The organism is uncultured Neptuniibacter sp. (genome assembly GCF_947498015.1).
GTDB lineage: Bacteria > Pseudomonadota > Gammaproteobacteria > Pseudomonadales > Balneatricaceae > Neptuniibacter.
This window is the reverse complement of sequence record NZ_CANMIR010000012.1, coordinates 1-57,671: the sequence shown is the minus strand read 5'-3', so window position 1 is coordinate 57,671 and position 57,671 is coordinate 1. Positions and strand designations below refer to the sequence as shown.

The 57,671-nt window shown below is 47.7% G+C and carries 52 protein-coding genes and 2 tRNA genes (1 of these 54 running past the window's edge); 22 read left to right on the top strand and 32 right to left on the bottom strand.

Going from position 1 to position 57,671, the window contains the following annotated elements:
- The 4 genes from Q0882_RS13905 to Q0882_RS13890 form a co-directional block, all read right to left on the bottom strand.
- A protein-coding gene (locus tag Q0882_RS13905; RefSeq protein WP_299182897.1) for a branched-chain amino acid ABC transporter permease crosses the window boundary here: on the bottom strand, window positions 1-20 show its 5' portion. It extends 868 nt beyond the left edge of the window; only the first 20 of its 888 coding nucleotides appear in the window; it begins with the start codon at window positions 18-20; its stop codon lies off the left edge, out of view.
- Window positions 21-109: 89 nt separating this feature from the next.
- On the bottom strand, window positions 110-1,318 hold the full coding sequence (locus Q0882_RS13900; protein ID WP_299182895.1) for an ABC transporter substrate-binding protein: 1,209 nt from the start codon (window positions 1,316-1,318) through the stop codon (window positions 110-112).
- 92 nt (window positions 1,319-1,410) lie between these two features.
- Entirely contained in the window at window positions 1,411-2,166 is a 756-nt protein-coding gene (locus Q0882_RS13895) for an ABC transporter ATP-binding protein (RefSeq protein ID WP_299182893.1), read from the bottom strand.
- A complete protein-coding gene (locus tag Q0882_RS13890) occupies window positions 2,163-2,969 on the bottom strand; it encodes an ABC transporter ATP-binding protein (RefSeq protein ID WP_299182891.1) in 807 nt (268 codons plus the stop codon). The genes Q0882_RS13895 and Q0882_RS13890 overlap by 4 nt, the downstream gene beginning before the upstream one ends.
- A gap of 263 nt (window positions 2,970-3,232) precedes the next feature.
- Here Q0882_RS13890 and Q0882_RS13885 point away from each other — a divergent pair, with 263 nt between their 5' ends.
- From Q0882_RS13885 to Q0882_RS13855, 7 genes are all read left to right on the top strand, one after another.
- Window positions 3,233-6,130, top strand: coding sequence for a cache domain-containing protein (locus Q0882_RS13885; RefSeq protein WP_299182889.1), 2,898 nt, complete (start codon window positions 3,233-3,235; stop codon window positions 6,128-6,130).
- Complete coding sequence (locus Q0882_RS13880) at window positions 6,127-6,837, top strand: response regulator transcription factor (RefSeq protein ID WP_299182887.1); 711 nt, start codon at window positions 6,127-6,129, stop codon at window positions 6,835-6,837. The genes Q0882_RS13885 and Q0882_RS13880 overlap by 4 nt, the downstream gene beginning before the upstream one ends.
- Before the next feature lie 21 nt (window positions 6,838-6,858).
- A complete protein-coding gene (locus Q0882_RS13875; RefSeq protein WP_299182885.1) occupies window positions 6,859-7,182 on the top strand; it encodes an FKBP-type peptidyl-prolyl cis-trans isomerase in 324 nt (107 codons plus the stop codon).
- A gap of 66 nt (window positions 7,183-7,248) precedes the next feature.
- The gene (locus Q0882_RS13870; protein WP_299182883.1) at window positions 7,249-7,494 is read left to right on the top strand and encodes a DUF6868 family protein; all 246 of its coding nucleotides are present in this window, start codon (window positions 7,249-7,251) and stop codon (window positions 7,492-7,494) included.
- Window positions 7,495-7,577: 83 nt separating this feature from the next.
- Window positions 7,578-8,087, top strand: a complete 510-nt coding sequence (locus Q0882_RS13865) for a hypothetical protein (RefSeq protein WP_299182881.1) — start codon at window positions 7,578-7,580, stop codon at window positions 8,085-8,087.
- A 116-nt stretch (window positions 8,088-8,203) separates the two neighbouring features.
- Complete coding sequence (locus Q0882_RS13860) at window positions 8,204-10,141, top strand: FAD-dependent monooxygenase (protein ID WP_299182879.1); 1,938 nt, start codon at window positions 8,204-8,206, stop codon at window positions 10,139-10,141.
- A gap of 157 nt (window positions 10,142-10,298) precedes the next feature.
- Complete coding sequence (locus tag Q0882_RS13855) at window positions 10,299-11,051, top strand: helix-turn-helix transcriptional regulator (protein WP_299182877.1); 753 nt, start codon at window positions 10,299-10,301, stop codon at window positions 11,049-11,051.
- Window positions 11,052-11,127: 76 nt separating this feature from the next.
- On the opposite strand, the gene Q0882_RS13850 is transcribed toward Q0882_RS13855, so the two are convergent.
- Complete coding sequence (locus Q0882_RS13850) at window positions 11,128-11,808, bottom strand: DUF1826 domain-containing protein (protein WP_299182875.1); 681 nt, start codon at window positions 11,806-11,808, stop codon at window positions 11,128-11,130.
- 79 nt (window positions 11,809-11,887) lie between these two features.
- Between Q0882_RS13850 and Q0882_RS13845 the strand changes: the two genes are divergently transcribed.
- The 3 genes from Q0882_RS13845 to Q0882_RS13835 are packed head-to-tail and all read left to right on the top strand — an operon-like array spanning window position 11,888 to window position 14,659.
- Window positions 11,888-13,009, top strand: a complete 1,122-nt coding sequence (locus tag Q0882_RS13845; RefSeq protein WP_299182872.1) for an outer membrane beta-barrel protein — start codon at window positions 11,888-11,890, stop codon at window positions 13,007-13,009.
- Window positions 12,990-13,886 (top strand): zinc ABC transporter substrate-binding protein, encoded by an 897-nt coding sequence (locus tag Q0882_RS13840; protein WP_299182869.1) that lies wholly within the window; start codon window positions 12,990-12,992, stop codon window positions 13,884-13,886. Before Q0882_RS13845 ends, Q0882_RS13840 begins: the two co-directional genes overlap by 20 nt.
- A complete protein-coding gene (locus Q0882_RS13835; protein WP_299182866.1) occupies window positions 13,886-14,659 on the top strand; it encodes a metal ABC transporter permease in 774 nt (257 codons plus the stop codon). Before Q0882_RS13840 ends, Q0882_RS13835 begins: the two co-directional genes overlap by 1 nt.
- A gap of 138 nt (window positions 14,660-14,797) precedes the next feature.
- On the opposite strand, the gene Q0882_RS13830 is transcribed toward Q0882_RS13835, so the two are convergent.
- From Q0882_RS13830 to Q0882_RS13820, 3 genes are all read right to left on the bottom strand, one after another.
- Window positions 14,798-16,090, bottom strand: coding sequence for an NCS2 family permease (locus tag Q0882_RS13830; RefSeq protein ID WP_299182863.1), 1,293 nt, complete (start codon window positions 16,088-16,090; stop codon window positions 14,798-14,800).
- 181 nt (window positions 16,091-16,271) lie between these two features.
- A complete protein-coding gene (locus tag Q0882_RS13825) occupies window positions 16,272-17,687 on the bottom strand; it encodes a solute carrier family 23 protein (protein ID WP_299182862.1) in 1,416 nt (471 codons plus the stop codon).
- Window positions 17,688-17,877: 190 nt separating this feature from the next.
- Window positions 17,878-18,648 (bottom strand): LuxR C-terminal-related transcriptional regulator, encoded by a 771-nt coding sequence (locus Q0882_RS13820; protein ID WP_299182860.1) that lies wholly within the window; start codon window positions 18,646-18,648, stop codon window positions 17,878-17,880.
- Window positions 18,649-18,748: 100 nt separating this feature from the next.
- Between Q0882_RS13820 and Q0882_RS13815 the strand changes: the two genes are divergently transcribed.
- Window positions 18,749-19,339 (top strand): carboxymuconolactone decarboxylase family protein, encoded by a 591-nt coding sequence (locus tag Q0882_RS13815; protein ID WP_299182858.1) that lies wholly within the window; start codon window positions 18,749-18,751, stop codon window positions 19,337-19,339.
- A 505-nt stretch (window positions 19,340-19,844) separates the two neighbouring features.
- Window positions 19,845-22,652 (top strand): EAL domain-containing protein, encoded by a 2,808-nt coding sequence (locus tag Q0882_RS13805; RefSeq protein WP_299182856.1) that lies wholly within the window; start codon window positions 19,845-19,847, stop codon window positions 22,650-22,652.
- A 203-nt stretch (window positions 22,653-22,855) separates the two neighbouring features.
- On the opposite strand, the gene Q0882_RS13800 is transcribed toward Q0882_RS13805, so the two are convergent.
- The 4 genes from Q0882_RS13800 to Q0882_RS13785 form a co-directional block, all read right to left on the bottom strand.
- On the bottom strand, window positions 22,856-24,547 hold the full coding sequence (locus Q0882_RS13800) for an HAD family hydrolase (protein WP_299182854.1): 1,692 nt from the start codon (window positions 24,545-24,547) through the stop codon (window positions 22,856-22,858).
- 116 nt (window positions 24,548-24,663) lie between these two features.
- Window positions 24,664-25,614, bottom strand: a complete 951-nt coding sequence (gene tal, locus Q0882_RS13795) for a transaldolase (RefSeq protein ID WP_299182853.1) — start codon at window positions 25,612-25,614, stop codon at window positions 24,664-24,666.
- Between the two features lie 17 nt (window positions 25,615-25,631).
- Window positions 25,632-26,615 carry a tRNA dihydrouridine(20/20a) synthase DusA gene (gene dusA / locus Q0882_RS13790; protein WP_299182851.1) on the bottom strand — a complete coding sequence of 328 codons (984 nt, stop codon included), beginning with the start codon at window positions 26,613-26,615 and terminating at the stop codon, window positions 25,632-25,634.
- A 138-nt stretch (window positions 26,616-26,753) separates the two neighbouring features.
- Window positions 26,754-27,449: a hypothetical protein gene (locus tag Q0882_RS13785; protein WP_299182849.1), complete on the bottom strand. Its 696-nt coding sequence runs from the start codon at window positions 27,447-27,449 to the stop codon at window positions 26,754-26,756.
- Window positions 27,450-27,679: 230 nt separating this feature from the next.
- On the opposite strand from Q0882_RS13785, the gene Q0882_RS13780 reads away from it, so the two are divergent.
- The 4 genes from Q0882_RS13780 to Q0882_RS13765 all read left to right on the top strand — a co-directional run bounded on the left by Q0882_RS13780 (window position 27,680) and on the right by Q0882_RS13765 (window position 32,157).
- A complete protein-coding gene (locus tag Q0882_RS13780) occupies window positions 27,680-28,069 on the top strand; it encodes a diacylglycerol kinase (protein WP_299182846.1) in 390 nt (129 codons plus the stop codon).
- 99 nt (window positions 28,070-28,168) lie between these two features.
- On the top strand, window positions 28,169-29,671 hold the full coding sequence (gene gltX / locus Q0882_RS13775; RefSeq protein WP_299182844.1) for a glutamate--tRNA ligase: 1,503 nt from the start codon (window positions 28,169-28,171) through the stop codon (window positions 29,669-29,671).
- A 166-nt stretch (window positions 29,672-29,837) separates the two neighbouring features.
- Window positions 29,838-32,000, top strand: coding sequence for an EAL domain-containing protein (locus Q0882_RS13770; RefSeq protein ID WP_299182842.1), 2,163 nt, complete (start codon window positions 29,838-29,840; stop codon window positions 31,998-32,000).
- Between the two features lie 81 nt (window positions 32,001-32,081).
- Window positions 32,082-32,157, top strand: a tRNA-Ala gene (locus Q0882_RS13765).
- 72 nt (window positions 32,158-32,229) lie between these two features.
- Here the strand turns inward: Q0882_RS13765 and Q0882_RS13760 are convergent.
- From Q0882_RS13760 to Q0882_RS13735, 6 genes are all read right to left on the bottom strand, one after another.
- Entirely contained in the window at window positions 32,230-32,526 is a 297-nt protein-coding gene (locus tag Q0882_RS13760) for a DUF1840 domain-containing protein (RefSeq protein WP_299182840.1), read from the bottom strand.
- A gap of 293 nt (window positions 32,527-32,819) precedes the next feature.
- Entirely contained in the window at window positions 32,820-33,845 is a 1,026-nt protein-coding gene (locus Q0882_RS13755; RefSeq protein WP_299182837.1) for a TRAP transporter substrate-binding protein, read from the bottom strand.
- A 48-nt stretch (window positions 33,846-33,893) separates the two neighbouring features.
- Window positions 33,894-35,129, bottom strand: coding sequence for a glycolate oxidase subunit GlcF (gene glcF, locus Q0882_RS13750; protein ID WP_299182834.1), 1,236 nt, complete (start codon window positions 35,127-35,129; stop codon window positions 33,894-33,896).
- A 28-nt stretch (window positions 35,130-35,157) separates the two neighbouring features.
- Window positions 35,158-36,270 (bottom strand): glycolate oxidase subunit GlcE, encoded by a 1,113-nt coding sequence (gene glcE, locus Q0882_RS13745; RefSeq protein ID WP_299182831.1) that lies wholly within the window; start codon window positions 36,268-36,270, stop codon window positions 35,158-35,160.
- A complete protein-coding gene (locus Q0882_RS13740) occupies window positions 36,270-37,754 on the bottom strand; it encodes an FAD-linked oxidase C-terminal domain-containing protein (protein ID WP_299182830.1) in 1,485 nt (494 codons plus the stop codon). Before Q0882_RS13740 ends, glcE begins: the two co-directional genes overlap by 1 nt.
- Window positions 37,755-37,901: 147 nt before the next feature.
- Complete coding sequence (locus Q0882_RS13735; RefSeq protein WP_299182829.1) at window positions 37,902-38,873, bottom strand: TauD/TfdA family dioxygenase; 972 nt, start codon at window positions 38,871-38,873, stop codon at window positions 37,902-37,904.
- A 199-nt stretch (window positions 38,874-39,072) separates the two neighbouring features.
- Between Q0882_RS13735 and Q0882_RS13730 the strand changes: the two genes are divergently transcribed.
- Window positions 39,073-39,999, top strand: a complete 927-nt coding sequence (locus Q0882_RS13730; protein ID WP_299182827.1) for a LysR family transcriptional regulator — start codon at window positions 39,073-39,075, stop codon at window positions 39,997-39,999.
- Window positions 40,000-40,049: 50 nt separating this feature from the next.
- Here the strand turns inward: Q0882_RS13730 and Q0882_RS13725 are convergent, their stop codons facing one another.
- The 9 genes from Q0882_RS13725 to htpX all read right to left on the bottom strand — a co-directional run bounded on the left by Q0882_RS13725 (window position 40,050) and on the right by htpX (window position 50,557).
- A complete protein-coding gene (locus tag Q0882_RS13725) occupies window positions 40,050-40,955 on the bottom strand; it encodes an HDOD domain-containing protein (protein WP_299182824.1) in 906 nt (301 codons plus the stop codon).
- Window positions 40,956-41,351: 396 nt separating this feature from the next.
- The gene (locus Q0882_RS13720; protein WP_299182821.1) at window positions 41,352-41,723 is read right to left on the bottom strand and encodes a hypothetical protein; all 372 of its coding nucleotides are present in this window, start codon (window positions 41,721-41,723) and stop codon (window positions 41,352-41,354) included.
- A gap of 371 nt (window positions 41,724-42,094) precedes the next feature.
- Window positions 42,095-42,796, bottom strand: coding sequence for an ABC transporter ATP-binding protein (locus Q0882_RS13715; protein ID WP_299182820.1), 702 nt, complete (start codon window positions 42,794-42,796; stop codon window positions 42,095-42,097).
- On the bottom strand, window positions 42,797-43,564 hold the full coding sequence (gene livG / locus Q0882_RS13710; protein WP_299182819.1) for a high-affinity branched-chain amino acid ABC transporter ATP-binding protein LivG: 768 nt from the start codon (window positions 43,562-43,564) through the stop codon (window positions 42,797-42,799).
- The gene (locus Q0882_RS13705; protein ID WP_299182818.1) at window positions 43,561-44,817 is read right to left on the bottom strand and encodes a high-affinity branched-chain amino acid ABC transporter permease LivM; all 1,257 of its coding nucleotides are present in this window, start codon (window positions 44,815-44,817) and stop codon (window positions 43,561-43,563) included. Before Q0882_RS13705 ends, livG begins: the two co-directional genes overlap by 4 nt.
- Window positions 44,817-45,743 (bottom strand): high-affinity branched-chain amino acid ABC transporter permease LivH, encoded by a 927-nt coding sequence (livH, locus tag Q0882_RS13700; protein WP_299182815.1) that lies wholly within the window; start codon window positions 45,741-45,743, stop codon window positions 44,817-44,819. Before livH ends, Q0882_RS13705 begins: the two co-directional genes overlap by 1 nt.
- A 116-nt stretch (window positions 45,744-45,859) precedes the next feature.
- Window positions 45,860-46,978, bottom strand: a complete 1,119-nt coding sequence (locus Q0882_RS13695) for a high-affinity branched-chain amino acid ABC transporter substrate-binding protein (protein WP_299182813.1) — start codon at window positions 46,976-46,978, stop codon at window positions 45,860-45,862.
- 317 nt (window positions 46,979-47,295) lie between these two features.
- The gene (locus Q0882_RS13690) at window positions 47,296-49,275 is read right to left on the bottom strand and encodes a methyl-accepting chemotaxis protein (protein ID WP_299182811.1); all 1,980 of its coding nucleotides are present in this window, start codon (window positions 49,273-49,275) and stop codon (window positions 47,296-47,298) included.
- Between the two features lie 403 nt (window positions 49,276-49,678).
- Window positions 49,679-50,557: a protease HtpX gene (gene htpX / locus Q0882_RS13685; RefSeq protein ID WP_299182809.1), complete on the bottom strand. Its 879-nt coding sequence runs from the start codon at window positions 50,555-50,557 to the stop codon at window positions 49,679-49,681.
- 151 nt (window positions 50,558-50,708) lie between these two features.
- On the opposite strand from htpX, the gene Q0882_RS13680 reads away from it, so the two are divergent.
- Window positions 50,709-51,614 carry a class I SAM-dependent methyltransferase gene (locus Q0882_RS13680; RefSeq protein ID WP_299182807.1) on the top strand — a complete coding sequence of 302 codons (906 nt, stop codon included), beginning with the start codon at window positions 50,709-50,711 and terminating at the stop codon, window positions 51,612-51,614.
- Window positions 51,615-52,100 carry a hypothetical protein gene (locus tag Q0882_RS13675; protein WP_299182805.1) on the top strand — a complete coding sequence of 162 codons (486 nt, stop codon included), beginning with the start codon at window positions 51,615-51,617 and terminating at the stop codon, window positions 52,098-52,100.
- Between the two features lie 41 nt (window positions 52,101-52,141).
- Here the strand turns inward: Q0882_RS13675 and Q0882_RS13670 are convergent, their stop codons facing one another.
- From Q0882_RS13670 to Q0882_RS13660, 3 genes are all read right to left on the bottom strand, one after another.
- Window positions 52,142-52,969, bottom strand: coding sequence for an HDOD domain-containing protein (locus Q0882_RS13670; RefSeq protein WP_299182802.1), 828 nt, complete (start codon window positions 52,967-52,969; stop codon window positions 52,142-52,144).
- A 133-nt stretch (window positions 52,970-53,102) separates the two neighbouring features.
- Window positions 53,103-53,474: a hypothetical protein gene (locus Q0882_RS13665; RefSeq protein ID WP_299182799.1), complete on the bottom strand. Its 372-nt coding sequence runs from the start codon at window positions 53,472-53,474 to the stop codon at window positions 53,103-53,105.
- A 106-nt stretch (window positions 53,475-53,580) separates the two neighbouring features.
- Window positions 53,581-54,795 carry a pyridoxal phosphate-dependent aminotransferase gene (locus tag Q0882_RS13660; protein WP_299182796.1) on the bottom strand — a complete coding sequence of 405 codons (1,215 nt, stop codon included), beginning with the start codon at window positions 54,793-54,795 and terminating at the stop codon, window positions 53,581-53,583.
- 174 nt (window positions 54,796-54,969) lie between these two features.
- On the opposite strand from Q0882_RS13660, the gene msrB reads away from it, so the two are divergent.
- Together msrB and Q0882_RS13650 are read left to right on the top strand one after the other, a co-directional pair.
- Window positions 54,970-55,380 carry a peptide-methionine (R)-S-oxide reductase MsrB gene (gene msrB, locus Q0882_RS13655; protein WP_299182794.1) on the top strand — a complete coding sequence of 137 codons (411 nt, stop codon included), beginning with the start codon at window positions 54,970-54,972 and terminating at the stop codon, window positions 55,378-55,380.
- Complete coding sequence (locus Q0882_RS13650) at window positions 55,381-56,049, top strand: DNA-3-methyladenine glycosylase I (protein WP_299182792.1); 669 nt, start codon at window positions 55,381-55,383, stop codon at window positions 56,047-56,049.
- Between the two features lie 49 nt (window positions 56,050-56,098).
- Here the strand turns inward: Q0882_RS13650 and Q0882_RS13645 are convergent, their stop codons facing one another.
- On the bottom strand, window positions 56,099-56,680 hold the full coding sequence (locus Q0882_RS13645) for a YajG family lipoprotein (protein WP_299182789.1): 582 nt from the start codon (window positions 56,678-56,680) through the stop codon (window positions 56,099-56,101).
- Window positions 56,681-56,684: 4 nt separating this feature from the next.
- Window positions 56,685-57,248, bottom strand: a complete 564-nt coding sequence (syd, locus tag Q0882_RS13640) for a SecY-interacting protein (protein ID WP_299182786.1) — start codon at window positions 57,246-57,248, stop codon at window positions 56,685-56,687.
- Window positions 57,249-57,594: 346 nt separating this feature from the next.
- Here syd and Q0882_RS13635 point away from each other — a divergent pair.
- Window positions 57,595-57,671 (top strand) — tRNA-Asp (locus tag Q0882_RS13635).

Below are 57,671 nucleotides of genomic sequence, written 5' to 3'. Positions count from 1 at the left end.
ATATCGAACATAGGTGTCATCTACCTTTTTTTATTCGAAGTGATGCGGTAGCGGAGCAGGTGAGCCTGAGGCTACACCTGCTGCTTTATGCCAGGATGTTGCTGTCCAATCAGGAGAAGTTGCACTGAGGCAGCATTGGGCTGAATGCCTCATTGCCTGGGATCACTTTGATGACTTTATAGATGTCGTTCTTATCTTTACGCTCACCCGCTTTCTTGATCTCAACAGAGAGCATATCGTGCACCATGCGGCCGTCGGCACGCAGTTCCGCATTGCGAGAGAAGAAATCTTCAGGCTTCGTTGCTTTCATCTTCTTGATGACAACTTCAGCTTCCTCAGTACCAGAGGCTTCAACCGATTTCAGGTAATGAGTCGTCGCAGAGTAAACACCAGCGTGAATCATGCTTGGGATAGAACCGTGACGCTCCTGGAAACGTTGGCTCCAGTCACGTGCTTTATCATCCATGTCCCAGTAGAAACCTGTGGTCAGGCGCATACCACCGGCTACGGATGGATCCATCGCTTGTGCGTTCTGGGTGAATACCAATAGGCCAGCAACATCCATCATCTCAGTCAGGCCAAATTCAGTGGCTGTTTTCAGTGCGTTAACTGTGTCGTTACCCGCATTCGCCAGAGCGACAACATCAGCGCCGGAAGCTTGTGCCTGCAGTACGTAGGAGGAGAAGTCTGTTGTACCCAGTGGTGCACGGATACTGCCGACAACTTCACCGCCGTTTTCGTTGATAACTTTAGAAGCTACCCCTTCCAGTGCGTGACCGAAGCTGTAGTCAGCAGTAATGAAGAACCACTTCTTTTTACCCGCTTGTACCATCGGTTTAACGGTACCGTTTGCCAGTGCGACAACGTTGTATGTCCAGTGAACGTTGAAAGGGTTACAGCTCTTGGTTGTAAACGTATTAGAGGCAGAACCGGAGATCATAGTCAGCTTCTTAGCGTTCAGGTTAACCTTCGATACCGCACCGGATACAGCAGAGGATACCAGTCCACCGATCGCATCAACGCCATCGGCTTCTACCCACTGGCGTGCGATTGATGAAGCGATATCGGGTTTAAGCTGAGAGTCTGCAGTCACCAGCTCAATCGGTTGGCCCAGTGCTTTTCCACCAAAATCTTCGATCGCCATCTCAGCAGCAGTGACACAACCACGACCGCAAATGTCAGCGTATACACCGCCCATATCGGCAAGGATGCCAAGCTTCACTTTACCATCTGACTCAGCAACAGCGGCTGTGGAAAGTGAGGCAGCCATGATGCCGGCAACCATTGAGGATACGATCGTTTTATTCAAATTCTTCATGTTCATACTCCGGTTGGATGGGCTTCAAGCACCTCTTTGTGCTGTTAATCTGAGCCCAATCAAGTGTTGTTTTTATTCTTTAAGCCGTCGTGTCAGACACCCAGATAGGTGTTTAGCAGCTCCGTTTTCGCTTCCAGTTCGTGAGAGTGAACCTCTTCAACGATATGTCCGTGCTCCATCACATAGTGACGGTCAGCGATCGGAGCCGCGAAACGGAAGTTTTGTTCGACCAACAGAATGGTCAGGCCACGCTCTTTCAGTTGGCCAAGGACCTCGCCCAGTTTTTGCACAATGACGGGGGCAAGGCCCTCGGTGATCTCATCCAATAACAGGATGTTCGCGCCGGTACGCAGAATTCGGCCAAGTGCCAGCATCTGCTGCTCACCACCGGACAAACGTGTGCCCTGGCTGGTGCGGCGTTCATATAGGTTTGGAAACATCTCGTAGATCTCATCAACACTCATGCCATCCGAACGTACATTCGGTGGTAGCATCAGGTTTTCCTCTACATTCAGGCTGGAGAAGATGCCGCGCTCTTCGGGACAGAACCCAAGTCCCAGATGGGCGATCTTGTACGCAGGTGTGTCGATGGTTTCGTTGCCGTTGATGACAATATTGCCGGTTCTGCGTCCCACCATATTCATAATCGCTTTCAGAGTAGTGGAGCGACCTGAACCGTTACGACCAAGCAGAGTGACCAGTTCGCCCTGATTGACACTCAGGTCTATACCATGAAGGATATGGGACTCACCATAGAACGCATGCAAGTTGTTGATGCGTAATTTTTCACGGTGGTTACCATGCGCAGCTTCGGATTGATTCATCTGGATCGGTGCTGGCTGATTCATTCTACAACCTCCGCTTGCTTGGCATTCTCCGCTTCTACTTCATCAGCCGCGGTACCCATATACGCTTCACGAACACGGGGGTCTGCTGAAACCTCCTCATATTCGCCTTCAGTCAGAATTGCACCGCGTTGCAGAACGGTAATACGGTCTGCCAGTTTAGAAACAACATGGAGGTTATGCTCAACCATCAGGATGGTGCGATCTTTAGAGACCTTCTTGATCAGGTCGGTTACAACATCGACATCTTCGTGACCCATCCCCTGCGTCGGCTCATCCAGCAACATCAGTTCAGGCTCAACGGCCAAGGTAGTGGCAATCTCAAGCGCACGTTTGCGTCCGTAGGGAAGATCAACGGTGACCGTGTCAGCGAAACCTTCTAAGCCAACCGATTCCAGCAGCTCCATTGCGCGGTCATTCAGTCGGTTAAGAATGTTTTCCGAACGCCAGAAGTGAAAGCTGTTGCCCTCTTTACGCTGCAGCGCGACACGTACATTTTCCATAACGCTCAGGTGGGGGAAAACCGCAGAGATCTGAAATGAACGGATCACACCCTTACGGGCGATGGCGGCAGGCTTCATCGCTGTTATATCGTCACCGTTAAACAGGATCTGGCCGGTTGTTGGCTGCAAGAATTTTGTCAGTAGGTTAAATACGGTAGTTTTACCGGCTCCGTTTGGGCCGATCAGAGCATGTATATGGCCGCGTTGGATATTGAGATTTACATCATCAACGGCAGTAAAGCCTTTGAATGCTTTCGTCAGATTACGGGTTTCAAGAATGAAATCCGGCTTTGGCTGGGTCATCTTGGCGCTACTCTTTTTCTACCCTCTGTATGCGCCCTTAGTCGTATGCAGGCCGCGTCACATCAGGTGTTCTTGTTTTTATTGAGTAGCCACAATAGGCACTAACCTTTGCTTAACTATTTTTAAAATCTAACAAAATGTAACAAATGGGTGTGTGCTATTAACTTTATGATACATTCGGGATAAGGAAGTTAGCTTACTGTTGCCTCCGGGGTCAGAGTTGATGCAGACTCTAACGATAAAAACTATAAGAAAGTAACCCGATGTATCGCCGTTCACCCATTACGATCCGACTGTTTTTAATGCTTCTGGCGCTGATTGGAAGCATCTTCGCTGCGATCTACTTTTTTACCGTTCCGTTGATCAAACAGAATGTCTTTCATCTTGAACTGAACTCAAATCGTCAGGTGCTCAATATCGTTTATGATCTGGCAAACCGGATGTATGCAAGTACTGAAAGTTATGTCGACAAAACGTTGAAATCCCACGAACAGCGGCTCAGTTCAGTGCTTGATCTGACGGAAAATCATATCCGTGTTCAACTGGAGGAGGGTCGCCGACAGGGGATCTCCGATGAACAGATCTGGAAGACGGTGTTTTCAGATCTGAGGACCTTTCAGTTTGGTAAAGGTGACTATATCTGGATCTCTGATTATCAGGCGAACCTGTTGTCGCACCCCTCGGATCAGTACAACCAGAGTAATATGGCGGAGGTTAAAGATCAGGATGGTAACCTGATTATTCCTGGGCTACTCAATCTCGCACTCACGGATGGGAAAGGGTTTTATAAATACAAATGGAACCGTCTTAATGAAAGCGAAATCATCGATAAATACTCCTATGTGAAAAACTATCCTGAATGGGGGTTTGTGATCGGAGCAGGCGTTTATATTGATGATATTCAGAACGAGGTCAAAGCGCAGAAACAGAAGGCGATTGAGGAGATCAATCGAGCGCTGAAGAATATTAAGATCGCCAGTAATGGTTATCTTTATGTTTTTGATTCAAAAGGGAATATGCTGTTTCATCCCAACGCTAATATTCATGGAATTAACTTCAAAAGCCAGCTGAATCCGATAACAGATCATCCGATCTATCTTGACCTGATGGAGGTCGCGGATACGGGTGAAGAGCTTTATTACAAATGGGATCGCCCGGATGATCCGGGTAACTACGAGTATGAGAAGCTTTCGCTGGTGAGACATCTTTCGGGCTTTGATTGGTATATCAGCTCCTCGGTCTATCTGGACGATCTGAAAGCCAGCTCAGTGCAGCTAAGTCAGCGAATTATGGCGATGGGGTTCTTCGGTTTGCTTGCCTCGATAGTCGCAGTGTTCCTGTTTGCAGAGTGGCTGACCTCACCGATTAAAAGCCTCTCTCAGACCGCTTATAAGATCAGTCGAGGAAACCTTTCTGCCAAAACCGGTATTCAGAGGACGGATGAACTCGGCGTACTGGCTGAATCGTTCGACTACATGGTCGACCGGCTCAGAGAGAATATTGATACCCTCAACACCCGTGTGAATGCACGTACAAAAGAGTTATCAGCCTCCAATACTCAGTTACGGGAGGCTGTTGATTCTCTACAGCAGACCCAGGATGAACTTCGGGCGGTTGAGACCCGACAGCGCTTGATTCTTGATGCGCTCCCTGCACAGGTCGCCTATCTGGATACTGAACAGCGTTATATTTTTGCCAACCGCCAGTATCGGGATATCTTTGATCAGTCCAAAAATGAGATCGTCGGTAAAACATTTACCGAAGTGGTTGGTACTGAGATGAGTCAGGCGCTGCAGCCCTATATTGAGATGGCGATGCGAGGGGAAACACCTGTCTATGAGTATTGCCTCAAACATCACGGTAAAGAGGTCCTGACGCGTCGTACAGTGCTGCCATTCTACAATATGCGCAAAGAGGTAGAAGGGATGCTGACACTCTCAATCGATATAACAGATGAGCGTGAAGTAGAACAGCGCATGGCTGAAGCGAGTAAGATGAAGGCGGTCGGGCAGATGTCAGGTGGATTGGCACATGACTTTAATAATCTGCTGACGATTATTCTGGGGAATTTACTGGAGCTTAAAGGCAACAGGGAGCTCCCGGAAGCGCTGCAATCCAATTTAGCACCGGCGATAAGAGCGACACGTCGTGGCGCCGATATGACCAAGCGGTTACTGGCCTTTTCGCGCAGACAGCCCCTGCTTCCTGGGCGGATTTCGCCGGAGTGGTTGATCCATGAACTGGTTGACCTTCTTGCGGCTCCCATGCCGGAAAATATCAGGTTAACGACAGAGGTTGCCCCGAATACACCAGATGTTTACGTGGATGAGGCGCAGATGGAAGACGCACTCGTCAATCTGGCTCTCAATTCGGTTGATGCGATGCCAAAAGGCGGGGAGCTAAGTCTGCGTGTTGCGGGGGTGCGTTGTACCAATCCTGATGTAACTTGCGCCAGCTGGGATGAAACGGTCAAACGGGGAGAGTATGTGATGATCTCCGTTGTGGATTGTGGCGACGGATTTTCTGAGGATGCTCTTGAGCAGGCGTGTGAGCCCTTCTTCACCACCAAAAAGACAGGGGCAGGATCTGGATTGGGCTTGAGTATGGTTTATGGTTTTGTGAAGCAGTCCAAAGGGTATCTCAGGATCATGAATCGTGAAGATCAGGACCCTGGACAATCTGGAGCGAAAATCGATCTGCTGTTGCCTGCGGCGGAGATTGAGATTGAAAAAGCGGTTGCGAATAAACCGGATCATCAGGAACTGTTACCTCCGGAGCAATCAGAGAGTTCTTTAGTTTTGTTGGTTGAAGATAACCGGGATGTTCGATTGGTCGTACGTCATCAGTTGGTTGAGATGAGTTATACCGTTATCGAAGCGGGATCTGGAGATGAGGCGCTCCAACTGTTAACCGGTTTGGAAACGCTTGCGGGGGTGGTTTCGGATGTAATTATGCCAGGCGACAGCACGGGATATGACGTTGCTGCTGCTGTTAACTGCTTGTTTCCTAAATCTTTCTCTGTAATTATGACCGGCTATAGTGAATCACCGCCAGAGACCGATTTTGAGTTCTCTTTACTACAAAAACCGTTCGATTCCGCAGCGCTGGCGCGTGCCATTAGCCCCTGCATGACCGATGTAACACAGGAGAAAACGTCATGACAGCCGCAACGACTCCGCTGATCTATGTCATAGAAGATGAGAGTGATCTGAATCAGATGATCTGCTCTACACTGAACAGCTTCCGTTATGATGCCCGTAGCTTTTTAACCGGTGAGTCTGCACTGGCCGAGTTAAGTGCTATGGAACCGGAGATCTGTATTGTTGATCTCAATCTGCCTGATATGGATGGTATGGAGCTGGTTCGGCTACTCGAGGGTAAGGAGATCGGCGTCATTATCGTCTCCGGACGGGATGGGTTGACGGACCGGGTACTTGGCCTCGAGTTTGGGGCGGATGACTATATCACCAAGCCGTTTGAGCCTCGTGAGATGGTGGCAAGGGTACAAAGTTTGCTGCGACGTATCCGCAAACATAAAAGTCAGCAGCATGAGAAGCCTAAGCTAGCGCGTTTTGGTAACTGGACTTTCCAACCTGAATCGCTCAGCCTCAAGCACAAATCCAAGCCAGAGGAGTCGTTGAGTCGTGCTGAAGGGGATATGTTGCTGGCGCTGTTGAAGCACCCGTTTCAGATACTCTCCCGAGACCAGTTATTAGGGGAGAACTGTGTTCCCTATGATCGCAGTATCGACGTACGTATGTCTCGGTTGCGGAAAAAAATTGAATCAGACCCGCAACATCCAGAGCTGATTAAAACCGTTTATGGCGCTGGTTATATGTTTACCAGTGAGGTGCGTTGGGAGTCCTGAAGAGAGTGGGTGTGAGTCACTATGAACCTGATCAAGGGTATTAAGTTATTAAGCGAACGTGAAGGGCAGGGGGTGGCAGCTACCCCTGGCGACCTGATTGAATATCAACTGGAGGTGCTGCTCAATCAAGGGGAGCAGGTTTCGCAGGGAAAATACCGCGGTGTGATCAACCGCTCCGAGATGATTACAGGTGTTGCAAAAACGTTAACCGGTATGAAGCCCGGCGGATATCGTGAGGTCAAAATCAGCCCAAATCTGGCTTATGGCGATAAAGGCGTACCCGGGCGTATTCCTGAAAATGCCGTTTTACATTGTAAAGTCTCTCTGCTCTCAATCATTAACTAATGCCTCATCTCTGCATCAGCATCGCTCTTTCCACTACACTTCAAAGGGGTGTTTAGAGAGGTGTTTATGTTTGACCTGCAATCATTAACCACTTTTTTGGGATGGTGTAGTCTGATTAATGTCGGGATACTGGTGCTGTCTACCGCTATTATACTCTTCGCAAAGCGCACTATATTACAACTTCATAGTCAGATGTTCTCAGTTACAGAATCGCAATTGAATCAATTGTATCTGCAATTTATCGCTCACTATAAAATGTTGATTCTTATCTTTAATCTGGTTCCTTACATCGCTTTGAAGTTGATGCAATAATCGAATCTGCACTAAATGGTGTTGCTCCTGACGGCTTAGAGTGCGAGATAACTATAGGGTTGAGTCGTATGAGAGTGACCTGCATGAACTATCTATATTTGATGATTCTAACCCTGTTACCGGCGTGCACTTTGGCTGCAGATTTAAGCTGTCAGGAAAAGTATGATCTTTATGCCATGGCGCAAACTAAGTGGCAGCAGGGTAGTACAGAGCTCATCATTCAGAAAATGCCAGATTATAAACAGCTCGCAGAGCACTATCGGGATCAGCAGTTATTGAGGGTGAAGCGCAGAGCTGTCGCCGTTCAATGGTTATTACAGTATTCACCTGGGCAGGTGAAAACCGATAGGAAGCTCAATCGCTGGCTCGATTTTTCCCCTGAATTAGAAGCACGGATAAGCACCCATAGTGATGCATTCAAGCGCCTGAGCGAAGAGATCGAATTACCCGCCCCCTCTGGGCTTAAGATGGATGGAGATCTATTCAGACTCAAGCTACGCGAATCCGTGATGACAGAGGCTACTTTCAAGGAGAAGATGACCGATTTTTTTTCTGAGGTGAGCGCTTTAGATAAGCGTACCTGCCATAACTGAGGTCATGCTGGTTTAAACGTCCCCATTTTGAGATGACACACTCCCTGAGCACCCCCGCTTAGACTGAACGCTACCAGTTAAGGCTGAGCCAGCGAATAAGAAAAGAGGAGTATGTGATGCAGTATCATCTCAACGGTTTTAAACCCGGTAATTATCAGATCCCAGATTCAGTACGTGAACCTGCTGCAGTCCCGCCAATTGTTGATCTGCCTAAAGAGGTGGATGTGTTAATCATCGGCTGTGGCCCCGCCGGTTTGGCACTGGCGAGGCAGTTAGCTGAATTTAAGGATATTACCACCTGTATTGTTGACCAGAAATCAGGTCCTCTGTTGTTTGGGCAGGCAGATGGTATCTCCTGTCGGACTATGGAGATCATGGAGGCGTTTAACAGCAGTGCGTTGGTAAATGAGACCTATCAGCTGCATCAGAATGCATTCTGGGAGCCTGATAATGAGCAGCCAGCGCATATAAAACGCACCCATAAAGTGCCTGATGCACGACTTGGCCTCTCGGAGTTCATCCATGGAGTGGTCAATCAGGCACGGTTACATGATCTGCTACTTGAAGGGATGGTGAACTCTGTCACCCATCTTGTACCTCACTATAATCGTCGCCTGCTTGAGCTTGAAGTGGATTCTGCGCTGACTCAGGATCTGAACGCATATCCGGTGACAGCGACTTTTGAACGCAACAATGCGGAAGAGTCGGCAAAAGTTGAAACGGTTCGTGCTCGTTATGTTGTGGGATGCGATGGTGCCAGGAGCGCTGTACGGAAAAATCTGGCGATCGAACTGGAGGGTGACTCGGCTAATAAAGCGTGGGGGGTTATGGATGTTCTGTTAGTCACGGACTTCCCTGATATCCGAGTGAAAAGCTTTATCCAGTCCAAAGAGAACGGCGCTGTTATGTTGGTGCCCCGAGAAGGTGGATATCTGGTAAGGCTCTATGTAGAGCTGGATCTTTTAGGCAAGGATCAGCGTGCTTCAAATCTTGACCTGGGTGTGGATGATATTATCGCCAAAGCTCAGTTGATCATGAACCCCTATACAGTGGATGTGAAGGAGGTCGCCTGGTGGTCGATCTATGAGGTGGGTCAGAGGGTGGCGGATCGTTTTGATGATCGCCCTCTGGGAAATGCTAATTCCCTTATCCCGCGGGCTTTTGTTGCAGGTGATGCTTGTCATACCCACAGCCCTAAGGGGGGCTGGGGCCTGAATACGTCACTGCCAGACACTTTTAATCTGGGTTGGAAGTTGGCATCAGTGTTGCGGGGGAGCTGTTGTCCGGAGTTACTGCAAACCTATTCGTCTGAACGACGTAAAGTTGCGCATATGTTGATCAATGCTGACAAAGAGATGTCCGCGCTGGTGGCGACCCGTCCGACTGCGAGTAACCCGGCTGGGCAGACTAAGACAGACACCGCTGATATCGAACGATTTATCGCTCGACAGAACGGTTTTATCGCAGGTACATCGATCGGTTACGACCCCTCATACATCTGCACGGGCCACGAGAATCAGTCTCTGGCGCGGGGTTTTATGATCGGTCAGCGCTTCCATTCAGCTGAAGCTGTGCGGGTCTCTGATGGCCGACCACAGCATCTGGGGCATCTGAATAAAGCAGATGGACGCTGGCGTATTTTCGTTTTCGGAAATCAGCAGAACCCTGTGGATACTTCATCAGAAGTGAACAAGCTTATACAGTTCATGAGTGCTTCTGATGCCTCACCGGTTAGAAAATACACCCCGGAAGAGAGTGATATTGACTCTCTGATTGATGTTTATGCGGTCTTCCAACAGCGAGACCTGGCGATTGAAACCCTACCTGATTATCTCTGGCCAGCCAAAGGCAGATACGGCCTGAGAGATTATGAGAAGGTATTTCATGCGGAAGAGGGCAGGGATATCTTTGAGCAGCGAGGAATTGATCGTAAACAGGGTTGTATGGTGATTGTAAGGCCTGATCAGCATGTCGCGAATATATTGCCTCTGAATGCACATACTGAACTTACAGCATTCTTTGATCGCTTTATGGTCCCGTCAGTAGGTGCGTGAACAGGGAGATCTGAATCAGTTCTCAGGGGGTATTCCACCTAGCTCCCTGATGATCTTAAGCCCTGTTTGTCTGCATAAATTTGTCCCTATTAAATAGGGACAAATTTAGGTGCGCGTCGCGCTATACTTATCGACTCAGGTGTAAACAGAGGTGGTTATGCCCACTGCATGTGATATTTGGCAGGATCTGACGGAGCACGTTGCGGGTTGTATCGATCGGCTTGGTAGTGGTGAGTTTTACCCACGCTTCTTTCAGATGATGAAATCACTCGCCCAGATTGATCAATATATGGTGTTCGAATTTGCTCCCAACGGAGAATATGCGACCTGCCGTCTGGCGCATAATGTGGCAAGCCCCGATCTAGGGCTGGAGTTAGCATCACTGTATCTCGATGGTGCCTATCTTGATGATCCCATGTTAAAGGAGCTAAAGGCATCGGTACTCACTCAAACCGATAAGGCGCCATGGAGGCTCCTTGAAAAGCGTGGGCTTCCTCCGGTATACCGCAGGCGCTTTTTTAATGTTCCTAATTTTGACTCTAAATTCTCATTTGTCGTGCTTGATCCCACGAGTCAGCACCTCTTTTATGTGAACTTTTACAGTAAAAAGGAGGAGGGTTTTGCGGAGGGGCAACTGGATTCATTGAAACTCATCTCCTCACTCATAGGTTCATTGCTGTTAAAGCACTTTCGTGATGAACGTAAACAGCGAGGTGTGATTCAATCCCTGTTGGCATCAGGCCTTTCTGAACGTGAAGCTCAGATCTGTAATATGATGTTGGGTGGTCATACTGCAAAATCGATAGGGATTGAATTAGATCTGTCTGAGTCGACAGTGATCACTTACAAAAAAAGAGCGTTCAAAAAACTAAAGATCAATCGTAAATCTGAACTGGTCAGATTCGTGTGATCGATCTTGAGCATTATGCTTCAGCGTTCTGATAGTCACTGATCGCCAATAAGCGCATAAAATTGAATATTTTCACTTAGGCAAAATCCATGGTAACGACGAGACGTTGCTGGTGATGTTTTACGGTTGGAGATCGGTGTACAGCCCCCAGTCCTTCATTGTCATACCAGCCATCCCCTTTTAACAGAATGACATCACCCATGCAGGCCTGTTGAATAGATGCAGCGTTGGAATAAAGGCCTGATTTATCATCGCTTAACCCCTGGTTACCAGCACCCAGTTTGCTGCGATCAATATCCCGATTATGTAGCCATTCGGTTCCCTCTCCGACGTAGGTAGAGACTAGGCGGCAGCCTAATTTATCCGTATGGAAGCGGGGACACATAGCCCGATCAAGCACCTGCAACCTTACCCCAACCTCATCCAGATCAAATAAACAGCTGTACATCTCCACGAGCAGGGTCAGGTCTTGAATGAATACGTCTCGCCCTTTCTGATCAGGGAGAACAGAGCTGAGCGATTGTGGTGCACTCTTGGGTTTGATAACTGAGCGCATATTAAAGTTTGGATAGCTATCAACAAGTTGGTGGCAGTATTGGAGGATAGAAGGATTCAGTGAGCGTTGCCAGATCACCAGATTTATCTGTTCCTCATAGATAGTGGTCATGACCTCAGGCAACTCACTTAAGATGTAGTTATCTGCCTCAAGGCCAGCAGTTAAATCATTTTTTCTATCAATGTACTCAGCAGCGCCCACACTCATCACCTATTTCAAAACCATTCTAAATGCTTTATTATGTTATGATATAACATAAACAAAGTTTAGAGATTTATTGATGAAAAGAAAAGCGATGGTGCTGGTTTCAACTATGCTCTGTTCACAGGCAACTACAGTGAATGCTCTTGAGATCGGAGTGATTCTGGATGCTTACCACAAGTCCGAGTCCACCGCTCTGGGCGGGCGTACCGAAGGTTTTGGCTCCAGTCATAGTGAATTAAGCCTGTCACAGGAGATTGCCGATGTAGCAACAGCACATTTGGCGTTGGTTGGAGAGTGGAACGAGCAGGAGAGTGATCTTGAGCTTGAAGAGGCTTATCTGCAGTCTGCAGCATTACCGGGCGGGATAAATGTAACAGCGGGACGATTCTTGGCAGATATCGGCTACCTCAATGCAACTCATAGCCATTCAGATAATTTCAGCGAGAGGCCCTTACTCTACAGAGCTTTCTTAGGCGGGCATTACTATGATGATGGTGTCGGCGTTAGTTGGTTAGCTCCAACCGATCGTTACTGGCGTTTGAGTGCAGGAGCATTTACCGGCGATGAACTGGGAGAGGAAAAATCTGAATCAAGCATCGGTACCTGGACGCTGTCTACCGAGTTTGGTGATGATATTGGTGACAATGCCAGTTGGCAGATGGGGTTAAGTTACCTTCGAAATAGAACTCAGTCCTCTGCGCATCATGATGAAGATGATCATGACGACGACCACGATGAGCATGGTCATGAAGGCCACTCTCATGGGGCTGAATATCAAGGTAAGAAGCTTTATTTAGCGGATTTAGTATGGAAATGGGCGCCACAGGGTAATAACCGTCAGCAACAGGTTAAGATTGCGGCTGAATATGCCTATGTTGATGATCTCTATGGTGCAGAAGTGGATCATTATGATGGCTGGTACCTGTCAGGTGTGTATCAATTTGATGAGAACTGGGCAACCGGTATTCGCCACGGCCGAGTCAATCTGGCTGAAGAGCATGAGCATGATGGTGATCATGAATGGGAAGAGAGTCGTTTAACTGAAACCAGTTTAATGTTGAGCTGGCAGCCCACACATACTCAGCGTTTGCGCCTGGAATATAAACATCAGGATGCCGATCATATGGAAGGTGCAGATAACGCGATTACCCTTCATTACCAGATTGGATTTGGTGCCCATGCCGCACATAGTTTCTAAGTTGCTGGTGTTAAGCTTGTTTGCGGTGGTTAACACCGCGCAAGCATTAACCATATTTACCTGTGAGCCTGAGTGGGCAGCCCTGAGTCAATCGTTAGCGCCTGAAGCTAAGGTGTTTAGCGCGACGCATGTATATCAGGATCCGCACTATATAGAAGCGCGGCCCAGTCTGATCTCTAAGCTGGCTAAAGCTGATATTGCCATCTGCAGTGGTGCAGGGCTGGAGTCAGGCTGGCTGCCGGCTTTACAGAAGCGAGCGTCTAACCGACAGGTCACTGATGGAGCGGACGGGATGCTCTATTTGGCACCGTTTATCGAGACCATAGGGCAGCATGAAACTAAGTTTTTCAGTACGGAACATGTACATCCCGAAGGGAACCCTCACTTCCATCTGGATCCTGAACGGGTCTCTATATTGGCGGAAGTGATCACTCAACGGTTGCAGCTGATTGATCCGGATTCTCAAGAGCAGTATCAGCAAACTCTGATACAGTGGAAAAAGAACTGGCAGAACTCTATTCAGAGCTGGCAGCAGCAGGCTTCCCAACTAAAAGGGCAGCCAGTGGTTGTACAGCATACCAGTTTTGACTATCTCATCGATTGGGTCGGGATGGAGGTTATTGCAGATCTGGAACCGGCACCGGGTGTTCCACCAACGATGGCCCATGCGCAGTCACTGGTGGAGGACACCCGTAAAAGTCAGCCAGCTGCGATTCTGACGAACTGGTATCAGAACGACAGAGCGGCCGATTGGCTTTCTGGCAAGACCGGAGTTCAGCACCTGAACCTGCCGGCTACAGTTGACTTAAAAGGGGAGATAAACAATCTGGAACGTCTGTTTGATCATCTTTTATCACAGCTGCAGGTCGCTAAATAGTGAATCTTTTTGAGATTGGGTTACCCGTTTTAGTCGCTGGTCTGTTGATATTGGCAAGCCATATCCCACTGGGTTTTCAGGTTCTAAAACGTGGGATTGTCTTTATCGATCTGGCGATTGCGCAAGTGGCCGCATTAGGAACCGTTATAGCGAGTCAATTGCATGGGCACAGTGAAGATCAGTGGCTTCTTCAGGGGATGGCGGTTACGTTTGCCCTGTTTGGCGTGGGCGTTGTTGCTTGGATAAATAAAAGCTTTGCAGAGTGGCGGGAAGCGTTTATTGGCTTGATCTACGTGAGTGCTGCATCTGCACTGGTTTTGCTAGTTGCTGGACAGCCCAAAGGTGGACAGCTATTAACCAGTACCCTCAGCGGAGATATTCTCTGGTTGGATTGGCAAGACCTGATCCTGCTGGGTTTTGTTGCTGTCTTTGTGCAGTTATTAAGGTTTATCTGGCCAGAGAAACTGGAGCGCTTTTTCTATCTGATATTCGCGGTGACCATCACTCTTTCAGTAGTGAAAGCTGGAATCTACCTTGTGTTTGTCTGCCTGATAGCTCCGGCTTTGGCTTCGATAGTATATAACCGGTCTACAATGTGGGCCTATGCCGTTGGCTGTACGGGGTTCATGATCGGATTAGCTATTGCCTGGCACTACGACCTTCCGGCAGCCGCTAGTATTGTCGTCAGCATCATTTTATCTCTGCTTATCGCACTATTTTGTCAGCAGTTCCTAATGCGTCCAGAAAATAGGGTTGGTTTCCATTCTGAATAGGGTTCCGTAAAAACTCTCCTGACCAATTCTGTCTGTATGCCTGCTGGTGTGGTGACAGAGTAATGGGCCTTAATGGAAAAAGCCTGATGCATGCATCAGGCTTTTTATTACGTGTAGCAAAGGTTACAGGCTAAAACATTAACCGTAGAGCGCCATCTTAACGATAAAAAGCACCGGTAGAATCAGCATGGCTGAGTTCAGCATATTGATACGGCCAGTTAGTATTTTCAGTACCGAGTAGGAGATAAAGCCCAGTGCGATGCCTGTGGTAATTGAGAAGGTCAAAGGCATTGTCACAGCAGCGATCACAACGGGTGCTGCTTCAGTGATATCGTCCCAGTCGATTTTAACCAGGCTGTGTGTCATCAGCACTGCGACAAAAAACAGGGCAGGGGCTGTCGCATAAGCTGGAATCGTGCCTGCTAGAGGGGAGAGGAAGAGTGATAACAGGAACAGTATACCGACTACAACAGCGGTGAGTCCGGTTCGACCACCGACCGCAATACCTGCACTAGACTCTATATAGCTGGTGGTTGTGGAGGTTCCCATAACGGCACCGGCCATCGTTGCACCTGAGTCTGCCATCAGCGCGCGACCAAGGCGGGGAAGCTTATTATCTTTATCCAGCAGATCGCCTTTCTGTGCGACTGCGATCAGTGTTCCTGAAGTATCAAACAGGTCGACAAACAGAAAGGAAAAGACGATAGCGATCAAACCTACTTCCAACGCAGAGGAGATATCTAATTGTGCGAAGGTTGGGGCAAGACTGGGTGGTGCAGAGACAATTCCCTGCAGCTGAACCTGACCGGCAAAGATGCTGATCAGGGTAACCAGTAAAATCCCGATCATGACCGAACCTGTCACTCGTCGATGGTAGAGTGCAGTAATGACAACAAAGCCAAGGCAAGCCATGATGGCCCCCCAGCTTGTCATATCGCCGATTGTGACCAGAGTGGCAGGATTATCGACGACAATCCCCGCATTTTTCAGTGCAATAAACGCAAGAAATAACCCTATGCCCGCGCCGATGCCCCCGCGAAGAGAGAGCGGGATGCTATGAATAATCCACTCGCGAATACGGAACACGGAGAGTAGGAAAAAGCAGATGCCGGAGAGGAAGACGGCTCCCAATGCTACCTGCCAGCTATACCCCATCTGTCCGACAACGGTAAAACTAAAGAACGCGTTAAGGCCCATGCCCGGTGCCATTGCTACAGGGTAGTTTGCCCATAGGCCCATAATCAGACAGCCGATTGCTGCGGCCAGGCAGGTGGCTACAAAGACCGCTCCCTGATCCATCCCCGCTGCTGCCAGCATGCTGGGGTTAACGAAGATGATGTAGGCCATGGTCAGATAGGTGGTGACACCGGCCAGCACTTCCGTTTTTACGGTTGTGTTGTGCTCTTTGAGCTTAAAGAGTTGTTCCAGCATGTTTCGCCTTTTTGCTCTCTGGGATAAGAAAGCGGGCTATTTTAACCAGATGTTAGCGGAAAGTCGTATGATTTTATGTGTGCGGGAAGTGAGACTGGACAGATAAAAAAACGGGTACCCGGTTTTGATTTGGGGCACCCGTTGTGTGAACTTAGTTATAGCAGCAGTATAGCGGGTTTAATCAGGCTTCCGCTTTCTCTTTGACTATTGGCTTATCTTCTTCGCCATCTGCAAAGATAACCTCATCTTCTGGTCGGTGACGCCCCATCAGTTTAGGACGTTCGATCAGGAAGTAGAGTAGAAGGCCGATCACCACCGCATAGACCGTGGATTTTGGATCGGGCATTGCCAGCGTTACCGCAACAATACCTGCTACACCACGCTCAGTTGGATTTTTTAACTGCTCCATACCCACCATGATGCAGATATATGCAGTCAGGATCAGCGTCAAGGACAGGGCGATAGGCAGTACCGGCTTGAACAGGGTCACTAGCGGTAGGATAAATAGGGCAACCAGACCAGTAACCCAGAAGGTACCGCCACCACTGTAGATAGAATCCATCGCTTTACGGCCCATTGCATAGCGTTCTGCAACAGTCGCGTGTGCTGCCGTCCATAATGGTCCTGCCAGACCCGGCCATGGGGCCAGAAATGCATGAATACCGTTACGTAGCGCTGTGACCAAGTGAACACGGTCAACGCTCTCTTCGATCGATTCATCTTTGCGTAGGTGGTCGACACGTTTAACCAGCGTGAAGCCAACAATGATGTCACCAAACGCAATAACGTAGGCGATCAGAGCGGTTGGGATCGCTAATAGGAAGACATCCCAACCCGGGAAGCCTACCGTAAAGGTAAGGTACTGAAGCATCAAACCAAAATCGGGTTGGGTAATACCCCACTGAATATCTGGAACAGCATATTCACCGGTGGTCCAGCCGATAATCATAGCGATGATCATACCGGGAACCATACCGAAATTAGCGATACGCTTGGCCAGTGAGCTTTCATTCATAATGTTCTTGAATGAGAGAGAGAACAGGATATAAGCAGAGATGATTGAACCAACAATCAGAGAGATCGGTGTAGCATCTACACGACCACCAACCTTAAGCTCACCCATCATTGCTGCGATCCCTGCACCGATGATGATACCCGCTTTCAGTGAATTAGGGATGACATCAACCAGCTTCGAACCTAAACGGGTGATACCCAGTATCAGGAAGATCAGGGTTACTTCAATCTGAAGTGCAAACAGCGCTTTGATCGCTTCCGGCCCAGGCTCAAATCCTTTCAGGTAGAGCAATACTACGGGTATTGCCGGTGTGATCCAGCCAGGTACAAGGGGAACACCTAAAAGTGCAGGTAAACAGTAACAAAGGCCTGCGACGAAGGTGAATGCCAGAGCTGCCTCATATGGCATTCCCAGGTATTTTTCCAGCAGGGGAATCATTGCCAGACCCACCACGAACATGATCAGGCCCTGGATCATCTCCGGCGTTTCCCAACGGTAGTGGACAAAAGGTAAGCGAATTTTGAATGGACCGGCACGCCAGTATGGCTGCTCAGCTCCAAATTCTCGTTTTAATAGCGGCATTCTTAATTCCTTCAGAAGCGTAGTGGGGCACAGTACAGGTGTGTAAAGCCACCCAGACAGTGGGGTATTTAACCGCGCACAGTAGAAACAAAGAGTTTTTCGGAACTTTTTCTAAAAGTTAACCAAATGTAACAAGGGGATTATCCTTTAGGCTTAGCCGCTATCATTTTTTGTGTTTTTGAGGGGGGGATCACTTGGATGTTAAGCAGAGTGCAAACAGTTCATTCTGGCTGCTGATGTTCATCCGGGCATAGGCCCGTTTTCGATAGGTGTTTACGCTCTCTCTCTTGATACCCAGATCAAGTGCGATCCCCTCTGAGCTCATGCCCAACAGAATGCGGGCACTCACCTCGGTCTCTCTAGGAGTTAATTGCGCATTTATTAGTTTGAGACGCTCTACAAGATGGTTGATCTGGACCTCTCGGGTCATGAAGTTAGAGAGTGAGCCTGCAAGACGACTATGTTTGATCATAAGCCCGGACAATAGATCGCGCAGATGGGTGATATCGTCAAGCTCATCATCTGAAAACTCCTGCTCAATTCGGAACAGATTCAGACAGTATGCTCCTTTGTCAGCGGCGCTGATGATAGAGACTCGATCCATGATACCTATCTCCCGGTACCATAACTGGCGATAGCCACCGTTACCTATCTCATCAGGTTTGAGGCGTTTCACCAGCACCTCCTCTTCATCCTTAATTGAGCTGACCAGTGACTTATTGGGATCGTACTGTGAATAGGTAGAAAGATAGAGCTGCTGTTGGGCTGGTGATATGGGGTGATCCGGGGTGTTGGCGGAACAGATGTAAGTTATTTCACCTTCAGGGTGAAAATGGAGCAACGATAGATGATCTGGTCGGCAGATAGGTTCCAGTGTCTTCAGAAGTATGTCAGAAAAACCACTGTTACCCAGTGATAAGATCAGGTCAGCAACTGCTTTTGGGGGGAATTTATCTGACATTCTCTTCGCTCTTGTCTGTTCTGTCCCCCCCTATGGGGACAGACGTAGGGTTGCCTCTACAGTAGTCTGATTAGATCGCTAAAACAGAGGGGAGTCCAGTATGGCGCATATCGAACCTTTACAGAATAATGAAGTGGATGATGAACTTCGTACTATGTTTGAACACTATGAAGCCACGCGAGGTTTCTGCCCGAACAGTGTGAAAACAATGGCGAGACGTCCCAATATATCAAAAGCGTTTGGTCGTTTGAATCAGGTGATTTTGTATGAAGGAAGTGTTGCTGAGGATTTGAAGATGCTGGTTGCGCTGGCGAGTAGTGTGGCTTCTGGTTGTCAGTACTGCCAGTCTCATATGACGAATCTCTCCAGTATCTACAATCTTTCGGATGAGAAAATTGCAGCGCTTTGGGAGTTTGAAACCAGTGCGCTGTTTGATGGGGGTGAGCGGGCTGCCATCCGTCTGGCGTTGAAGGCGGGGAACCTGCCGAATGAAACCTCTGAAGAGGATTTCACAGAATTAAAGCGGTATTTCTCTGAGGGTGAGATTGTTGAGATTGTGGCGACAATTGCGCTGTTTGGGTATCTGAATCGTTGGAATGACACGATGGCCACCCAGCTGGAAGAGCTGCCTGCAAAGGTTGCCCAAAGAGCGATAGGTTCGACCGGGTGGGAACCGGGGAAACACCAGTAATCATCAACTGAGTCCACTGGGACTCAGTTACCCTAAGGGGTGTATTTATATTAAATTATCAGAGGGCGTGAGTAGCTGTTTCCCCAAGTGTCATCACAGCTTCTGCTATGGCTCCGGCGAGAACGCCGTTGAGTGCTTGAAGCAGCGTTGCAATGTTCATCGAAAGCAGCATACTTTTACCCTGGCTGAAATCTGCGATCAGTCCTTTAACACACCCGGCAGCTCTATGTCCGCACGGACTCCTGAAACCTGCTCGGCGTTGAGAGCAAGCTCTTCACCTAAAACACCCGCTGTTTTTCATACTGCAGTCTTTGTCATGCTTACAACATCATCCAGAAGTGTTGCAATGTCATCGATAAAGGCGAGAAGGCTTGATGTTAAAATGATACAAAATTAGTTAATAAGTTCACGACTAATGCATCATGTACTACCCTGGGTTTTGCTATAAAAATAAGGGGCAACCTAAAATAAATATAAGAGAAACCAGAGTAGGACCGCTGAGTTAATGGCAGAAACGATTTCCAGTTCTAATACCGCTATCTGGGCATACAATTTACAACAGTCTCGTATACTCTGGGGTAATCAGATTGCGGCACAATGTTGGGGCGTTGCAACGCTCGAACAGTTAGTTGATCTTGCACCCAATTCACTGCAGAAACTTAGTGATGAAATGGACAGGTCCGATCTGTTTACGCTTCAGTTTCCTTCGGGTGAGCGCCGTCGTTTCCATGTTGAAAAGCTATCTGGGGAGGTCTACCTCGTCAGTGAAATTCCCGGTTACCCTGAGCTGACAAAAACACTGCAATCCCACCAATCGATACTGGATCATAACAGCCTGGTCTCAACTTACGATGAGCAGGGGGTGTTGATTGAGCGCTCGGGGCTGGCTCGGGAGATGCTCGCTGAGGATCAACTGAATTTTGTAGATCGTTTCACAGATAAAGATCAGGCTTTGATGGTCTGGCAACAACTGGAGCATCAGGATTATTTTGAGGGGCACTATCTAACCGAAAATCCCGAAGGGGAGCGCTGGCATATCATTCAGGTGAGTAAAATATTACTGGCGGATGATGGCTGGATCGTTCAACTGCGCGAACTCGATGTTGATCAATTTATCCAAAATGAACAGCAGCTGCGTAATACTCTCTGCGAACAGGAGGTGATCTTCGAGCACGCCGGGACAGGGATCTGTTTTATACAGGACGGGCCCAATCATGATCGCCAGATCATGCGCTGCAACCGAAAATTCGCTGATATCTATGGTTACACAGTGGATGAACTGATCAACCAAAACAGTTCAATCCTTTATTCGAATGAGGGGGAGTACCAGAAGCTGGGAAATTCCGCTTATCCCAAATTGATGGATGGCACCCTCTACACTCAGCGTTTGCGTATGAAACGCAAAAACGGAGAGCTATTCTGGACCCAGATTCGTGGCAATATTATCTCTACTCACCAACCCGGGTTGGGTTATATCTGGATCGTCGAGGATATCGATGAGCAGGTTAAATCAAATCGGGCTTTAGAGTCGATTCTCAAAGAGCAGAACCTAATCCTTGATTATGCAATGGTAGGTATTGTTTTCCTGAAGAACCGTACAGTAACCCGTTGTAATCGTCGTTTTGAGGAGATGTTTGGCTACGACCCCGGCGAACTGGATAACAGTTCATCCCGTCAGTGGTACCTGACCGAAGGTGATTGGATTGAAGCAGGAAAAGCCTGTTATGAGCCGCTTTCCGAGGGGAAGGTTTATCAGGGTGAGATGCTTCTGAGTCGTAAAGACAAAACGCCAGTCTGGTGTGAAGTTAGAAGTAAGGCGATTGATCCAGCGAACCTTTCTGAGGGTTCGATCTGGATTACGATGGATATCTCTAAACGCAAGGCCGCAGCAGAAGCCTTAGCCAAAGCACATGATGAATTGGAGCAACGTGTTGCTGAGCGAACTGAAGAGTTAGCGCATGCAATCAGTGACCTTCACATGGAGATTAATGAGCGAAAAATGGCGGAGGAGCGGGTTAAGCATATGGCGCTGCACGATGCGCTGACCGGCTTACCAAATCGTATTTTGCTTGAAGAACGATTGGAGAGTGCCCTTCGTCGAGCCGAGCGTGGGGAGCATCAGATCGCTGTACTCTTCATCGATCTGGATCGCTTCAAGATGGTAAATGATTCCTTAGGGCATCATGAGGGAGATCAGTTACTGATTGAGGTGGGTTCACGCCTGCATGACATTATCAGAGGCGCGGATACGGTCGCCCGTCTGGGGGGAGATGAGTTTGTTATCGTCCTGGACCCTCTCCAGACCGTTGAAGAGGTGAATCACATTGTTGAGCGTATTCAGAGTGCGTTTCAACGTGAGATTAAGCTGGCGCTGCAACATGTCTTTGTTACGCCAAGTATCGGGGTCGCGCTCTATCCCGACGATGGTGAAACAGCGATTCAGTTGATGAAAAATGCGGATGCAGCGATGTATCACGCAAAAGATTCCGGGCGCAACTGTGCTCAGTTCTTTAATCGAGGGTTAGACGACTCATTAAAAGAGCGCATCACTCTGGAAAATGCGCTCTATCAAGCGTTGCAGGATTCACAATTCGAACTCTACTACCAGCCGCAGGTTGATGTGATTACCCAGCAGGTTATAGGTGCTGAAGCCCTGATTCGTTGGATCCATCCTGAAAAAGGTTTAATCCCACCTGACGCATTTATCCCACTTGCTGAGGAAACTGGCCTGATCATTGATATCGGTGACTGGGTGCTGGATAACGCATGTCAGCAGTTGGCTACCTGGCAGCAACGTATACCCGGCTTTGTTGTGTCGGTGAACCTTTCTGCAATGCAGGTCCATCAGGCACAATTTGTTGAGAAGATAAAAACGACGACCTCCCGTTACCCACTCACACAAGATACATTAGACCTGGAACTGACCGAAAGCATGATTATGCGTAATGCGGAGGAGACCATTTCTGCGCTGGATCAGCTGCATGAACTGGGTATACAGATTAGCATCGATGATTTTGGTACCGGCTATTCGAGTCTGAGCTACCTGAAGCGGTTTCCTCTGGATAAACTCAAAATCGATCGCTCTTTTGTACAGGATATTACAGCCGATACCGATGACGCGATGATCTGCCGTACGATTATTTCTATGGCTCACAACCTCAATCTGAAAGTGATAGCCGAAGGGGTTGAGACTAAGGAGCAGCTGGATCTGTTGAGGGAGTACGGGTGTGAGCTATTTCAGGGCTATTACTATTCCCGACCGCTACCAGTCGGTGAGTTTAATCAACTGTTGGTTGAAAGGGGCGTTGGGTAAAGAGTGTTTATCGAACGACGTGTTTCAATTGCAGTAAACCGTTCCATAAAAACCACCAGACAGATCGATCACTGTGCAGGTCTGTGTGGTTAGGCCCTGACAGTGTTGTGATGCTACGATATCGTAGGAGGTCCTATGAGTTGAAGGGATCGGCCACGCATATAGGCGATTAATAGTGGCTATCAGAGCTCTTAATCTAACTATCAATTCGCGCGTTTTTGCTGCTGGCGACAGGTCAGCAGCATCGCCCAGAACTCAGCAAAATCATTGACCACTACATCCGGTTTGTAAGGATAGCGCTCACTGCCTGGGAAGATTTTATTAAGCCAGGGTTGATCCCACTGGGCACCATTGAAAAAAACGCTGGTGATGCCTGCCGACTTGGCAGCGATCACATCAGTAGTGCTGTCGCCGACATACCAGATATCCTCACCCAGGCTGATATTCAGGTTATCAGCGGCCTTTAGTATCTGATCGGTGTGGGGTTTGCGCTGCACCGTATCATCGCCGCAGATCTCAGTATCGAACAGATGGGCCCAACCTCCATCAACCATGTTGAGTTCATGCAGGAAAAACTCACGGTCACGGTTGGTGATCACGCCAACGACCAGTCCCAGTTTACGTAAGCCTGCCAGCATCTCACCCACTTTGGGTTCAAAGGGCAGGGCTGTACCAAAATATTTCCGGTAGTGATCAGTAAACGTTTTGTGCGCAAGTTTTTTAGCGACCTCGTTTTCGGCAAATAGTATTTCGAAGATATCTGTACGGGATATTTTGCGATCCAGCTTAATCTTGGGGTGCAGGCTCAGATTCTCACGGACATATTCAACCAGTCGCTGATCATCTGGGGATTTACAGCGAGCTGCATCTACCAGATGCTCTAACAGGCCTATTTCCCGGAGTTCTTTGAGCATATCGTCCACAGCGTGGTACATCGCATCCAGGGTATCTACCAGAGTGGCATGCCAGTCAAACAGGATGACGCTAGGGTAGGTTAGAGAAGCAATAGCCGGATGCCAGTCGGGTTCCTCACGAGGTGGTTGCAATTGACGCGGCGGCAGTCTGTCAGGCCTTAGCTGAAGTTGCTCGGGTGTAAAGGAGTGATCACTGCTCTGCAGCACCAGATCGAGTAGTTCATCAAAATCATCGACAATAATGTCAGGGTCATATTGATGATGGGCCGTTTCGGCAAAAACCTGTTCAAACCAGTGGGGTGTCCAGAGGGCTCCATTATAAAAGACCCGTGTGACTCGGGCTCTGGTAGCAGTCATCATATCGGTAACACTGTCTCCGATATACCAGAGGTGAGAGTCGGCATCTAACCCCAGAGGCGAGGCCGCTTGGGACATTGAATCCGGGGCGGGTTTATAACGGTGCATCTCGTCACCGCACAAGGTGACATCAAATAATCCCTGCCAGCGCCCTTTTTCAACACTCGCCAGTTCAGGTTCAAGGAACTCTCTACTCCGGTTGGTAACGACTCCAATTCTTATCCCGAGCTGTTTCAGGTAGGTCAGGTATTCGTACATTCCGGCCTGGAACGGTTTAACACTACCGTAGTGATTACGATAACAGTCGTTATAGGCTTTGTGAGCGATCGTATTCGCAACATCATTGTCTCCGAAGAGTACTTCAAATACATCGGTGCGCGATATCCTCTGCTCTGCGAGAACACGTGGATGCAGATGCCGATAGATTCGAATATAGCGGATCAGCTTCTCGTCATCTTCCGTTTTAGCATCTGTTTCAGGCAGGATATGTCTTGTAAGATCCAGTTCATCCAGTTGTGAGAGCATCTCCTCTATGGCTTGGTACATTGCGCCATGAGTATCAACCAGGGTGCCATGCCAATCGAATAGCATCAGCTTGGGATAGGGGAGTACAACAGGGTCCATTTCAGATCTCCTCAGCCAAAAACAAAGAGGGCATAGAGATCAGTATAGACAGAATATCGGTAATAAAAGGCCACCACTGAGTTAACAGTCGTGGCCTGATCGATTAGTGGGCGGGCTTACACTGCAGCAAGCAGCTTTTCCAGTTTTATCTGGTCTGCTGCAAAATTACGGATCCCCTGGGCCAACTTCTCTGTGGCCATCGCATCTTCATTCATCATCCATCGGAATTCTGATTCGGAGAGCGAGAGTTTACCCTGTGGTGATTTTGCGGCTGTACTGTCCAGTTTAACCGGTAGAGAATCTTGATTATCTTCCAGCTCCTGCATCAGGGCGGGTGCGATGGTGAGACGGTCGCAACCAGCCAGCTCCTGAATCTCACTGATATTACGGAAACTGGCACCCATGACGATGGTGTTGTAGCCGTTAGACTTGTAGTAGTTGTAGATGCCGGTAACGGACTGAACACCAGGGTCATTTGCACCCGTGAAGTCACCCTCTTCGTTGGCTTTGTACCAATCAAGAATTCGGCCAACGAATGGCGAGATCAGGTAGACACCTGCATCCGCACATGCGGCGGCCTGAGCAAAACTGAAGAGCAGTGTCAGGTTGCAGTTGATCCCCTCCTGCTCAAGCTGGCGGGCTGCCTGAATACCCTCCCAGGTGGAGGCTATTTTGATAAGAATGCGCTCTTTTTCGATGCCGGCATCTTCATAGAGAGCGATCAGCTTGCGAGCGCGTCGCAGGGTGGCCTCAGTATCAAAAGAGAGGCGTGCATCCACTTCTGTAGAGATACGGCCTGGAATGATTTTCAGGATCTCTTTGCCGATCTCAACAGCCAGACGGTCGGTCATGTTATCCAGCACTTCCTGTTCAGACCCGCTCTGATCAGAAGCCCAGTTTTTAGCAGTAACCAGCAGGTTTTTGTACTGAGGAAGCTCTGCGGCCTTGAGCAGAAGTGAAGGATTGGTGGTTGCATCAACAGGTTTGAAGCGAGCGATCGCCTCAATGTCACCGGTGTCTGCAACAACGGTCGTTATCTGTTTTAACTGTTCTAACTGACTTGTCATTTCAATCGGGTCCATTATTAATCGGGAACGCGTTCCAGCGCTTCCAAGAGTACATCAATTGTTGCGCCAGGTTTATGCGCATTTTCGCTAATAAAACGTCGGAACTGCTTTCCCCCTCTTTGAGCGTGGAAGAGGCCAAGCATGTGGCGCAGTATATGATTTAGAGCAGCTCCCTGTGAGAGCTGGTCTTCAATGTAAGGGAGCATCGCCATAGCAGCCGCTTTCCGGCTGATTTGGGATCTGGAATCGGCATAAAATGCCTGGTCTACTTCTGATAGCAGGTAGGGATTCTGATAGGCTTCCCGGCCAAGCATTACACCATCAACATGTTGAAGATGTGTTTTACACTCGTCGATTGTTTTTATGCCGCCATTTATGTGAATCTCAAGCTCAGGAAAAGCCTGTTTGATCTGGTATACCCACTCATATTTTAGCGGGGGAATATCTCGATTCTCTTTTGGGCTAAGGCCCTGAAGGATCGCTTTACGGGCATGTATGATAAACACATTGCAACCGGATTCTTGGACGGTTTCAACAAACTGATGAAGCTCTTCATAGCTGTCCATATCATCAATTCCAAGCCGATGTTTAACCGTGACCGGTATTGATACAGCGGACTGCATCTCAGAGAGACATTCTGATACCAGTGCCGGGTGTGCCATCAGGCAGGCTCCAATCATGTTGTTCTGGACCCGGTCACTGGGGCAACCTACATTCAGGTTAACCTCGTCATAACCATAGTCTTCAGCCATTTTGGTACACAGAGCAAGCTCTTTAGCATTACTGCCGCCCAGTTGAAGAGCAACAGGATGTTCCTCCTGGTTAAAGCGGAGGAAGCGTTCCGGATCTGCATGGATCAGGGCGCCGGTCGTGACCATCTCTGTATAAAGGACTGCGTGTTTGCTGAGAATACGGTGGAAATATCGGCAGTGCCGGTCGGTCCAGTCCATCATCGGTGCAACGGTGAAACGGCGGTTCAGGGTATCTGTGGAGGAGGTCATGAATCTGTTGGCAGTGCTCTGAGTTAAAAACAACCGCGATTATATACTGTCTGCTTCATTTTCGCTGCACAGTATCAATCGCAGCTACCCAGAATAGATATCTGTGACTCTAGCGGCCCGGTTCAAGTGGATTAATACTTAAAACAGGCAGAGTTGATCCTGATTTCCCCAAACAAGAACGATGTTACGTAAATAGCTGGCGCAAGCATCGAATTCTGTCTGATTGCTCAGGCTCCGTCTTGGTACGTCTATATACAGCTCACAATAACCAGCACCATCAGACCACTGCGTTCTTAGTACCCAGTAATTGTTCGCCGGAATGTCATAAAACTGAACGGTGACATAACTCCCGGTATCTTCGCTGCAGTACGGTGTTTGGCCAGCAAACCCACTCGGTGATGGAGCAGTGCTTTTGTCATCCCATTCCGTTGAGCAGGGGCAGTCTTCGCCGGGTGGAGGCGGGGGTGTAACCAGAGCAAGTCCAAAGGGTATAAAGGCGGTAAGAGAGAGGCTCCCTCCATCTGTAGAGAGAGTTACTACATAGTTACCCATCTCATCGACAGCATCGGTTACATCACTGGTAAAGGGAAACTGAAGCAGAGATTCTGTTGAGCTTCCATCCATCGTCAGGGGGACTCCAGCAAGTTCAGCCGCTGCAGAGACTGGATGAAGATCTGCGCCTTCAATCAATACCAGCCCGTTTGTATAGTCTATTTTGACAGCATGGACATCCGGTGGAGGCACTGCAGGGGGGCGAACGGGTTTCGCGGCAAATGCATGACTGTTAAAAAACGTCAGGCAGATAAAAGTAACAGCCAAGTAGTATCTGTTCATATCCCTATCCCCGTGGTTTTTAGGGGTTAACTGCTGGATAAAGTGTAGCCTATAATGGCTCGATTCTAACCTCTGAAGGGGTTTTTATTTCGATCAGAGAGAGTTGGAAAGGTGATGTAAAAAACTGTTCATATCTATCTCATATATGAGGATTGGGTCAGCGAGGCTTAGATGATAGCCTATGACGGCTTTTATCACTGAGATTCAGTTCCTAAAGGAAGATTAAAACGATGCCTGAAACAGAGAGTGGATTTACAGCTAAGAATACAGGTCTGAAGCGTTTTTATTACGCTTCGCTCTATTCATGGAAGGGTTTAAAAGCTGCATATGCACAGGAACCTGCTTTTCGCTACGAAGTCTGGGGCAGTGCAGTATTAATACCGGTCGCCTTTGTTGTGGCGCAAACGCCCATGCAGTTGGCGGCGCTCATCTGTACCTGTCTTCTGGTGATCGCTTTTGAATTAGTTAACTCCGCGATTGAAGCGGTTGTTGATCGTGCCGGGACTGAGTTTCATGAACTTGCAGGGTTAGCAAAAGATCTGGGCTCTGCCGTGGTGATGGTTTCATTGGTCATAGGAGCGCTGATCTGGGGGGCTGTCCTCTGGGAAAACTTTCTCTGAACTTAGGCCCGCTTTACCGATTTCTTAGTGGCTCATAACCGGCCGCAGAGTATATAATTCACGCCAATATTCCTTTTTACAAGAGATTCAAGGACACCAATGACGACTGTTCGTACCCGTGTTGCACCTTCTCCAACAGGTGACCCTCATGTAGGCACTGCTTACATCGCACTGTTCAATCTGGCATTTGCCCGCCAACATGGCGGTCAGTTTATTCTGCGTATTGAAGACACCGATCAGACGCGTAGTACAGATGAATCTGAGCAGAAAATTCTGGATTCATTACGTTGGTTAGGCCTTGAATGGGATGAAGGTCCGGATGTGGGTGGACCGCATGGCCCTTACCGCCAGAGCGAGCGTAAAGCGGATTATGCAAAATACGCGATGCAGCTGGTGGAAGAGGGGAAAGCATTTCTCTGCTATCGGACTTCCGAAGAGTTAGAAGAGCTGCGTGCAGCACGTCGTGCAGCAGGTGGTCATACCGCATTGAAACAGAGTGACCTTGCGCTGCCAGATGCCGAAGTGGAAAAACGTAAAGCGGCAGGTGCTCCTTACGTTGTTCGAATGGTGGTTCCAGAAGGCGAAGGTGCTTGCGAAGTAGATGATATGCTACGTGGCACGATTGAACTGGAATGGGGCATGGTTGATGCGCAGATTCTTCTGAAATCGGATGGCATGCCAACCTACCACCTGGCGAATGTAGTGGATGATCATCTGATGGAGATCACTCATGTTATCCGCGGTGAGGAGTGGATCAACTCGGCGCCTAAGCACAAACTGCTGTATGAATACTTTGGCTGGGATATGCCGAAACTGTGTCATATGCCTCTGCTGCGTAACCCGGACAAGTCTAAACTGTCAAAACGTAAGAACCCGACCAGCATCCTTTACTACCAGCGCATGGGCTTCCTGCCTGAGGCACTACTGAACTATCTGGGCCGTATGGGGTGGTCGATGCCAGATGAGAGTGAAAAGTTCTCTCGTCAGCAGATGTTCGAAAATTTCGATATTCAGCGCGTATCACTAGGCGGTCCGATCTTTGATCAGGAGAAGCTAAGCTGGTTGAACGGGCTGTGGTTACGTGAAGATCTGGACCCTGCTCAGTTTGCCGCAAAATTTCAGGAGTGGGCGCTGAATCCTGAATACCTAATGCAGATCGTACCTCTGATTCAGCAACGTGTAGAAAAGCTTTCTGATGTTGCGCCTTTAGCTAGTTTCTTCCTATCGGGTATGCTGGATATCTCTGAATCTGATTTTGAACATAAATCTCTGGAAACAGCAGATATCCGTCGCATGCTGCAATACTCTGTATGGCTGTTGGATACGGAGAATCAATGGAATAAAGACCGTCTGTTTGGACAGCTTAAGCAGCTGGCTGATGCGATGGGCTTTAAAATCCGTGATTTCCTTTTCCCGCTCTTTATTGCGATTGCAGGAACAAACCAAACCGTTTCTGTGATGGATTCTATGGCAATTCTGGGACCGGATATGAGTCGTGCTCGTTTACGTCATGCTCTGAATGTTCTGGGCGCTCCTTCTAAAAAAGAAGCGAAGCGTTGGGAGAAAGAGTTCCGCGAATTGGCACAAACAATTGAAGGTTAATTCAGTATAAGAACTTATAAAAAAAACCCGCAGATGCGGGTTTTTTTATTTTTTTTCCGATAGTTATCTATACTCAGCGTAAGGAACTGATCTATAACAGGATACTTGTCGTAAAGCAGGAAAAGGCAAGCTCAGTTATTTGTGTGTGGCTTTATCAGGAGCGACTGTGGGATATTTGAGATTATTGGCTTGTTGGATACTATTTTTCGGTGCCGCTTCTCTGGGATCCTATCTTGTCTATCTCTATGAGCAGGTCTGGGAGAGAGAGCAGGAGTACCTGATTAAGGGGGTGGCGACGTCTCAGGCTGCAAGTATCGAGCGAAGGCTGGCACGTTCACTCTCAAGTACCTATCTGTTAAAACATGAAGTGAGATACAACGAAGGCCGGGTGGAAGGGTTTGACCAATTTGCTGAACAGATAATCCGTTCAACCGGCGGTATATCCAATCTGCAGTTAGCACCTGATGGCGTGATCCGCTATATATACCCATTAGCAGGGAACGAGAAAGCGATCGGTCACGACCTGTTGCGTGATGACAAGCGTCGCGCTGAGGCGATGTTAGCTGTCGATGCGAGACAACTAACCCTTGCAGGCCCTTTTGAGCTCATTCAAGGTGGTGTTGCGGTGATTGGGCGTAATCCTGTTTTTATTAATGAGGGTGATCAGGAGGTATTTTGGGGATTTGCATCCGCTCTGATATATCTTGAAACACTCTTGAGCTTTACTGATCTGGATTCACTTGAAACCAGAGGGTATAGCTATGAGATATCAAGAATGCACCCCGATACGGGAAAACCTGAGACGTTCCATAGTTCTCAGAAACAACTGGGTCCACTCACGCAAAGTCATGACATAAACGTTCCTAACTCTGTGTGGACACTGACGGTCAGTCGTCCCCTGCCTGAAAGGCCGTTGGAGCTGTGGGAAGGGGTTGTTATGTCAACTCTGGTCGCTGCTCTTCTTGCATTCCTTCTTGCTTATATCCTTAAAGAGCCCCAAAGGCTCAAACTGATTGTTGCTGAAAAGACGAAACAGTTAAATGACCTCGCATTTTATGATGTTTTAACAGGTCTGGTGAATCGTAGACTTTTTCTTCAGCAGTTAGAGTATGAGATCAAACTGTTACAGAGAACCGGTAAAAAAGCCGCATTGATGTATCTGGACCTGGATGATTTTAAAAAGGTAAATGACACACTTGGCCACAATGCGGGTGATCAACTTTTAATTGAGGTTGCCAACCGCATAAAAGCAACAATGAGAGAAAGCGACATCGTTTGCCGTCTGGGTGGAGATGAGTATGCGATTTTGATGATGAATGTTGATCGAGCAAAAGATTGCAAAGCGATCGCTGAGAAGATTATCAAGAATGTACGACAAGAGATGGTCGTTGAAAATCATACATTGAATGTCAGTTTATCGATCGGTATCACACTACTCCCCGAAGATGCGACGAATTTGCGTGAACTGCTGAATAATGCGGATATGGCACTGTATGAATCTAAAAAATTAGGCAAGAACCAGGCTTCGTTTTTTAATCATTCCCTGCAGGCACAAGCGGTTGAGAGATTAAGAATTGAGCAGGAGTTGAAGATCGCAATCGAGAATGGAGATCTGGAACTTTATTATCAGCCTATTATCAGGCTGGCTAACCGGCAGGTGGTGATGTTGGAGGCATTGATTCGGTGGAATCATCCAGAACGAGGTTTGATCCCTCCCGATAAATTTATTCCTGTAGCAGAACAGTGTGGCCTTATTCTTACGATTGGTGACTGGGTAATTGAGCAGGCCTGTGCACGTGTTAAACGCTCCCTTGAGATTAGTGACCCATTAGTACCGATTGCAATCAATATCAGTGCTAAGCAACTGGCAAACCCCAATTTTGCAGTAGATACCAAGCAGATTTTTAATCGCTACGGTATCGATCCAGCCATGATCGAGATGGAGATCACTGAAACAACGATCATGGAAAATATGGAGGAGGCCTTAAGGCAGTTACGCTTACTCAGAAACATTGGTTGCCGTTGTTCCATCGATGATTTCGGGACCGGTTATTCCTCTCTGGCTCAACTGAAACAGTTACCTGTTGATGCTTTGAAGATTGATCGTTCCTTTGTTAGAGATGTAGAACATGATCATCACGATCGACAGATTGTAGAAGCGATTATTGCGATGGCGCATCGATTGGGCTTAAGTGTTATCGCAGAAGGTGTTGAGAATCAAACTCAGCTTGATTTTATCGACTCGGCAGGTTGCGATCTGGTGCAGGGTTACCTGTTTAGTAAACCTTTACCCTACAGTGAACTCGAGTTTCATGAACTTATTACCTGATCCCTATCAGGCAACCATATGTTTTGATTGAATAAGTTGACACTTAGGTCCGTGCTCATTAATATAGCGCCACCTTCATATGGGGCCTTAGCTCAGCTGGGAGAGCGGTTCGCTGGCAGCGAACAGGTCAGCGGTTCGATCCCGCTAGGCTCCACCAATTCCTTATCTATTTATAATCCCGACTTGTATTCGCTATCAGCGAAAAAGAGTTGTTGATCCTGCTCTGTCACTATTTCCACATAACGTCAGATTTTTCATTCACTGCAGCGGTAAGAAGATCAATAAGCGGGATCGCTCGATTTGCAATGCTCACCTCTGTTTCATCAGTATCTTCGTCAACTACGAGTGGCTGCGTTTTATCAGCATCAACTGCAGCAGTTAGCTTTCGCAGTGCTTCAGGTACGTCCGCCGCCAGAATTGCGCCAGGGACGGTAGTGCTATGTCCCATCATCTCCAGCATGGAAATTCCGATATCGCCAAACATCGTAATATTGCTATAACTATCGGTTGTGAATGTTACTAGCATAAGATGCTCCTTGATTTTTTAACCTTTACTGATGAGTAAAATGCGGCAGAAAGGAAGGGTGTCTTTATTATAGCGTACTGCTCTGTTCGTATGCTTCAGTGGGACTAGGCGCTTATGCCGATACGCAATATCAGAAAAGACTACTGCCATTTCATTGAAAAAGTATCGAATTAGAGTGGAATGGAAGAAGGGCTAGCTACAGTTAAACTGACTATGCGCTAGCGCCTTCGAAAAGTGAGTTCCAGAGCAGGTCGGTTCAACTTCTAGTCCGGCTAGCCACTTGAGATGTTGAGTTAAGGTTTGTAGTTTCGAGCGATCTCACGCAGCTCTTTCAACGCGCCAGCTGCATCTACCTCACGGTCAGCAACGCGGGATAGGTAATCCTCATCCATACCCTTGATCATTGACTGGAACTCTTGATCAATGAGGTCACCAGGCTTCACCTCAAGAATCGAAACCCCCGCTTTTTTTGCAACTTTCAGGCCTTCAGCATCGCCTGCATCCCATGCACGACCTGCCAGAGCGGAGAGCTTCTCGCCGGACACTTTAATTATTGCCTGCTGATCTTCCGGACTCAGCCCTGCCATAAAGTCCGGGTTGAGGAACATAGCAAAGCTCATGGTATACATACCGCCGGGCAGCAGAACGAGCTGTTTTGTAACTTCGTTCAGGCGGAGGGTTTTCTGTTCACCAGCAGGGATAAAGACGCCATCGACCACTCCTTGCTGCATCATCTCATAAACTTTGGGGGCGGGTGCCCCGACGGGTGTAACCTCCATACGCTCGCCTAACGCGCTTTGGATGCCACCTCCCAAACGAATTTTACGGCCCTTCATATCTGCTAATGAGTTGATGGGTTCGGCGAGGTGGATCTGGCCCGGTCCATGTGTAAACAGAGCGGCCAGCGTCAAACCGTCATGTTCATTCGCCTGTTTGTAGTACTTGTTGCTTACCCTCCAGAGAGCTACTGAAGCAGCTTCTGCGCTGGCATTAAGGTTTGGTAGTTCGACAGATTCGGTCAATTTGAATCGACCGGGGATATATCCATGCACACTCCAACTGGCATCGACTACACCATCTTCAACAAGGTCGAACATTGTTTTAGGGTGGCCCATACCATATTCGATCACCATCTTTACCCGACCTTCGGTGGCTTCATCGATCCATTTACCCCAGGTGTCTAAAACGACTGCATTCTGAGGGTGAGTGGGTGGTAGCCAGCTTGCTACTCGCATGGTGGTTTCGGCGAATGTGCTGGTGGCTAACGTCATACCCAGTGCGATACTGGCTACTGGTTTGAACAGAGTTTTTAATTTCATAGTAATTACCTTCTTATTATTTTTTATCTATTTTTGGGGTGAGAATACTTAAGCAGTGTGTTTCAGAGCGGTATCGACGATCTGTATCCAGTGTTTTACGGAATGATGAGTACCTTCTGAGAGGTGGCTAATACAACCGATATTGGCAGACACATATTGATCAGCACCTGAGTTGTCTAAAGCTTGAAGTTTTTTCTGCCGCAGTTGATCTGCCAACTCCGGTTGAAAAATCGAATAGGTTCCGGCTGATCCGCAGCAAAGATGGTTGTCACTCACAGGTTTGAGTTCGAACCCCATTCGGGTTAGAAGTGCTTCTACTGTGCCGGTGAGCCCCTGACCGTGTTGTAGGGAACATGGGCACTGGAATGCCAGACTTGAGGTAGGACTTATGGCTAGGGGTTCCAGAGGCTCGCGACTGAGTACCTCAACCAAGTCCTGAGTCAGGGAGGAGACTCGCTGCGCTTTATCTGCATATACAGGATCGTTTTTGAGTAACTTGCCATATTCCTTAACTGTTGTTCCGCAGCCGCTGGCGGTCATGACAATCGCTTCGCAGCCTTGTTCGATCAGTGGCCACCAGGCATCGATATTACGACGCATGAAATCCAGTCCATCTGCCTGCTGGTTAAGGTGGTAGCTCAGGGCCCCGCAACAGCCTGCTTTTGGTGTGGTGATGAGTGAGATCCCGAGTTGTGCGAGCACCCGGGTTGCTGCAGCGTTGATATCCGGATCAATACCTGGTTGTACGCAGCCCTCCAGTAGTAACATTTTACGAGGGGTATTATCTGTGGAGGTTTTTGCTTTATGAGTCTTAAGTTTTTTCCTAACTGGCACTTTGTTATTGAGTGACTTCGGTAGTAGGGGACGAAATGCCTGCGCTGTGCGTAGCAACGGGGTGAATCGGTTCCGGTAAGGTAAAATGTTAAGAATTGCAGTGCGTAACAGGCGCTGTTTCAGAGTGCGAGGTACGTTCTGATCCACTAGGGGACTACCGATCTCCATAAGGCGATGATACTGCACATTTGAAGGGCAGGTTGTTTCACAGGCTCGGCAGGTGAGGCAGTTGTCCAGGTGCTGTTGTGTGATTCTGGAAACAGGGTTGCCTTCGAATAGCTGTTTAAGCAGGTAGATTCGTCCCCGAGGGCTGTCCAGTTCGTTACCTGTGAGGTTATAGGTGGGGCATGTTGCCAAGCAGAAGCCGCAATGAACGCACTTTCTTAGTATCGATTCCGCCTCCTGAATATGCGGGATCTGTTTGAGTGGTTCAGCAATTTTGGTCTGCATAGTTGTCTTTCATCTCTATTCAAGTAGGTTACAGGTCGGGATAGAGGCGACCCGCATTCAGAATGCCGGCTGGATCGAAGCTCTGTTTAATACGCTTACTAAGGGAAAGCAGTGCCGGGCTGAGTGGGTGAAACCGGGTAGAACCTCGAATCCCGCGATCCACAGCTGTGGCATGGCCCCCATTGGCTTCCGCCCACTGAAGAATGTCGGAGTCGCTGGCTTCGCTATATATCCAGCGTTGAGCGCCACCCCACTCAATAAGTTGATCTTTAGCTATTTCTGTCGGAATAGGGTTTGCTGCGGGTGGCAATGAGAGGCGCCAGCAGATCTGCTCAGACTGAAAAAATGGGTGCTGTTGCTCTTTGATCTGTGACCAGAGGTGTTCGTCTCTCAGAGGGGCCCCACCGATTATCCGCGCTGCAGAAGGGACACCCATTGCTGTACCGGAGAGGCGAATATAGAGTTGATCGTCATGAAACAGAGTGGCTGAGATGGGCAGCGGTTGGCGTCCCAGTTCACTTAACAGCCTGTGCATCTCCGCTTCAGTGCAGTTGAGTACTTGGGTCTCTTCATAGTTGGGGATAGGAACCACTTTCAGACTCACCTCCAGTAGTACGCCAAGAGTCCCCTGAGCACCACACATCAACCGTGATACATCATAGCCCGCTACATTTTTCATCACCTGACCACCAAAGCGCAGGATATCCCCTTTACCGTTGATCATCGTTACGCCTAGAACGAAGTCGCGTGCTGCACCACTAAATGGGCGCCGGGGGCCGGATAATCCGCAGGCAATGGTGCCCCCCAGAGTCGCATTGGGATCATAGTGGGGCGGCTCAAAGCCTAACATCTGGCCCTTTTCAGCCAGGACCGCTTCGATTATATGGAGTGGGGTTCCTGCTCGTGCGGTTATCACCAGCTCCGAAGGTTCATAGCTAATGATTCCCTGATAATCACAGAGCGAAATCGTTTCTCCCTCAACCGGAAGGCCATAAAAACCTTTACTGCCCCCCCCGGAGATCGCAAGAGGCTGTTTCTTTACATAGGCCTGGCGTACCTGCTCAGCTAACGCCTGTGCATGATCGTGAGCTTGATCCTGAGTCATAGCCATCAAGGAGGGAGGAGATATAGCTTGCCTCATCAGAAACGCTCCAGATGGGGGAATGGCATCTCACCTTGATGCACATGCATTGCATTGAATTCGGAACAACGAGCCAGGGTCGGGATCTGCTTGCCGGGATTGAGTAGTTGTTTTGCATCAAAAGCTTGTTTGAGGGCATGGAACTGTTGTAGTTCGGTGGAGGAAAACTGCAGGCACATCTGGTTTATCTTCTCCAGGCCGATTCCATGTTCGCCAGAAATGGTACCTCCAACTTGGATACAAAGTTCAAGAATGCGGGTACCTAGTTCAAAAGCACGCTGGTGCTGCTCTTCATCAGAGGCGTCAAATAGAATTGATGGATGCATGTTGCCATCGCCTGCGTGGAAGACATTAACCACCTGAAGCTGATACTGTTCCGCTAGTTGGTTGATCTGCTTCCATACCTGGGACAGGGCGCGGCGTGGGATGGTGCCGTCCATAATATAATTATCCGGTGCGAGTCTGGCGAGAGCGGGGAATGCCGCCTTACGTGCAGCCCAGATACGTTTGCTCTCTTCGGCATTACTGGCGATCTGAATATCAGTTGCATTGAGATGGGTGAAGATAGCGATGACGTTATTCAGTTCATCTTCAACTTCGGCAACACTACCATCCAGTTCGCAGATAATGATCGCTGCTGCATCTGTTGGGTACCCCGCATGCATTAGCTCCTCGATAGCACAAATTCCGGTTTGATCAATCATCTCCAACCCAGCAGGAATAATCCCGGCTCCGATCACTGCTGCAATGGCGTCCCCCGCATCTTCAATGGTCGCAAAGGCTGCAAGCATGACTCGTGTGCTGGTCGGGATCGGTAAGAGTTTTACCCTAATTTTAACGACGATACCCAAAAGACCTTCTGAACCGGTCATGATTGCGGTGAGATCATAGCCCGCCGCATCCAGTGCTGCGCTTCCAAGAGTTATCAGCTCACCTTCGATGGTCACCAGTTCAAGTTCAAGGATGTTATGTACGGTTAGACCATATTTCAGACAGTGCACACCGCCTGCGTTTTCGGCAACATTGCCACCTACGGAGCAGGCCAGTTGTGAGGAGGGGTCCGGTGCGAAATACAGATTATAGGGTGCAACCGCATCTGAAACCGACTGGTTGCGGACCCCGGGGCCGATTAGGGCTGTACGATTGTTAAGATCGATATCATGGATCTCGTCAAATTTGCTCATTCCAAGCAAAACACCATTTTCAACGGGCATTGAACCCGCGGTTAACCCAGTGCCTGCACCGCGAGCTACGACGGGAATATTTAACTGATAACAGCAACGCATCACGTGCTGTACCTGTTCGATCGTTTCTGGCAGTACTGTCAGCAACGGCAGTTGTCGCATGGTGGTGAAGGCGTCACATTCAAAAGTACGCAGCTGCTCAATTTCTGTGATGATCGATTGCGCAGGAATCAATTGGCACAGCTCTGGTAAAAGGCTGTTCAGTAGATTGTCACGTAAGTTGGCGCTAAGAAGTGTCATGGCGTGATCCAGTTTTCATACGGGAAGAAACACAGATCGCTGTAAGCAAAAGGTGCCTAAATCACATACAGCATGTCTTGGCACCCCATATGTATAAGATATGAGGGCCAAACGGTTTGAAATCAGAAGAATCGGCTGTTGTGTAAGTTAGCGTTTGGAAATGCCATTTCGTCCTGGAAAATCTGACGCCAGTTCTCTGGCATTAGGCATCTTTAACCATAATCGATACAGATGACGTCTGCGTTCCAGTTCGTCGTAATCTTCGAAGCTTGTACGAGAATGGAAAATTGAATAGTTATTAACGAACTGAATATCACCAGGTTCCATCATCATGTCTAATCGGATATCCGGATCAGATAAGATCGAATCAATCAGATCTAAGGCTTCAACTTCCACAGGAGATAGGGGCAAGCCAGCATTTACCTGAGCGATCTCGATATACTGGCGCAAGTACATCGCACTTAACTTACCGTTGTGATAACTAAAGATTGGCGTTAGGCCAACATCACCATCATTAAGGTGCTCTAACAAAAAGTGACGGTGAAGAACCCCAAGGTACTCAGGGTGCTTTTCCAGAATTTCATTAAAGAGGGTCATCGCACTTGATATGCTGCTCATGCCTCCCGATTTCGCTTTACGCAGACACAGCAATCCAACAACGTCGGACAGATCAGCATGATAAGGCAGGTATTCATTCGTCTCATAGACGCGAACCTGTTTTGTATCTTCGGCTCCAATGTTTCTCACATGGCCTAACAAGTCGCCTTTAATATTTTGAGAAACCGGAGTGCCCATATGGAGACCTAAACCGTAGTAAAGGATAGCTGCCTCTTCATCGGTGTATCGCTCAATCGGTAGGCCGCGAATGACAATGAAACCCCGGCCATTCTCTAGTTCTTCATTGAAGTAGCTGATGTCTTCTTGAAGCTCGGTAATTGGGAAATCTTCTTTAGTAAAGTTAGGTGCTTTGAGGCCTTTAGAATTTATATTTTCTAAGGCTTTCTCGAGAACGCGAATTGAGTGATCAGACCACTGATAAATCCAAGACGTATCATCTTTTATATCTTTGCCTTTCCATGCAGATGGGCCTTCTATCTTTTCTTTATGAATGACACTCATTATCTATTCCTCAAAAAAACCTGTTTTTATTATTTGATGTTGATGCTGCTAAACCCTATCGGGTACGTATCAAGCTAATTGGAAGCGATAGAAGCCACTATAATTATGATTTCATATAGAAAAAAATACATAATGGATATGTTATTCCATATCAAAAAGATATACATGAGAATGTCGTTTAGTGACAAGGGGAAGTGGTGTGAAACTCAATCAGTTGAAATACTTTTTGAAAATAGCGGAACTTGGCAGTGTTTCAGCAGCATCAAGGTATTTGTATATAGCCCAACCCGCTTTGAGCAATCAGGTAGCAGCTTTGGAAAGAGAGCTGGGGATAGAGTTGTTTACCCGAACGGTCAAAGGGGTTCAGTTAACAGCGGCAGGGGAGAAGTTATACCACCATGCAACCCTAATTCTGCGGCAGGTTGAAAGTGCCCGAGCGGATGTTAACTCTAATGAATTTTCTCCAAGGGGGGAGGTTCGACTTGTGATTGATGCATCTAAAGCATACAGCCTGCTCCCTCTGCTAGTGACAGAGGCTGAGCGGCGTTTTCCTGATGTTCAGCTGAATGTTTTTGAAGCTATGAGCCTTGAAGCAGCGCAACAGATAGCCGATGGAAAAGTCGATCTTGGGTTAATTCCCAACGCTGCAGACCTTAGTGGAGTCGAAGTGTTACCGGTATATCGAGAGTCATTGTGTCTTGTAGGGAAAAACATAGGATTGGAAGATAATACTGAGACCATTCTATTTGAGCAGTTGGCGGATTATCCCATCGTTGCACCCTCTCGACCACATAATATTCGATTGCACATTGAGCAGGCCGCACTGGAGGCCCGCCGCCCGTTAGATATCCGCTACGAGCAGGATACGGGTTTAGGAATACGTTGTTTGGTTAACAGTGGGATCGCGAATGCCATTATTCCCCGTGATGTCATGGAAGTGGAGCTGCAAAGGGGAGAGATAAGCGCCTTGAAGATAATTGAGCCAAGAATTGAGAGGATTCATTCCTTAGTGCGTTTAAAAGAGCGCCCGGTTACAACGGCTTGTCGTGCGATCGAAGCTTTGATGATTGAATTGGTCGGAAGGCTTTGTGAGCAGAAACTGCTAGATGGAGAGGCTCAAAGTTAGACGAATTAATACAGTTGAAACTTAATTAGTTACGCTACGCCCTATATTAATCAGTGGATACGTAAACTTCCCATAATCTCATCAACTTCTGAGGCCATATCCGGCAAGGATTTCAGAATAGCATCCAGTGGGAATTCTAATGCGGGCCAGTCTTTATGCTGGCAGTATTTAGGAATCTCTTGCCGAAGTACTTCCGCTTTCCAACTAGGCCACTCTGGATTTTTTTCAACGAAGACACTCAACAGATCGGCATACTGAACCAGAATAACTAAGTTTTTGAAGGAATCAGGCGCTTTGTCGATCATGCTGATATTGTATCGATGATGGTAGCGGATCAGATTTTGAACCTCTTTTGGGAGCTGCCATTTAACAGCGGCCTTATAGCCAACCTCAGCATGGGTAAATCCCAATATATGCTGTTCTACCTGAGGTAGTTCTATTGGGCTATTCCACCCCTTACTGTCGATAACCTCAACCGATTTTGCTGAGATCTCAAACATGGCAAAACGGCCAATATCATGTAATAGACCACAGGTGTACGCCAGGTGTTTATCAACCTGCAAGCTGGGCATATGCGAGGCTATAAATCGTGCAAAAATAGCTGTCTCAATTGAATGCTGCCAGATCGCTTTGTGCTCGGGCTTATTTGGGACAAAAATCTTAGCAACAGACAGGGTTGTGATTAACGAGATAATTGTTCCAACACCAACGCGGATCAGGGCTTCCTGTATGTTAGTGATAGGTTTGGTGGGAGCGGCAGATGCTGAATTTGCAATAGCCAGTACACGTGCGGCTAATGGCGGATCGGTCTCTGTTAGCTTTGCCATCTTCTCATAAAAATCATCTGAATCCTGATCAAGATTGATCAGCTCACAGACGACAGACGGAAGTAAGGGAAGAAAATTTAAACGTTCCTCAATAAGTTGTAAGGTGAGCTTTCTCTTCTTCAGTGTCACCGGGTCTCTCTCCAAAAACTATCTACCTGAATTATAAGATTTTATAAACAGGCATTATCACGATTAGCATAGCAGATATGCTTGCAGAGATGGGGATAAGTGCTTTTAATCAAAGATTATTAGGTGGGGAGGAGTGGAGTATAGAAGTTGTTACTCATCGTCCTGGTAGTATTTACTGATCCAGCCTCCGGGAATTAGCAGTTCCCAACCTTTATCTGTATGAAGCCAATAGGCACCGCACATTTTACAGGTAAATATCCGACTTCCTGCACCGTACCCCATGGGTTCGAGGAGGGTTTGTTGGGGGGAGTGTGAGCAGGTCTGGCAGTTTGGATGAGTAAGCATGTCGACAGATCCTTGTCGCTTACGATGTTAAATTGAATAGTTTAATTCTAGTTACAGCAGGCTTGCCTCTGTATTAGAAAAATTCCTAATTGGCTCTTTTTCTTTGGTTTTTTGCTCGCTCATTAGTATCTGCAGCTTTTTATGTGCCAGATCGATATCGATTGAAATAGGTTTGTCTGTAATCCGTCTTCCCTTTGAGGTCGATTTCCGGCGGCTAGAGTACTGTTTTTTTGCATCCAGTAAACGGCGATCTACTTTACGTTTTCTGCGCTCTGGGCCCTGATACTGTGAAAAGTGGTAGCTGATTATCCATTCCTGGGCGTGATTAAACGTCGGAAGATCGGGGCTCACCTTAGTTGTTGCCTCATCAATCCAGTAATAACAAAACTGAAAATTTATAAAATCTTTAACCAATCTAAACACAAAATAACCCTGCAATGATTGTCTGAATAGCTACAGTGTAAAATCTGTAGATTTAATAAGGCTTCCTTTCTGGAAGCGCCTCATCCTTGAGGGGTACCTGCTGAAACGCTTGACGAACTCACGGTGTTTCCAGCGAAAGAAAGCTACCGATGACTCGATCAGTTGTAATGTTGACCATCTACCAATGCTGCTGATCCGTGAACATACCAAGCAGTTATGAAAGGATAGTTAAAGAGGGAAGATACAAAAATAAGAAAAATTCTTATTTTGCAGGTGCGTAAGACTAAAGATAAGTTGTTGTAGATTAATGGAATGATAAAGCCGCCCGGAGGCGGCTTTATCTATAGGGTACTACCTCAGGCCTCAGGGAATTATCCCCCTAGATAGGCCTTTCTCACGTCATCATTGGTGAGAAGAGCATCCCCAGTGTCTTCCATCACCACGCGACCGTTCTCCAAAACATAACCACGGTCAGCAATTCTCAGTGCCTGGTTAGCGTTTTGTTCGACGAGAAAGATGGTGACACCCTCGTCACGAAGTTGCTCGATGATATCGAAAATCTGCTGGATGATGATGGGTGCCAGCCCGAGGGATGGCTCATCTAGCAAGATCATGCGTGGCTTTGACATCATGGCACGTCCAATCGCAAGCATCTGTTGTTCACCACCAGACATAGTTCCCGCGCGCTGGCTGAACCTCTCCTCAAGTCGAGGGAAGAGTTCCAGAACATGCTTAGCCGTTTTCTGTGCTTCTGATTTATCGCGAAAATAGGATCCCATAAACAGGTTTTCTTCCACGGTCATCCCGCTGAACACTCGACGACCTTCCGGCACGATTGCTAAGCCTTTCTGCATGATGGCGGGAGTTGTCAGTCCACTGATGATTTCACCATCAAAGCTGATGGTGCCCGAGGTGGCTTGAGGATCACCACAGATTGTCATCATGAGTGTTGTTTTACCCGCGCCATTGGCGCCGATTAGGGTAACGATCTCTCCCTGTTTAACTTCCAGCGAGATATCGTGTAGCGCCTGTATCTGGCCATAGTGGGTGTTTACCTTATCTACACTGAGCATTTAATCCTCTCCCAGATATGCTTTGATTACATCAGGGTTGTTCTTAATCTCGTCAGGGGAACCGTCAGCGAGAGGCGTACCCTGTGCGATCACATAGATATGATCTGAGATACCCATCACCAGGCTCATATCATGCTCAATCAGAACAATGGAAATTTCGTGCTCATCACGTAGTTTGATGATCAACTCATCAAGCTCTTTGGTTTCATTGGGGTTAAGGCCTGCAGCCGGTTCATCCAATAACAAAAGCTCAGGTTGCGTCACCATACAGCGAGCGATCTCCAGACGTCTCTGTTGTCCGTAAGACAGATTACCCGCCTGACGGTTGGCAACATCCAACAATCCAACCTCCTCGAGCCACTGTGCGGCATGATCCATCGCCTCATGCTCTTTGCGTCGGTAAGAGGGGGTCTTGAAAAGTCCCGAGAACAGGTTTGTGTTCAGGTGACGGTGTTGCGCAACCAGCATGTTTTCGACAACGGTCATGTTCGAAAATAGACGAACGTGCTGGAAAGTACGAACCAGACCTTTGCGGGATATCTGGAAATCTTTCAGTCCGGCAATCTGTTCGTTTTTGAACATGACACTGCCGCTGGTTGGGATATAGAAGCCAGACAGGCAGTTAAATACGGTGGTTTTTCCCGCACCGTTGGGGCCGATAATCGAGACGATCTGACGGTTTTTCACCTTCAGGTTCACACCATTAACCGCTACCAGCCCTCCAAAACGCATGGTGAGTGCATTTACATCAAGAAGTAATTGGCTCATCTATTCAGCTCCAGATGTGGGCGTTTCATGGGTACCAGGCCCTGAGGGCGCCAGCGCATCATAATAACCATCAGTAATCCGAACAGCAGCATGCGATATTCAGAGAACTCACGTGCCAGTTCGGGCAGGATGGTCATAATAATGGCAGCGAGTATAACGCCAACCTGTGAGCCCATCCCTCCTAGCACGACAATGGCCAGGATGATGGCTGATTCGATGAAGATAAATGACTCAGGACTGATAAATCCTTGTCTGGCTGCGAAGAATGCCCCAGCAAAACCGGCTGTAGAGGCACCTAGCGTGAATGCTGATAACTTGATCACGGTTCGGTTAAGCCCTAAAGAGCGGCACGCGATTTCATCTTCACGAAGGGCTTCCCAGGCACGGCCCACAGGCATACGTATTAGTCGGTTGATAACGTAAATCACGAAGATTGTCAGAATAACCGCAATCAGGTAGAGGAAGATCACTTTATAGGAGCTTGAGTAATCGATTCCAAAGAACTCATGGAATGGAATATTTCCTTCCTCTTTCGCTCTGCGGCTGAATTCCAGACCGAAAAGCGTTGGCTTGGCGATCCCAGAGATGCCATTAGGGCCTCCGGTAACAGCTGTCCAGTTATTTAGCAGAATTCGGATGATCTCACCAAAACCCAGAGTCACGATTGCCAGGTAATCCCCTCTGAGGCGCAGCACAGGGAATCCGAGAACAAATCCAAACAGGGCTGCCAAACCTGCAGAAATTGGAAGGCATGCCCAGAAAGACATTCCAAAATATTCTGATAACAGGGCGTAGGTGTAAGCTCCTACCGCATAAAAGGCAACAAAACCGAGGTCGAGAAGTCCGGCCAGACCCACCACTATATTCAGCCCGAGCCCGAGCATGATGTAGATTAGGGCAAGTGTTGCGAGATCAACGGAACCACGTGAGACCATAAATGGCCAGATCAGCATCACTACCACAAGCAGAGCGATTAGCCAGGGCTTCAGCACCGACATTTTCTTCTCTTCTGGTAGAAGTTTGCTTAGCTGGGGTTTAGGTACTTTGCTGAAAGCTGAATCGATCTGATCCGAGAATATCTGGGACAGAAAAACCAGGCCAATACCCAGGCCAATCCAGAGCCACTGTTGGGTTGTCGCACCTTTGATAGCGAGTTGTGTTCCCTCGGTATCGAGTTTAATGCCGACCATCAGGCAGGTCAGAATAAGTGCGATCCCAGAAGCAAATAAAGCGTTATACAATTTACCCTGCATTAGACCTTCTCCACTTCCGGTTTGCCCAGTAATCCGCTTGGGCGGAACAGGAGAATCAGCACCAGCAGACCAAATGCGACAACATCCTTATATTCTGATGGGAAGAAAGCGGCAGTCATCGCCTCTGTTACACCTAACACCAGACCTCCAAGCATGGCGCCTGGGATAGAACCGATACCGCCAAGTACAGCTGCTGTGAAGGCTTTCAGGCCGGCAATGAACCCTACAAAGGGGTTTACAACGCCGTAATACAAACCCAATAGCAGGCCTGCGATAGCCGCTAATGCCGCACCCACAATAAATGTCAGTGCAATAATCTTGTTGGTGTCGATGCCCAGGAGATTGGTCATGCCTAGATCTTCTGAGCAGGCGCGACAGGCTCTACCCATGCGTGACCGGGATATGAAAAGCGTCAGCGCAGTCATTGTGATCAGGGTCGCGGCCCAGATCATTAACTGCATATAAGAGACGGTAACCTCAAACACTGACGGATCGCCGAAGGTCCATCCACCCACGACTTGTGGAGGAAGGGCAACGTCACGGTAGCCTTGTGAAATACCGACAAAGTTCTGCAGAAAGATCGACATACCGATTGCTGAGATGAGAGGGATCAGTCTGTTTGATCCTCTCAGTGGCCGGTATGCCACACGCTCAACCGTCCACCCATAGGTACTCGATATGACGACTGCAACAATCAGAGCGACAATTAAAATGATAGGAAGCGAGACCAGGCCCATACCGAGTAATCCGGCAATGACGATAAAGGCTACGTAGGAGCCGATCATATAGATCTCGCCATGGGCAAAGTTGATCATACCGATAATGCCGTAAACCATCGTGTAACCGATAGCGATCAAGGCATAGGTAGATCCGATGGTCAGGCCATTAATTAGCTGTTGTAAAAGATAGAGTGAAAATTCAGACATTTACAGGGACCAGATAGCATGACCCCCCAACCCCGGATCACAGGGTTAGGGGGTAAGGATCTCTTCTGAATAACTTTGTAGGCGATTCAGTTTTAATCCGCTTAGTTATTGTTATATTACTGCGCCGGAGTTTTAGTGCCATCTTTGTGAAGCTGATACACAAGGAAGGTAGACTCAGTCAGGTCGCCTTTCTCATTGTATTTCACATTACCAATGGCTGTGTCCAGGGAGTTTGCGCGAATATGATCGGCCAGTTCAAACGGGTCGGTTTTACCGGTGGCCTTGATTGCATTGGTCATCACTTCCACGGCTGCATAAGCTGTAAACACGAACGGACCTGTCGGATCTTCACCTTTTGCTTTAATCGCTTCTACACGCGCCTGGTTAACTGGGTTCTGATCGAAACTTTTGGGTGCGGTTGCCAGAACGCCTTCCACTGCATCACCTGCAATTTTTGCCAGATCAGAGTTTACGATACCCTCAGGCCCCATAAACTGTGCGTTAAAGCCTTTCTCGCTGGACTGACGCAGGATCAAACCGAGTTCTGGATGGTAACCACCGTAGTAAACGAAATCGATGTTATTCTTTTTCAGTTTTGCGATCAGAGCAGAGAAATCTTTATCGCCAGGCGTCACACCCTCAAACATAACTGGAGTTAAGTTATTTCCTTCCAGTTTGGATTTAACCGCTGTCGCCAAACCTTCTCCATACTGTTGTTTATCATGAATGACCGCAATGCGTTGTGGCTTAACGGTGCCAAGAATGTGATCTGCAGCAAGGCTACCCTGAAGGCTGTCGAGGCCAATTGTGCGGAAAATCAGCTGGAAGCCTTTTTCCGTAATCGTAGGGGAGGTAGATGCTGCAGTGATCATCAGCACGCCTTCCTCTTCATAAATATCAGTCGCAGGTTCAGTCGATGAGGAGCAAAGGTGACCGACTACATGCTGGATACCATCGTTAACGATTTTGTTGGCAACAGCTACGGCCTGCTTTGGATCACAAGCATCGTCGTAGATAACACCTTCAAGCTGCATGCCATTAATGCCACCAGCTTTATTGATATCATCGATGGCTGCCATTACACCAATTTTTTGCATGTCACCGTATTGAGCGACGGGGCCTGTTGCTGGACCAGCCAGGCCAATTTTCAGGGTTTCTGCATTAGCGATAGACACAGCACCTGCCAGTGCAGCTACGGTTCCCAGTGTCATCAGCTTCTTGGCGATTTTTTTCATTATATGCCTCAAATTTTTATTATTTGAAATCCCTTGTGAGGATTAGGAAATATTTGGGTTATTAATAAATCGGGTCAAAGATACCCTCTGCATGAAAATGAAACAATGATCTGCTACGGGATCTTGTACACAGTTATAGAAGAAAGGTAGGAAAAGTCGGCCTAATTGGCAATTTTGACCTTAAAATTTATGCTGGGTAATGAAAAAAACTACCGTCTGAGGAGATTAGCCAGTGAAAACCCATTTTTTCCTCAGAGAGTAGCTCTATATTCGGTTCAAGAGAGTTGGCCCTGATAGCGGTCAGGGCCCAACCGGATTTAGAGAGTAAAACGCTTCAGAAGGCCTTGTTGTTGCTGGGCGATCGCTAGTAGCTCATCACTTCCAGAGGAGGCCTCTTCAGCCCCTTCTGAGGTTTCGCTCGCAGCATGATTGATACTATTGAGCTGGGTGCTCACCTCCTGTACGGCTTGACGCTGTTGTTGAGCCGCATCTTCGATCTGCGTATTCAGGAAACGGATATTGCCAATAGATTCATTCATGTTGGCAAGGGATTCCTGCGATGTATTTGCATGGCCTACACAGGATTGGGCCTGATCGTAGCTGCTCTGCATTACTGATACGACCTGCTGGATACTTCCCTTCATATTTTCAATCATCTCCTGGATCTCATCTGTGGAGTTCCGGGTACGACTGGCGAGACCTCTGACCTCATCGGCAACAACTGCAAAGCCTCGGCCATGATCGCCTGCGCGGGCAGCTTCAATCGCTGCATTAAGCGCCAGCAGGTTGGTTTGTTCTGCAATGGCATGAATGGTTTCGAGAATAGCATCGATCTCAGTGCTGTAATTTGCCAGGCTGTTACTGACACTGACCGCTTCATTTATCGCTTCTGCCTGAGCTTGAATGCTGCGTAGTGTCTGATCAACATTGCGATTAACATGTTGACTGAGGCTTTCACATTGATGGACAGCGTCCAAAGTAGTGGCACTGTGATTGGCAACCTCGGTCACGCTGCTTTCCATCTCAGTTGCGGCAGAGGAGGCCATCTCTAACTGTTCACTCTGGGCATGCATCGCCTGAGTGGTTTGTTGACTGATTGTCGAGTTTTTCTGCGCAACACTGGAAAGGTTCTCAGAACCTTTCGCGACGTCTTGCAGGATCTGGCGCTGGCTGGATACTACCGTGTTCAGAGACTCTGCCAGATCACCAAACTCATCTTTACGGCTTTGATTAAAACTTACGGTGAGATCGCCATCACGAAGCTTGGTTAGCTCTGAGGTAAATTGAGACAGTGGTTTGCGAATCGCACTGATGGTGATAAATGCGATTACGAGGGCAAAGGCCGTTGTGCCGACCAGAAGTGCGATTATCAGGCCTCTGCTAAGATTGTTGGCATCTTGAGCTGCTGCCTGGGCCTCCCCAGCTTCCTGTTTGGCAAAGGCGATAAACTGATTGGCAGAGTGAGTGACCTCTGCAAGGCTTTTATGGGTTGCGATAAGTTGCTGGGCTAATTTATCACGTGTATCGGCTTTGCGGTTGTACAGGTCTATTAAGCCATCTTTCTGGAAGAAGTGTTTATGGATTGCTGGAATCAGGCTGGTGATCTGCCCAGCTTTGCTATCTGATTGCTTGAACTCTTCATAGCGTTTAAGCAGATCGCCTTCATTTGTTTTAACTCTGTCGTTAAGCGCTTTCAGATTTCCACTTCGCTGAAAATTAGTTAGCTGTACCCGTAGCTTAGACATGCTTCTGGTAAGATTCCGTGCTGCGATTACGCCCTCGCTATTGTTGCTATTACTGAGATAACGCTGAGTCCATGCAAGCACTGAATCTGCTTTACCCTGTAGATCTAATGCTTGTTCAGTCACTTTTTTATCAAGCTGTAGCCGGGTGTTATGAAGATCAAAAACAACATTGGCCTGATTACTGTAGCTTTTGCTTTGCTGACTGATTAGCCCTATTTGCTGCTTAAGTGAGGGGGTGTTTTCAACTAAAGGTGTCAGTGCCAGGAGTTTTTTATTGAACCCGCCGATATGACCGATAAATTGTTTTGTAGTTGACTCAATTTTATCTGATTCTTCTTCAGCGAGTGTGCTGTATAGACTTTGATTCGCTTGCTGAAGCTCGATCATCTGGTTGAAACTTCCGACCAGGATAGGAAGTGTGTCTTCGGTGATATGGTTCAGTCTTTCATAGATATTACTGTTACCGACCAATCCGCCACCGCCGACAATCAGGATAGACACAACCAATGCGGCAAAACCAAGTGTGATTTTATGGGTAAGATTTAAGCTCATTTAACTACTCCAGGCAGTTATTTTGTTTTTATTTTTGACCGTCCCAATCTTAATATTCAAACACAAGTAAGGGAAAGTACTTATGTCATACTCTAAACTAATTCGGTGGTAGAGATACAGGGAAAATTACACTTTAGTACTGATTGTAATGGGTAATCAGCTGTTTTTAAGTAATGGGCCGGCCGCTCCAAAGGTTCTGGCTGCCGGTATAGTTTTTATTTAAGGATTTTGGGGGAAGGTAGGGTGTTGGTATTTTAAACAGTCTTGGAGGAGTGAGGTGCGTCTACAGTCGGTTGAATCGATAATGCCTGTATGACTGTAAGCGGAAGTGAAGGGGAGTAGATGCCGGTTGGTAAAGAACTAGCTTCCTGTATAACAGGAAGCTAGTCGAAGCGTAAATTAATTAGCTTCTCTTCTGCAGAGATTCTATACGCACATCCAATGGTGGGTGGGTAGAAAACAGTTCAGAGATCTTACCGCCGTTAATACCAAATGCCGTTAGAGTGCTTGGCATCTGGTTGGGTATTTCGGATTCGGCTTTTAGGCGCTGTAATGCACCGATCATGGCGTGATTGGAGGAGAGGCTGGCGCCGGATTCGTCGGCTCTGAACTCTCTGTAGCGAGAGAACCAGGCAACAATTGCATGTGCAATAAAACCAAAAATAATATCCAGTACGATGGTTAGTGCAAACTGAGCGATAAAGCCTAGACCGCCTTCACCCTCTTCATTGCGAGTGAACTGATCAATAGCGTAAACAACTACGCGGGTCAGGAACAGAACGAACGTATTCATCACGCCCTGAATCAGGGTCATGGTCACCATATCACCATTTGCTACATGGCCTATCTCATGGGCCATAACCGCTTTGATCTCCTCTTTCTGGAACCTTTGCAATAATCCCAGGCTGACAGCGACCAGTGCGTCGTTTTTGTTCCATCCAGTTGCAAATGCATTCGCTTGTTGAGCGGGGAATATGCCGACCTCCGGCATCTTTATTCCTGCATCATGTGACAGTTCTGCAACTGTATCCAGCAACCATTGTTCATCTGCATTTCTTGCCTGAGTGATGATCTCTGTGCCCGTAGACATCTTGGCCATTTTTTTTGAAAGGAACAGTGAGATCAGGGATCCACTAAAGCCAAATACTGCGCAGAAGATAAGAAGCACCGGCAGGTTAAGGCCTGCACTGGTGATATAACTACCAAAGATAAGATTAAGAGATATGCCGGCAACAAGAAGAACAGCAAAGTTTGTTGCTAATAAAAGACCGATTCGCATCATGTTTTACATTATTCCTGTGGTTGAAACTACAGATTAGATGGGGATGGATAATAAAAGTTTCAAGGTGCAAAGTCTTTACTTCTCTGGTTTCAGTTCGCAACGCCCCCTATAATCAACCCCCAATTTTTACGTGGATACGACAGGACGATTAATGCAGACGGTCATTACTGAAGTTGCAAAGCAGTTACCGCTTTCGCAGGGTGAATCAAGACGAATTTTTCATGGCCGTGGACACTGCTTTTCTGGGTTTGAGCATCTGGTCATTGACTGGTTTCCACCTGTTGCTGTGGCGCGACTTTATAAAGAGGTAGAGCCCGACTGGATAGATCACTTAAGTGATGCGTTGAAACAGTTCGAGATTATTAAGGGACTCGTTATTCAGCAGCGTAGCCGTGGCCGGGATGCAAAGCAGGATCTTGCCTGGGGTGAGGTGCCTGAACAGATGAATACAATGGAACTGGGTCTTTTTTATCAGGTCAAACCTCAACGTAACCAGAATAGCGGATTGTTTCTGGATATGCGGGAGGGGCGCCGTTGGGTGATGCACAATGCGGGTGGAAAACGGGTTCTCAATCTTTTCTCATACACTTGTGCTTTTTCAGTTGCTGCTTTGGCTGGAGGAGCGGAGCGGGTTGTTAATGTAGATATGTCCCGAGGTGCGATTAACACGGGTAAAGAGAACCACTCACTTAACGGGCTTTCGGGTGAACGGGTTAAATTTCTGGCTTATGACCTCTTCCGCTCATGGAAAAGAGTGAGGCAGTATGGGCCTTATGATCTGATTGTGATTGATCCACCCAGTTTTCAGCCAGGTAGCTTTGTTGCTGAAAAGGATTACCGGAAGGTGATCAGGCGCTTGAATGAGCTGGCCGAGAAGGGTGCGCAGGTTCTGGCTTGTCATAATGATCCCAAAAATGGAACCGAGTTTTTAAAACAGTTGATGTTGGAAGAGTGTCCTGACTTTCAGTTTATAGAGCGGCTACAAAACCCCGATGATTTCCCAGAATCTGAGCTGGAAAAGGGGCTGAAAGTTCTGCTGTATACCAGGGAGAGATAAGTGGAGTTAATTTGTATCGACCTCGAAGCGAGTGGGCTTAGCTCGCACTCCTATCCGATAGAGATTGCCTGGATAAATGATTCAACAGGAGAGATGGATAGTTTTCTGATCAATCCGGATACGGCTGCTGATTGGGATTTCTGGGATGAGCATGCTGAAGAGATGCATGGAATTGACCGGGATGATCTGGTTACACAGGGAGAGGATATACGGGTCGCCTGTAAAAGGCTCAATAGGCAATTGAAAGATAAGGTCGTTGTCAGCGATGCTTTTGAACTCGATCATTTCTGGATGATGCGTTTATTTAGAGCTGCTGACCTTGCGCCCAGTTTTAAATTATCCGGTCTTGAATACCTCTTGGATAGAGAACAGATCATTCAGTTTGGCTTTCTCGCGAAGGCTCAGTTACGTCGTCATAGGGCACTGGATGATGTTGAAGATATTATTCAGTGTATCAAGGCTGTAATGTCGCCTAGGTTGGCATAGCGGTACGGCAGCCTTTTGGCTGCCATAATCGGGCTTACATTCTAACTAAGTAAGCCATCCAAGCCGGATTCAAGCTTCAATGCTTCTTCAAGCAGGGGCATGGACTCCAGCTTTATATTTGCGAGTTCCGCCACGTCGTGGGGATATTGCTCTATTGCCTTTTCCAAAGCTTCATCACTTTCAGACAGATCATTAATCAGGTGTGCTAAATGGATGACTGCTGCAAGTTCGCTGGGTTTTTCATATGAGAGAGGGGCTTGGCACTGTAAAGCGGCAATACCCAACTCTGAAGGGAAATTCCACATATCCAAGAGAGCCTGACCGGCTTCAGGAATACTGAATCCAAGACAGTGTTTCTCAGCAGCTGTTTGTTCACAAGCGGTTTCTTCCACCAATTTTTGAACCTGAAGGGCAGCTTCCGGTGTTGCCAGGTAGATCAGGAGTGTACCGATATTGTGTATCAGCCCTGCAGTAAAGGCGATATCAGGATCGACATTGGAGTTTTGTTGGGCAAACCATTTTGACAGTGCTGCTATACGAAAAGATTCCTTCCAGAACGCTTTTAAATCCAGCCCCTTAATCTCTTTTACAGAACTCGCCAGTCCTGTAGCAATAACCAGCGTTTTTAATCGAGTCATCCCCAGCATAATGACCGCTTGATCGAGAGAGGAAACTTTCCGGGTAAGACCAAAATGGGCTGAATTAACAAGTCTGAGAATCTTCAGAGAGAGCGTCTGATCCTGTGATACCTTTTCGGCAATCTCGCCGTAATCTGCAGCAGGGTTGTTCAGCTGTTGAATTAACTGGCGAACCACATCGGGAACATTGGGTAGTTTGTCTGTTTGCTTTAAAAGTTCGCTTATCTCCATGCGGATTCCTTACGTGGCGAATTCTTATTCTGTGAAGGGCTTTATTCAGACAATAATTAAATCTTTATAAGATTCAATCAAGTAAAACCGGTGGATCAGGCGTAAAAAAAGCAGCTTTTCAGCTGCTCTGTCTTTAGTCCTGATTGATGACCATGCCTTCAATCTGGGCGCGGATCTCTTCATATTGCCCCATCTCTTCTGGCATGAAGTAGAGTTTGTAGAAACAACGATCCACAAGACGGGCCTTCTTATCGTTAACGGTTTCTTTGTATGAGCCGAACAGGTAGCTCATCTGAAGATGGATAACACGTGTGTGAGGAGGGACGGTCACTTCATGGTGTTCAAGATCTAAACGCGTTTTAGATTCTTTGATTGTGTAGAAAGAGATTTCGCCCACATGGTTAAGGTTGATGAGAAAATTGGACGTAACCGGAACCAAATGGCGTTGCTCCAGTCCGTTATGTTCCATATAGATGCCGCAGTTTTTTCTTACCTTGATAAACATTGTTGGTTCCACTAATTCTGAAGTCGGATTGAAAGTTATACGTAAGTATAAGACGGTTTAGTTACATTGTCTTTACAAAAACGGCCACTAAAAAGTGGCCGTTGTTTTATTGTTCATAAGTTTTAAGGAATGTGGCGATACGTTCAATCGCGTCTCTGAGCTCGTCTTCCCGTGGTAGGAATACCAGCCTGAAATGCTGTGTGTCCGGGTGATTAAAGCCACTGCCTTGTACGATCAGAACTTTCTGTTGCAGTAGAAGATCAAGTGCCATCTTTTCGTCATTCTTGATCGGATAAACTTCAGGATCAAGTTTCGCGAACAGGTAAAGCGCCCCTTCTGGTTTAGTACAGCTTACGCCAGGGATCTCGTTCAGCATTTCCCAGGCTAGATTGCGCTGCTCATATAGACGACCGCCAGGGACAATAAGCTCATTTACGCTCTGGTAGCCACCTAGTGCAGTTTGAATAGCGTGCTGTGTGGGAACATTGGAACACAGGCGCATGCTGGAGAGCATTTCGAGGCCTTCAATGTAGTCTCGGGCATTGTGTTTAGGGCCGCTTACAATCATCCAGCCTGAGCGGAACCCCGCAGCACGATAGGATTTAGAGAGTCCGTTGAATGATACGCATAAAACATCTTCTGCGAGGGAAGCCAGCGAGATGTGTTCAGCACCATCGTAGAGAATTTTGTCATAGATCTCATCAGCAAAGATAATGAGGCTATGCTCTCTTGCGAGATCGATGATCTGCTCGAGCACCGCTTTAGGGTAGACCGCTCCGGTTGGGTTGTTCGGATTGATGACAACAATACCCTTAGTACGCTCAGTAATTTTGCTGCGCATATCTTCAATATCGGGAGCCCAGTCCTGCTCCTCATCGCACCGATAGTGGATCGGGTTGCCGCCACTGAGGCTAACCGCAGCGGTCCAGAGAGGATAGTCGGGCGCAGGAATTAGCATCTCGTCAGTATCGTTTAACAGGCCCTGCATCGCCATAACGATCAGTTCAGAAACGCCATTTCCGATATAAATATCTTCGATGCCGACATTTTTGATACCGTTTTTCTGGCACTCCTGCATCACTGCTTTGCGGGCAGAAAACAAACCTTTTGAATCGCAGTATCCCTGAGAGGCGGGCAGGTTAAGGATGACATCCTGCACAATCTCTTCTGGCGCTTCAAAACCCCATGGGGCGGGATTGCCAATGTTCAATTTAAGAATTCGCTGACCCTCTTCTTCCAGGCGTTTTGCTTCCTGAAGAACGGGGCCTCGAATGTCATAACATACATTGATCAGCTTGTTTGATTTACGGATAACTGGCATTTTTATGTCCTGCGATCTCCAGTCGGGAATCTCTCTTGCTGGAGCTTGTCCTATTGCTTAGTGACCAAATAATCGTGTTTGTGCCACTGAAAAAAGAGGCTAATCATACGCCTTTTATTGACTTAAACCTAGGGGAATAGCGCGGTCTGGGCTTTTTTCTTCATGGGGGTTTTTATGAGTAATGAGAATAAAAAGGTAGAGCGTTCAGAGGATGAATGGAGAACTCTTCTGAGTCCTGAGCAGTTCCGGATCTGTAGAGAGAAAGGGACTGAAAGAGCGTTTACGGGTGAATATTACAATAATCATCAGATCGGGCTTTATAACTGTGTCTGTTGTGGCGAGCCTCTGTTTCGTTCCGAGGATAAATATGACTCTGGCAGTGGTTGGCCCAGTTTTTGGCAGCCGGTCGAGTTTGATTGTGTCGCTGAGCATCGAGATGGATCTCATGGCATGGTCAGAACAGAGATCACCTGTGCTAAATGTGATGCGCATCTAGGACATGTATTCCCAGATGGACCTGAGCCTACAGGTTTAAGGTACTGTATAAATTCAGCATCACTGAATTTTGAGAAGGGCGAAGCTTAGATGAAATCTTTTAAATGGATCTATGAGCATGTGCAGGAGCATCGAGCAGGAGAGGATATTGAGATGCTACTGCCCCAGCCGCTTGCTGCTTCAGAGCTGGCTAAAGTAGCCGATGATCGAATACTCAGTGATATGATGCGGCGGGTATTTCGTTCTGGATTGAAGCACTCCCTTGTTGATGCTAAATGGCCTGAATTTGAGAAAGCGTTTTATGGGTTTGATCCGGATAAAATTTCACTGATGAGTGATGAGCAACTCGAGGCATTAATGCAGAATGAGAAGTTGATTCGGCACTGGGGAAAGATCAAATCAGCACGGGTTAATGCGTTGATGGTTACTGAGTTTGCCCGTCAGCATTCAGGTTTTGCTGCTTTTCTTGCTGATTGGCCGGGTGACAAGATTATCGATCTCTGGGCGCTATTGAAAAAACAGGGTAGCCAGTTGGGTGGGAACTCAGGGGCATATTTTCTGCGTATGGTCGGTAAGGATACCTTCATCTTAACGGATGATGTGGTGGCTGCATTGAAGGCGCAGGGGGTGATAGAGAAAAAACCGACCGCTAAGCGTGATCTTCAAAAAGTACAGGAAAGTTTTAACCAGTGGCAGCAGGAATCAGGACGTCCTTTGTGTCAGATAAGTCGGCTCCTCTCATATACCGTGGGTTGGTGAATTATCAGGTCAGGAAGAGGAACCATGAGAGATGGCCCCTCTTCATTGATCAGTTGAACTGAAGGAAGTCGATCAACTGATTGTCATTCATACCTAAAGAGAGTGTCTCAGAGACAAGCTTTCCAATTATCTCCTCATTCTCTTTTTCGGATGGGATTCCAACGAAAGTATGCTGCTTATCCGAACGGTAGGTTCCGGTGTAGCTTTTATCGCCTTTACTCACTTCAATACGTAGCAGCATAGCCAGATCAACAGTTTGTTTCAGGGCTGCTTTTTTTGCCGTATAACTAAGATCTAACAGGCTGACCTTCATTGTAAACTCGCCACCGTAAAATCTTCGGATACCCATGTCTTCCAGGGCATGCTCAGTGGTGTGTTTAAGTAGCTTCAAGCTGTCTTTTAGGCGGATTTCAGGGTGGGGCTGTTTGCTTGTCGAGCGAAGCCCAATAACTGGAGAGTTTCTCAGATCCAGAGGTTGTACATCGATCCGTTTCTCTTTACTCAATTGACGGTTAACTTGAACCTCAGGGTGTAGATCAAGGGTTTGAGCATTAAATGACATACAGCCTGTCACTGATAGGGCTAGTGTCATCAAAACTGCTAATAGAGGTAATTTAGGGTTCAATCGCATCTGATTACTCCATATCCTTTATTTTTCGGGGTTCTACGGAGAGTAGAAAGGTTGAAAGATTATCCGCAAGTTTGCGGATGGGGGGCTTGCCAGGTGTTTCTAGCCAGATTTCACCACTGTAATTGTCCACGCTGATGAAGTAATCATCATCGGGTTCAGTGCAGGCAATAAAAAATGTAAGTGGTCTTTTCTGCTGTCTTTTTGAGAGTGCGTGCCCAACGAGATTGCTTCTTAGACGTTCCATATCTTCGCTGTTCCAGGCCTGTATCAGGCTCAGGTCGCCGTCGTGGCAGGTAGCAGGAAGTGGATCAGACCAATATTGGGAATAAAATGCCTCCACGTCAGGATGGATACTCTCTTCAAGCGCTTCGCCGATACGTATAAACATATCATTGGTTTTGCGCTGAGGAGTGGGGCGCCATCTTACTAAAGTGCCCTCTGCTGCGTTCTCTTGATAGCAATCTGAAGGCCATTGAGCGTTGTAAGGGATCAGGGGGGCATCTGTGTGAAGCTGGTTAAATTTTTGAACAAAGCGATCAAGGGCCGCTTTGATTCCAGAATCGGACATAGGTGGTACAGCCTATATAGATTGTTTTGTTGGGATATTGATACGAATTTTACATCAATTGTTCCCTGGTTTTTCAGCAAATTCTTAGCGGTTATGAAAATCTAGACCCGATATTATTTTAAGGCGGGTTATCCAGATTGCTGATCAGGAATTTGGTTACTTTAAACGCTCTTCTATGGAAGGTGCTGTTTTTGCAGAAGTTTATACATAACCTACTGATTTTGTACAAAGAATGTTCAATGGAAATGTTTTTAAATTTTTTTATTTAAACGTTTGACAACCCCATTAAAACCCGTAAAATTCGCACTCCGTTTGGGGCGCTAAGTAATTGCTCCTGACGCGAAGCGGAGTGGTAGTTCAGTTGGTTAGAATACCTGCCTGTCACGCAGGGGGTCGCGGGTTCGAGTCCCGTCCATTCCGCCA

What these genes read in the sequence shown, in the direction of transcription:
- Q0882_RS13900 (WP_299182895.1), bottom strand. Translation starts at nt 1,318, where the DNA reads ATGAAGAATTTGAATAAAACGATCGTATCCTCAATGGTTGCCGGCATC.
- Q0882_RS13895 (WP_299182893.1), bottom strand. Translation starts at nt 2,166, where the DNA reads ATGAATCAGCCAGCACCGATCCAGATGAATCAATCCGAAGCTGCGCAT.
- Q0882_RS13890 (WP_299182891.1), bottom strand. Translation starts at nt 2,969, where the DNA reads ATGACCCAGCCAAAGCCGGATTTCATTCTTGAAACCCGTAATCTGACG.
- Q0882_RS13885 (WP_299182889.1), top strand. Translation starts at nt 3,233, where the DNA reads ATGTATCGCCGTTCACCCATTACGATCCGACTGTTTTTAATGCTTCTG.
- Q0882_RS13880 (WP_299182887.1), top strand. Translation starts at nt 6,127, where the DNA reads ATGACAGCCGCAACGACTCCGCTGATCTATGTCATAGAAGATGAGAGT.
- Q0882_RS13875 (WP_299182885.1), top strand. Translation starts at nt 6,859, where the DNA reads ATGAACCTGATCAAGGGTATTAAGTTATTAAGCGAACGTGAAGGGCAG.
- Q0882_RS13870 (WP_299182883.1), top strand. Translation starts at nt 7,249, where the DNA reads ATGTTTGACCTGCAATCATTAACCACTTTTTTGGGATGGTGTAGTCTG.
- Q0882_RS13865 (WP_299182881.1), top strand. Translation starts at nt 7,578, where the DNA reads ATGAACTATCTATATTTGATGATTCTAACCCTGTTACCGGCGTGCACT.
- Q0882_RS13860 (WP_299182879.1), top strand. Translation starts at nt 8,204, where the DNA reads ATGCAGTATCATCTCAACGGTTTTAAACCCGGTAATTATCAGATCCCA.
- Q0882_RS13855 (WP_299182877.1), top strand. Translation starts at nt 10,299, where the DNA reads ATGCCCACTGCATGTGATATTTGGCAGGATCTGACGGAGCACGTTGCG.
- Q0882_RS13845 (WP_299182872.1), top strand. Translation starts at nt 11,888, where the DNA reads ATGAAAAGAAAAGCGATGGTGCTGGTTTCAACTATGCTCTGTTCACAG.
- Q0882_RS13840 (WP_299182869.1), top strand. Translation starts at nt 12,990, where the DNA reads ATGCCGCACATAGTTTCTAAGTTGCTGGTGTTAAGCTTGTTTGCGGTG.
- Q0882_RS13830 (WP_299182863.1), bottom strand. Translation starts at nt 16,090, where the DNA reads ATGCTGGAACAACTCTTTAAGCTCAAAGAGCACAACACAACCGTAAAA.
- Q0882_RS13825 (WP_299182862.1), bottom strand. Translation starts at nt 17,687, where the DNA reads ATGCCGCTATTAAAACGAGAATTTGGAGCTGAGCAGCCATACTGGCGT.
- Q0882_RS13820 (WP_299182860.1), bottom strand. Translation starts at nt 18,648, where the DNA reads ATGTCAGATAAATTCCCCCCAAAAGCAGTTGCTGACCTGATCTTATCA.
- Q0882_RS13815 (WP_299182858.1), top strand. Translation starts at nt 18,749, where the DNA reads ATGGCGCATATCGAACCTTTACAGAATAATGAAGTGGATGATGAACTT.
- Q0882_RS13805 (WP_299182856.1), top strand. Translation starts at nt 19,845, where the DNA reads ATGGCAGAAACGATTTCCAGTTCTAATACCGCTATCTGGGCATACAAT.
- Q0882_RS13800 (WP_299182854.1), bottom strand. Translation starts at nt 24,547, where the DNA reads ATGGACCCTGTTGTACTCCCCTATCCCAAGCTGATGCTATTCGATTGG.
- tal (WP_299182853.1), bottom strand. Translation starts at nt 25,614, where the DNA reads ATGACAAGTCAGTTAGAACAGTTAAAACAGATAACGACCGTTGTTGCA.
- dusA (WP_299182851.1), bottom strand. Translation starts at nt 26,615, where the DNA reads ATGACCTCCTCCACAGATACCCTGAACCGCCGTTTCACCGTTGCACCG.
- Q0882_RS13785 (WP_299182849.1), bottom strand. Translation starts at nt 27,449, where the DNA reads ATGAACAGATACTACTTGGCTGTTACTTTTATCTGCCTGACGTTTTTT.
- Q0882_RS13780 (WP_299182846.1), top strand. Translation starts at nt 27,680, where the DNA reads ATGCCTGAAACAGAGAGTGGATTTACAGCTAAGAATACAGGTCTGAAG.
- gltX (WP_299182844.1), top strand. Translation starts at nt 28,169, where the DNA reads ATGACGACTGTTCGTACCCGTGTTGCACCTTCTCCAACAGGTGACCCT.
- Q0882_RS13760 (WP_299182840.1), bottom strand. Translation starts at nt 32,526, where the DNA reads ATGCTAGTAACATTCACAACCGATAGTTATAGCAATATTACGATGTTT.
- Q0882_RS13755 (WP_299182837.1), bottom strand. Translation starts at nt 33,845, where the DNA reads ATGAAATTAAAAACTCTGTTCAAACCAGTAGCCAGTATCGCACTGGGT.
- glcF (WP_299182834.1), bottom strand. Translation starts at nt 35,129, where the DNA reads ATGCAGACCAAAATTGCTGAACCACTCAAACAGATCCCGCATATTCAG.
- glcE (WP_299182831.1), bottom strand. Translation starts at nt 36,270, where the DNA reads ATGAGGCAAGCTATATCTCCTCCCTCCTTGATGGCTATGACTCAGGAT.
- Q0882_RS13740 (WP_299182830.1), bottom strand. Translation starts at nt 37,754, where the DNA reads ATGACACTTCTTAGCGCCAACTTACGTGACAATCTACTGAACAGCCTT.
- Q0882_RS13735 (WP_299182829.1), bottom strand. Translation starts at nt 38,873, where the DNA reads ATGAGTGTCATTCATAAAGAAAAGATAGAAGGCCCATCTGCATGGAAA.
- Q0882_RS13715 (WP_299182820.1), bottom strand. Translation starts at nt 42,796, where the DNA reads ATGCTCAGTGTAGATAAGGTAAACACCCACTATGGCCAGATACAGGCG.
- livG (WP_299182819.1), bottom strand. Translation starts at nt 43,564, where the DNA reads ATGAGCCAATTACTTCTTGATGTAAATGCACTCACCATGCGTTTTGGA.
- Q0882_RS13705 (WP_299182818.1), bottom strand. Translation starts at nt 44,817, where the DNA reads ATGCAGGGTAAATTGTATAACGCTTTATTTGCTTCTGGGATCGCACTT.
- livH (WP_299182815.1), bottom strand. Translation starts at nt 45,743, where the DNA reads ATGTCTGAATTTTCACTCTATCTTTTACAACAGCTAATTAATGGCCTG.
- Q0882_RS13695 (WP_299182813.1), bottom strand. Translation starts at nt 46,978, where the DNA reads ATGAAAAAAATCGCCAAGAAGCTGATGACACTGGGAACCGTAGCTGCA.
- Q0882_RS13690 (WP_299182811.1), bottom strand. Translation starts at nt 49,275, where the DNA reads ATGAGCTTAAATCTTACCCATAAAATCACACTTGGTTTTGCCGCATTG.
- htpX (WP_299182809.1), bottom strand. Translation starts at nt 50,557, where the DNA reads ATGATGCGAATCGGTCTTTTATTAGCAACAAACTTTGCTGTTCTTCTT.
- Q0882_RS13680 (WP_299182807.1), top strand. Translation starts at nt 50,709, where the DNA reads ATGCAGACGGTCATTACTGAAGTTGCAAAGCAGTTACCGCTTTCGCAG.
- Q0882_RS13670 (WP_299182802.1), bottom strand. Translation starts at nt 52,969, where the DNA reads ATGGAGATAAGCGAACTTTTAAAGCAAACAGACAAACTACCCAATGTT.
- Q0882_RS13665 (WP_299182799.1), bottom strand. Translation starts at nt 53,474, where the DNA reads ATGTTTATCAAGGTAAGAAAAAACTGCGGCATCTATATGGAACATAAC.
- Q0882_RS13660 (WP_299182796.1), bottom strand. Translation starts at nt 54,795, where the DNA reads ATGCCAGTTATCCGTAAATCAAACAAGCTGATCAATGTATGTTATGAC.
- msrB (WP_299182794.1), top strand. Translation starts at nt 54,970, where the DNA reads ATGAGTAATGAGAATAAAAAGGTAGAGCGTTCAGAGGATGAATGGAGA.
- Q0882_RS13650 (WP_299182792.1), top strand. Translation starts at nt 55,381, where the DNA reads ATGAAATCTTTTAAATGGATCTATGAGCATGTGCAGGAGCATCGAGCA.
- Q0882_RS13645 (WP_299182789.1), bottom strand. Translation starts at nt 56,680, where the DNA reads ATGCGATTGAACCCTAAATTACCTCTATTAGCAGTTTTGATGACACTA.
- syd (WP_299182786.1), bottom strand. Translation starts at nt 57,248, where the DNA reads ATGTCCGATTCTGGAATCAAAGCGGCCCTTGATCGCTTTGTTCAAAAA.